This is a genomic window from Nitrococcus sp., from assembly GCF_059432795.1.
The window spans coordinates 1-49568 of record NZ_JBXWZQ010000162.1; the positions used below are offsets into that span (position 1 = coordinate 1).

At 63.6% G+C, this 49568-nt stretch carries 47 protein-coding genes; 26 read left to right on the top strand and 21 right to left on the bottom strand.

Annotated features, from left to right (window positions below; all coding sequences use genetic code 11):
* The 3 genes from AC52Q4_RS11420 to AC52Q4_RS11430 all read right to left on the bottom strand — a co-directional run.
* A partial coding sequence (locus AC52Q4_RS11420; protein ID WP_495536921.1) for a lipid-binding SYLF domain-containing protein occupies positions 1-639 on the bottom strand: 639 nt, incomplete at its 3' end.
* A 379-nt stretch (positions 640-1018) separates the two neighbouring features.
* The gene (locus AC52Q4_RS11425; RefSeq protein ID WP_495536922.1) at positions 1019-1813 is read right to left on the bottom strand and encodes an exodeoxyribonuclease III; all 795 of its coding nucleotides are present in this window, start codon (positions 1811-1813) and stop codon (positions 1019-1021) included.
* Positions 1814-1886: 73 nt separating this feature from the next.
* Entirely contained in the window at positions 1887-3077 is a 1191-nt protein-coding gene (locus AC52Q4_RS11430; RefSeq protein ID WP_495536923.1) for an acetyl-CoA C-acyltransferase family protein, read from the bottom strand.
* A gap of 362 nt (positions 3078-3439) precedes the next feature.
* Between AC52Q4_RS11430 and icd the strand changes: the two genes are divergently transcribed.
* From icd to AC52Q4_RS11455, 5 genes are all read left to right on the top strand, one after another.
* Positions 3440-5200, top strand: coding sequence for an isocitrate dehydrogenase (NADP(+)) (icd, locus tag AC52Q4_RS11435; RefSeq protein WP_495536924.1), 1761 nt, complete (start codon positions 3440-3442; stop codon positions 5198-5200).
* A 67-nt stretch (positions 5201-5267) separates the two neighbouring features.
* Positions 5268-7910: a phosphoenolpyruvate carboxylase gene (ppc, locus tag AC52Q4_RS11440; RefSeq protein ID WP_495536925.1), complete on the top strand. Its 2643-nt coding sequence runs from the start codon at positions 5268-5270 to the stop codon at positions 7908-7910.
* A gap of 81 nt (positions 7911-7991) precedes the next feature.
* On the top strand, positions 7992-8639 hold the full coding sequence (gene pyrE, locus AC52Q4_RS11445; protein WP_495536926.1) for an orotate phosphoribosyltransferase: 648 nt from the start codon (positions 7992-7994) through the stop codon (positions 8637-8639).
* 97 nt (positions 8640-8736) lie between these two features.
* Positions 8737-9369, top strand: coding sequence for a DUF4124 domain-containing protein (locus tag AC52Q4_RS11450; protein ID WP_495536927.1), 633 nt, complete (start codon positions 8737-8739; stop codon positions 9367-9369).
* Positions 9370-9435: 66 nt separating this feature from the next.
* Positions 9436-11169 carry a potassium/proton antiporter gene (locus AC52Q4_RS11455; protein ID WP_495536928.1) on the top strand — a complete coding sequence of 578 codons (1734 nt, stop codon included), beginning with the start codon at positions 9436-9438 and terminating at the stop codon, positions 11167-11169.
* Between the two features lie 35 nt (positions 11170-11204).
* Here AC52Q4_RS11455 and argB read toward each other — a convergent pair whose 3' ends face one another.
* The 4 genes from argB to coaBC form a co-directional block, all read right to left on the bottom strand.
* Complete coding sequence (argB, locus tag AC52Q4_RS11460) at positions 11205-12128, bottom strand: acetylglutamate kinase (RefSeq protein WP_495536929.1); 924 nt, start codon at positions 12126-12128, stop codon at positions 11205-11207.
* The gene (locus AC52Q4_RS11465) at positions 12125-14647 is read right to left on the bottom strand and encodes a phosphomannomutase/phosphoglucomutase (protein WP_495536930.1); all 2523 of its coding nucleotides are present in this window, start codon (positions 14645-14647) and stop codon (positions 12125-12127) included. Before AC52Q4_RS11465 ends, argB begins: the two co-directional genes overlap by 4 nt.
* A gap of 106 nt (positions 14648-14753) precedes the next feature.
* Complete coding sequence (dut, locus tag AC52Q4_RS11470) at positions 14754-15209, bottom strand: dUTP diphosphatase (RefSeq protein WP_495536931.1); 456 nt, start codon at positions 15207-15209, stop codon at positions 14754-14756.
* Complete coding sequence (coaBC, locus tag AC52Q4_RS11475; RefSeq protein WP_495536932.1) at positions 15175-16401, bottom strand: bifunctional phosphopantothenoylcysteine decarboxylase/phosphopantothenate--cysteine ligase CoaBC; 1227 nt, start codon at positions 16399-16401, stop codon at positions 15175-15177. The genes dut and coaBC overlap by 35 nt, the downstream gene beginning before the upstream one ends.
* Before the next feature lie 256 nt (positions 16402-16657).
* On the opposite strand from coaBC, the gene radC reads away from it, so the two are divergent.
* Both radC and AC52Q4_RS11485 read left to right on the top strand, forming a co-directional pair.
* On the top strand, positions 16658-17332 hold the full coding sequence (gene radC / locus AC52Q4_RS11480; RefSeq protein WP_495536933.1) for a RadC family protein: 675 nt from the start codon (positions 16658-16660) through the stop codon (positions 17330-17332).
* Positions 17333-17349: 17 nt separating this feature from the next.
* Positions 17350-17601, top strand: coding sequence for a hypothetical protein (locus AC52Q4_RS11485; RefSeq protein ID WP_495536934.1), 252 nt, complete (start codon positions 17350-17352; stop codon positions 17599-17601).
* Positions 17602-17727: 126 nt separating this feature from the next.
* On the opposite strand, the gene rpoH is transcribed toward AC52Q4_RS11485, so the two are convergent.
* The 4 genes from rpoH to ftsY all read right to left on the bottom strand — a co-directional run bounded on the left by rpoH (position 17728) and on the right by ftsY (position 21628).
* Positions 17728-18606: an RNA polymerase sigma factor RpoH gene (gene rpoH, locus AC52Q4_RS11490; protein ID WP_495536935.1), complete on the bottom strand. Its 879-nt coding sequence runs from the start codon at positions 18604-18606 to the stop codon at positions 17728-17730.
* A gap of 304 nt (positions 18607-18910) precedes the next feature.
* On the bottom strand, positions 18911-19900 hold the full coding sequence (gene ftsX, locus AC52Q4_RS11495; RefSeq protein WP_495536936.1) for a permease-like cell division protein FtsX: 990 nt from the start codon (positions 19898-19900) through the stop codon (positions 18911-18913).
* A complete protein-coding gene (ftsE, locus tag AC52Q4_RS11500; RefSeq protein WP_495536937.1) occupies positions 19869-20549 on the bottom strand; it encodes a cell division ATP-binding protein FtsE in 681 nt (226 codons plus the stop codon). The genes ftsX and ftsE overlap by 32 nt, the downstream gene beginning before the upstream one ends.
* Positions 20546-21628, bottom strand: coding sequence for a signal recognition particle-docking protein FtsY (gene ftsY / locus AC52Q4_RS11505; protein ID WP_495536938.1), 1083 nt, complete (start codon positions 21626-21628; stop codon positions 20546-20548). The genes ftsE and ftsY overlap by 4 nt, the downstream gene beginning before the upstream one ends.
* 92 nt (positions 21629-21720) lie before the next feature.
* Here ftsY and AC52Q4_RS11510 point away from each other — a divergent pair, with 92 nt between their 5' ends.
* The 5 genes from AC52Q4_RS11510 to ggt are packed head-to-tail and all read left to right on the top strand — an operon-like array spanning position 21721 to position 27320.
* Positions 21721-23136, top strand: a complete 1416-nt coding sequence (locus AC52Q4_RS11510; RefSeq protein WP_495536939.1) for a M16 family metallopeptidase — start codon at positions 21721-21723, stop codon at positions 23134-23136.
* Positions 23133-24473 carry a M16 family metallopeptidase gene (locus tag AC52Q4_RS11515; RefSeq protein WP_495536940.1) on the top strand — a complete coding sequence of 447 codons (1341 nt, stop codon included), beginning with the start codon at positions 23133-23135 and terminating at the stop codon, positions 24471-24473. Before AC52Q4_RS11510 ends, AC52Q4_RS11515 begins: the two co-directional genes overlap by 4 nt.
* Before the next feature lie 5 nt (positions 24474-24478).
* Positions 24479-25063, top strand: coding sequence for a 16S rRNA (guanine(966)-N(2))-methyltransferase RsmD (gene rsmD, locus AC52Q4_RS11520; RefSeq protein WP_495536941.1), 585 nt, complete (start codon positions 24479-24481; stop codon positions 25061-25063).
* 3 nt (positions 25064-25066) lie between these two features.
* A complete protein-coding gene (coaD, locus tag AC52Q4_RS11525) occupies positions 25067-25558 on the top strand; it encodes a pantetheine-phosphate adenylyltransferase (RefSeq protein WP_495536942.1) in 492 nt (163 codons plus the stop codon).
* 43 nt (positions 25559-25601) lie between these two features.
* Positions 25602-27320, top strand: coding sequence for a gamma-glutamyltransferase (gene ggt, locus AC52Q4_RS11530; protein WP_495536943.1), 1719 nt, complete (start codon positions 25602-25604; stop codon positions 27318-27320).
* Between the two features lie 77 nt (positions 27321-27397).
* Here the strand turns inward: ggt and groL are convergent, their stop codons facing one another.
* Together groL and AC52Q4_RS11540 are read right to left on the bottom strand one after the other, a co-directional pair.
* Positions 27398-29044 (bottom strand): chaperonin GroEL, encoded by a 1647-nt coding sequence (gene groL / locus AC52Q4_RS11535; protein WP_495536944.1) that lies wholly within the window; start codon positions 29042-29044, stop codon positions 27398-27400.
* Positions 29045-29104: 60 nt separating this feature from the next.
* Positions 29105-29395: a co-chaperone GroES gene (locus AC52Q4_RS11540; RefSeq protein ID WP_495536945.1), complete on the bottom strand. Its 291-nt coding sequence runs from the start codon at positions 29393-29395 to the stop codon at positions 29105-29107.
* A gap of 227 nt (positions 29396-29622) precedes the next feature.
* Here AC52Q4_RS11540 and cutA point away from each other — a divergent pair, with 227 nt between their 5' ends.
* The 6 genes from cutA (at position 29623) to accC (ending at position 34878) form a co-directional block, all read left to right on the top strand.
* Positions 29623-29958 (top strand): divalent-cation tolerance protein CutA, encoded by a 336-nt coding sequence (gene cutA / locus AC52Q4_RS11545; protein WP_495536946.1) that lies wholly within the window; start codon positions 29623-29625, stop codon positions 29956-29958.
* 6 nt (positions 29959-29964) lie between these two features.
* Positions 29965-31815, top strand: a complete 1851-nt coding sequence (gene dsbD / locus AC52Q4_RS11550; protein ID WP_495536947.1) for a protein-disulfide reductase DsbD — start codon at positions 29965-29967, stop codon at positions 31813-31815.
* Positions 31812-32330, top strand: a complete 519-nt coding sequence (locus AC52Q4_RS11555; RefSeq protein ID WP_495536948.1) for a TlpA family protein disulfide reductase — start codon at positions 31812-31814, stop codon at positions 32328-32330. The genes dsbD and AC52Q4_RS11555 overlap by 4 nt, the downstream gene beginning before the upstream one ends.
* Before the next feature lie 237 nt (positions 32331-32567).
* Positions 32568-33011 (top strand): type II 3-dehydroquinate dehydratase, encoded by a 444-nt coding sequence (aroQ, locus tag AC52Q4_RS11560; RefSeq protein WP_495536949.1) that lies wholly within the window; start codon positions 32568-32570, stop codon positions 33009-33011.
* 5 nt (positions 33012-33016) lie between these two features.
* Positions 33017-33478 carry an acetyl-CoA carboxylase biotin carboxyl carrier protein gene (accB, locus tag AC52Q4_RS11565; protein WP_495536950.1) on the top strand — a complete coding sequence of 154 codons (462 nt, stop codon included), beginning with the start codon at positions 33017-33019 and terminating at the stop codon, positions 33476-33478.
* A 56-nt stretch (positions 33479-33534) separates the two neighbouring features.
* Positions 33535-34878, top strand: a complete 1344-nt coding sequence (gene accC / locus AC52Q4_RS11570; protein ID WP_495536951.1) for an acetyl-CoA carboxylase biotin carboxylase subunit — start codon at positions 33535-33537, stop codon at positions 34876-34878.
* 80 nt (positions 34879-34958) lie between these two features.
* On the opposite strand, the gene AC52Q4_RS11575 is transcribed toward accC, so the two are convergent.
* A complete protein-coding gene (locus AC52Q4_RS11575; protein WP_495536952.1) occupies positions 34959-35747 on the bottom strand; it encodes a sulfite exporter TauE/SafE family protein in 789 nt (262 codons plus the stop codon).
* A gap of 285 nt (positions 35748-36032) precedes the next feature.
* On the opposite strand from AC52Q4_RS11575, the gene AC52Q4_RS11580 reads away from it, so the two are divergent.
* Both AC52Q4_RS11580 and AC52Q4_RS11585 read left to right on the top strand, forming a co-directional pair.
* The gene (locus AC52Q4_RS11580) at positions 36033-36320 is read left to right on the top strand and encodes an encapsulin-associated ferritin-like protein (protein ID WP_495536953.1); all 288 of its coding nucleotides are present in this window, start codon (positions 36033-36035) and stop codon (positions 36318-36320) included.
* Positions 36321-36747: 427 nt separating this feature from the next.
* A complete protein-coding gene (locus AC52Q4_RS11585) occupies positions 36748-37707 on the top strand; it encodes a complex I NDUFA9 subunit family protein (RefSeq protein ID WP_495536954.1) in 960 nt (319 codons plus the stop codon).
* Here the strand turns inward: AC52Q4_RS11585 and AC52Q4_RS11590 are convergent, their stop codons facing one another.
* On the bottom strand, positions 37708-37869 hold the full coding sequence (locus AC52Q4_RS11590; RefSeq protein WP_495536955.1) for a hypothetical protein: 162 nt from the start codon (positions 37867-37869) through the stop codon (positions 37708-37710).
* Here AC52Q4_RS11590 and AC52Q4_RS11595 point away from each other — a divergent pair.
* Positions 37868-39100, top strand: a complete 1233-nt coding sequence (locus AC52Q4_RS11595; protein WP_495536956.1) for a multifunctional CCA addition/repair protein — start codon at positions 37868-37870, stop codon at positions 39098-39100. The genes AC52Q4_RS11590 and AC52Q4_RS11595 overlap by 2 nt on opposite strands.
* 47 nt (positions 39101-39147) lie before the next feature.
* Here the strand turns inward: AC52Q4_RS11595 and AC52Q4_RS11600 are convergent, their stop codons facing one another.
* Genes AC52Q4_RS11600 through folB form a run of 5 tightly spaced genes read right to left on the bottom strand, consistent with a single transcriptional unit; the run spans position 39148 to position 43156 of the window.
* Complete coding sequence (locus tag AC52Q4_RS11600; protein ID WP_495536957.1) at positions 39148-39939, bottom strand: undecaprenyl-diphosphate phosphatase; 792 nt, start codon at positions 39937-39939, stop codon at positions 39148-39150.
* Positions 39940-39949: 10 nt separating this feature from the next.
* Positions 39950-41026, bottom strand: coding sequence for an adenylate/guanylate cyclase domain-containing protein (locus AC52Q4_RS11605; protein ID WP_495536958.1), 1077 nt, complete (start codon positions 41024-41026; stop codon positions 39950-39952).
* Positions 41027-41074: 48 nt separating this feature from the next.
* Positions 41075-42298 (bottom strand): class I SAM-dependent methyltransferase, encoded by a 1224-nt coding sequence (locus tag AC52Q4_RS11610; RefSeq protein WP_495536959.1) that lies wholly within the window; start codon positions 42296-42298, stop codon positions 41075-41077.
* A gap of 7 nt (positions 42299-42305) precedes the next feature.
* A complete protein-coding gene (gene folK, locus AC52Q4_RS11615) occupies positions 42306-42797 on the bottom strand; it encodes a 2-amino-4-hydroxy-6-hydroxymethyldihydropteridine diphosphokinase (RefSeq protein ID WP_495536960.1) in 492 nt (163 codons plus the stop codon).
* On the bottom strand, positions 42797-43156 hold the full coding sequence (gene folB, locus AC52Q4_RS11620; RefSeq protein ID WP_495536961.1) for a dihydroneopterin aldolase: 360 nt from the start codon (positions 43154-43156) through the stop codon (positions 42797-42799). Before folB ends, folK begins: the two co-directional genes overlap by 1 nt.
* A 119-nt stretch (positions 43157-43275) precedes the next feature.
* On the opposite strand from folB, the gene plsY reads away from it, so the two are divergent.
* Positions 43276-43857: a glycerol-3-phosphate 1-O-acyltransferase PlsY gene (gene plsY, locus AC52Q4_RS11625; RefSeq protein ID WP_495536962.1), complete on the top strand. Its 582-nt coding sequence runs from the start codon at positions 43276-43278 to the stop codon at positions 43855-43857.
* A gap of 22 nt (positions 43858-43879) precedes the next feature.
* On the opposite strand, the gene tsaD is transcribed toward plsY, so the two are convergent.
* Positions 43880-44905, bottom strand: a complete 1026-nt coding sequence (tsaD, locus tag AC52Q4_RS11630) for a tRNA (adenosine(37)-N6)-threonylcarbamoyltransferase complex transferase subunit TsaD (RefSeq protein WP_495536963.1) — start codon at positions 44903-44905, stop codon at positions 43880-43882.
* Between the two features lie 171 nt (positions 44906-45076).
* Between tsaD and rpsU the strand changes: the two genes are divergently transcribed.
* From rpsU to rpoD, 4 genes are all read left to right on the top strand, one after another.
* The gene (gene rpsU / locus AC52Q4_RS11635) at positions 45077-45292 is read left to right on the top strand and encodes a 30S ribosomal protein S21 (RefSeq protein ID WP_495536967.1); all 216 of its coding nucleotides are present in this window, start codon (positions 45077-45079) and stop codon (positions 45290-45292) included.
* Positions 45293-45332: 40 nt separating this feature from the next.
* Entirely contained in the window at positions 45333-45785 is a 453-nt protein-coding gene (locus AC52Q4_RS11640) for a GatB/YqeY domain-containing protein (protein ID WP_495536964.1), read from the top strand.
* An 80-nt stretch (positions 45786-45865) separates the two neighbouring features.
* Positions 45866-47605: a DNA primase gene (dnaG, locus tag AC52Q4_RS11645; protein WP_495536965.1), complete on the top strand. Its 1740-nt coding sequence runs from the start codon at positions 45866-45868 to the stop codon at positions 47603-47605.
* 117 nt (positions 47606-47722) lie between these two features.
* Complete coding sequence (gene rpoD, locus AC52Q4_RS11650) at positions 47723-49531, top strand: RNA polymerase sigma factor RpoD (protein ID WP_495536966.1); 1809 nt, start codon at positions 47723-47725, stop codon at positions 49529-49531.
* The last annotated feature ends 37 nt before the right edge of the window (positions 49532-49568 follow it).

A 49568-nucleotide genomic window follows, 5' to 3' on the forward strand; every position in this document is an offset into this window, starting at 1 on the left:
GTTTTTTAGGTCAAAACCGTAGCCATATACCTGTCTGTTCTTATTATCGTTTATTATAATTGTGGCGCCTTCGATGTCGGCGCCGGCAAATAAGCCTTTCGATCTTTGTTGATAAGCGACAACTGAATCCGGTTTAATGAAAATCTCTTTATAGGCGGTTAATGTTCCGGCTGTGACTTCAATATCGGCGCCTAGCTCGACTTTTCCCTTCGCGAGCAAATCGAGGCCTTGGTCCATGAACAAAAGGACAAGCTCCGTCGATTCTATCCCTAGTTGAGGCCCGACACTCACGGTTGATAAACCGAAGAAAATCGGCGCGGACCATTGATGTTTGTCGATTCTGCAGCTCACAATACCGTTGCCATAGCTACCGGCCACCACCAAACCCAGCCTCAGTCGGCTTGGAACGACGGCGATACACCGACTGGCCCGAATAAGGATATCTGCAATATGGCGCTTGGAGCGCTGCTTCATTTCATCATCGAGAACTTGTGCAGCAGCTGTCGCTACTGCGTCGACGTCAGGTTGACCGGTCTCGTTGGTGTCTGAATTTTGCTTGGAGCGGTGACCTGTCGTGGCGATTCCGGATACAGCCAACAGCACAATTAAGGATGCAATGGAAAGGATCCTGTGCTGCATGGATTACAATGCTCCCTTCGTTTTTTTGCACACGCCAAGCAGCTGGCTGCCCAGGAACTCGAGAGCCGATAGGCTCGTGCCGGCGTTCGTTGTGCGATGGTGTACCCCGGCGCAATTTATATTTTTACCTAGCTCATCCGCATAGGCTGCGCACGCAGACGGTGAGCGTACACGCCTTTTTCCGCTTGCGTTGAAGGCTTGTTTTTTCAGCGAGTGCGCGGAATGCTCCACGGTAGCGCAGTGCTCCGCAGTTCGCATGCGGCCACGCGCTGCGTTCTCAGCGCCTCGCAAAGCAATACCAGTCCCGTAGCCTTCGGTTGCGGGTACACCGGCGCTTTGGTTAGATCCGCACAATGCGTTCCGGACGCTCGCTTTCCCGTCATCCCGCCGGGAATTCCCAATCGTAGCTGAGCGTCAGCGGCGCATGATCGGAGAAGCGCTCGGCGGTATAGATCTCGGCGCTCTGTACGCGCTCGCAGAGGTCCGGGGTGATGACATGATAGTCGATGCGCCATCCGGTGTTATTGTCCCAGGCGCGGCCGCGAAATGACCACCAGGTGTATTGCTCGGCTTGCGGATTCACAAGCCGGAAGGCGTCCACGAAGCCGGCCTCGTCGAACAGCCGGTCGAGCCAGGCGCGTTCCTCCGGCAGGAAGCCCGAATTCTTCTGGTTGGAGCGCCAGTTTTTGAGGTCGATCGGCTTGTGCGCGATGTTCAGATCGCCGCAAATGATGTACTCGCGCGCACCCGGCCCGCGCAGCGACTTGAGATGCTCGAGAAAGGGCTCCATGAAGGCGTACTTGAAGTCCTGGCGCTCCGCGCCGGAAGTCCCCGAGGGCATGTAAAGCGAGACCACCGAGAGCCTGCCGAAACGCGCTTCCAGCCACCGCCCCTCGCGGTCGATCTCCGGCCAGCCAAGACCCATCCGGATCTCGTCCGGCTCGCGTCGGCTGTAGAGGGCGACGCCGCTGTAGCCGCGCTTCTGCGCGTCGTGAAAGAAGGCGTGGTAGCCTTGCGGGAAGAACACGTCGTTGCCATCGAGCTGCGCGCGCTGGGCTTTGGTTTCCTGCACGCAGAGCACATCCGGGCGCTCGCGGGCGAGCCAGTCGAAGAAGCCCTTGCGGGCGGCGGCGCGGATGCCGTTGAGATTCAGCGTGGTGATCTTCAGCGTCATACCGCACTCACCGCCGGTGCTCAACGCCTGTTAGGCGCTCGTCGCCCGCGCAGCGCATCGCGAAAAGCCGTCGCTACAGGCGCTCGAACAGCGCAGCGATTCCCTGCCCGCCTCCGATACACATGGTCACGACGGCATAGCGGCCGTTACGGCGGTGCAGCTCATAGAGCGCCTTGACGGTCAGGATGGCGCCGGTCGCGCCAATGGGGTGACCGAGAGAAATGCCGCTGCCGTTTGGATTCACTCTTTGCGCATCGAGCTCCAGGTCCTGGCTCACCGCGAGCGCCTGGGCTGCGAAGGCTTCGTTGATTTCCCAGACATCGACCTGATCGCGGGCAACGCCGGTTTTCTCCAGCAGCTTGCGCACGGCCGGGACCGGGCCGATGCCCATGTACTTGGGCTCGACGGCGGCCACGGTGCCCCCGACCAGTCGGCCGAGTGGGCGGAGATTGCGCGCTTCGGCGCTGCCGCGTTCCATCAGTACGACGGCCGCGGCCCCGTCGTTCAACGTGGAGGCATTGCCGGCGGTCACCGTGCCGCCGTCCGGTTTGAAAACCGGCCTCATGGTCGCCATCTTGGCCGGGTCGACCTCGCGGCGAGGGCCCTGGTCGGTGTCCACCGTCACCGAGCCTTTACGCCCTTTGACCTCGATGGGCAGGATTTGGTCACGAAAATAGCCGTTGTCGATGGCATGGCTCGCCCGGCGATGGCTTTCCAGGGCCAATTCGTCCTGTGCCTCGCGGGAGATGCCCCACCGGGCGGCGACATTCTCGGCCGTGATCCCCATGTGGCAGCGATCGAAGGGGTCGGTCAAGGCGCCCACCATGGCGTCGACCAGGGAACCATCGCCCATGCGCTGTCCCCAGCGCCCACTGGGGATCCAGTACGGGGCTCGAGACATGGACTCGCCACCGCCGCCGACGGCGCAGTCCGTATCACCAAGCTGGATGTAGCTCGCCGCGGTCAGAATGGCCTGCAGGCCGCTGCCGCAGAGGCGGTTCAGGGTCAAGGCCGGCGTCTCGACCGGGAGTCCGGCGTTGACGCTCGCCACGCGGGCCAGATACATATCGCGGGGCTCGCTATGAATGACGTTGCCGAGCACGGTGTGGCCGACGCTCCCTGCTTCGATCCCGGCGCGACTGACGGCTTCGCGGACTACCGAGGCGGTGAGATCGCCCAATGGGACGTCCTTGAGATCACCGCCATAGCTTCCGATAGGAGTTCGTGCTCCGCTCAGCACGACGACCTCACGTGTGTTGCTCATGTTTTCCTACCCTGGTCGGATCGAAGTGGGCCAGCCCCTGCCCGCTGGATGCTGCGGGGCAACAAAAAAATGATTCTAGTCGCCGCTCCACTTGATTGCCAGCGCTCGCGAGCGGCTAGCCGCCTTCAAGATCGATCCCGCGGCCGCAAGGGCTTGTCTTGATTGGTGCCGGTACCTCAGCCAAAATATAGCAACCATACGGGGCGGAGCGCCCCGGGATTGCCCTACCCGGTCATGCCAGCGCCGCCTTTCCCTGCATGTGCTGCCCCTTTTCGCCGAGTGTCCGTGACGATGTCAACTCAAGCCCTAAGTCCGCGGCTGGCGTATGCTCGGGCATGGTCGATGAGGAATAAGGAGGAGCGATGTATCAACATATCCAATACCCGGAAGGCGGCGAAAAAATCACCGTGGTCGACGGCAAGTTGCACATTCCGGACCAGCCCGTCATCGGCTACGTCGAGGGCGACGGGATCGGCCCCGACATCACCGGCGCCTGCCTGCGCATCTGGGATGCCGCCGTGGCACAGGCCTATGCCGGCAAGCGCAGGATCTTCTGGTGCGAGCTCTATATGGGCGAGAAGGCGGCCGGATTGTATGAGGGTGAATATTTCCCGCAGGAAACCGAGACGGCGCTGCGGGATCTCATCGTCTCCATCAAAGGGCCCCTGACGACGCCGGTCGGCGGGGGTTACCGTTCTTTGAACGTGGCCCTGCGTCAAAAGCTCGATCTCTACGCCTGCGTACGACCGGTACGCCACTACGAGGGGGTGCCCTCGCCCCTGCGCAAGCCCGAGGACGTGGACGTGGTGATCTTTCGGGAGAACACGGAGGACGTCTACGCCGGTATCGAATATCAATCCGGCACTGCCGAGAACAAGAAGCTTGCTGCTTTCCTGCGCGAGGAAATGGCCGCGAGCTTCTTCGACGATGCCGGGCTCGGAGTCAAGCCCATCAGCCCGTTCGGCAGCAAGCGTCTGGTCCGCAAGGCCATTCAGTACGCCGTGGACAACAACCGCGAGAGCGTCACCCTCGTCCACAAGGGCAACATCATGAAGTATACGGAGGGCGCGTTCCGTACCTGGGGTTACGAGGTGGCGCGGGATACCTTCGGTGACGTCACCATCACCGAGGAGGAGCTTTACTCCATTTACGGAGGTAAGCGGCCTGCGGGGAAAATCGTCATCAAGGACCGGATCGCCGATATTATTTTTCAGCTCATGCTGCTGCGCCCGAACGAATTCGATGTCCTGGCTACCATGAATTTGAACGGTGATTACCTCTCCGACGCGGTGGCCGCGGAGGCGGGCGGTGTCGGTATCGCGCCGGGCGCCAATATGGGCGATTACGTGGCCGTTTTCGAGGCGACGCACGGCACGGCGCCCAAACACGCCAATCAGGATAAGGTCAATCCCGGTTCCCTGCTGTTCTCCGGCGTGATGATGCTGGAGTATCTGGGCTGGCCCGAGGCTGCGGATCTTATCCGGGCCGCCTATCAGCGGGTCGTGAGCGCCAAGATCGTGACCTATGATTTTGCTCGCCAGATCGAGGGTGCCACGGAGGTAAAAACCAGTCAGTTCGCCGATGCGCTGATCGAGGAGATGCAGGGCAAGATAGACCTTGCCAAGTATCAGCAGGAGCGCATGGAGGCGATTGAGCAGGACCGCAGGATTCGCGAGCTGCGTCGCGTGTCCACGCCTCTCGAGGAGATGATCGCCTCCGGGCGTACGCCACACACGGTCGGGGATCTGATGAACCCGAGCCCCATCAGCGTACCGGCGGACACGCTGGTCGAAGACGCCATGCACCTGATGCGCGAGAAGCGAATCGGCAGCGTGATCACTCACCCGGAGACGGGCGGCCAGTGGGGCATCATGACGCAGCGCGACGTTATTTCGCGCATTGTCTCGGCGAACCGCCAGCCGCGTAGCGTGAAGGTCAGTGAGGTGGCGAGCAAGCCGCTCATTACCGTTCCAGTCGACATGTCGCTGCACGATTGCGCTGATAAGATGAGCAGCCACAATATACGGCGCGTGGTGGTGATCGACCATAACGAGCAACCCATCGGCATCATTTCCGATACTGATATCTTCGCCAGCGTCGAGCAGTTCGGAATGCCGGAGTAATCAGCGTCCCAGCGCGGCCGCTGTCGTCACGGCACCGGCCGCAGCGGGGCGCAAGGCAGGAGCCTATATGCAGGAGAAGAGTACCGATCTCCCGCTGCGCGAGGATATCAGGCAGCTGGGGGGGCTGCTGGGCAGTACGCTCTACGAGCAGGACGGCGAGGAGCTCTATAACACCGTCGAGGAGATCCGTCGGCTGGCAAAGGACGCGCGTGCCGGCGTCGACGGGGCGGCGGAGCAGCTCAGCAGCATGCTCGCCGGTCTGGATGACGACATGATCATGCCCGTGGTGCGGGCGTTCTCCAACTTTCTGAACCTGGCCAATATCGCCGAGCAGCATCATCGCATACGTCGCAGCCGTGCCTGGCTGCGTGATCCGCAGTCCGCCCCGCTGCGCGGTTCGCTGGAGGAGGCGTTTCAGCGGCTCGTCGAGGAGGTCGATCCGCAGGTGCTCTACGAAGCGGTGTGCCGCCTCAAGATCGAGCTCGTTTTGACCGCGCATCCCACAGAGGTCACGCGGCGCAGCCTGCTACAGAAATACAACCGCATCGCTGACCTGCTGGATCAGCAGGATCGCCTGGATCCGACCCCGGAGGAGATCGAGGAGGTGCACCAGGCGCTCAAGCGCGAGATCACGGCGGCCTGGCACACCGACGAGATCCGGCGCCGCCGGCCATCCCCGGTCGACGAGGCGCGCTGGGGCCTGGCCGTGATCGAGCAGACGCTGTGGGACGTGATTCCGCGGTATATGCGCCGGCTCGATAAGATGCTCAAGCGTAAGACCGGCTACAATCTGCCGCTCGATCTCGCCCCGATCCGGTTCGGCTCCTGGATGGGCGGGGATCGCGACGGCAACCCCCGGGTGACCGCCCGCGTGACGCGGGAGGTCTGCCTGCTCAATCGCTGGATGGCCGTCGAACTCTATGAGCGCGAGCTCAATCAGCTCATATCCGAGCTCTCGCTGCAATGCATGGATGATGATTTACGCAAGCTCGTCCCGGGGCGCTGGGAACCGTATCGAGCGTTGCTCAAACGAGTGCGGGCGCGCTTGCGCATCACCCGCAGCTGGATCGAGGCCCGTTTGGAAGGTCGGCACCCTCCCGATGGCGAGATTTTGATCGAGACCAGCGATCTGAAAGCGCCGTTGCTTGCCTGCTACCATTCGCTGCAGCGTTGCGGTGCCGGAGTCGCCGCCGACGGTCGGCTGTTGGACCTCATACGTCGCGTATCGGTGTTCGGCCTCACGCTGATGCGGGTCGATGTCCGCCAGGAGGCAAGCCGCCACGTCAATACCCTCGATGCAATTACCCGCGAGCTTGGCTTGGGCAGCTATGCCGAGTGGACGGAGGCGCAGCGCCACGATTTCCTCATCCAGGAGCTCAACAGCCGCAGGCCGCTGATACCTCAAGATTTCGAGCCGAGCGAGGAGGTGCGCGAAGTCCTGGACACGTTCCAGATGATGGCGGAGACGTCCGCGGATTCCTTGGGAGCGTATGTCATCTCCATGGCCTCGCAGCCCTCAGATATTCTTGCCGCGGAGCTGCTCCAGAAAGAGGCCGGCGTTCGGCACTACCTGCGGGTGGTGCCCCTGTTCGAAACCCTCGACGACCTGAACGGCGCCGAGGCTTGTATCGAGCAATTGATGCAGATTCCCTGGTATCGCGAGCGCGTGCAGGGTCATCAGGAAGTGATGATCGGCTATTCGGACTCGGGCAAGGATGCTGGGCATTTGACCGCCGCCTGGACCCTTTACAAGACTCAGGAAAAGCTGGTGGCGGTTGCGAGGCGTCAGGCCATCAAGCTGACCTTATTCCACGGCCGTGGTGGCTCGATCGGCCGCGGCGGCGGCCCGACCCATGCCGCCGTTCTCTCCCTGCCGCCCGGCTCCGTCGATGGTCGGCTGCGGGTCACCGAGCAGGGCGAGGTCATCCAGGCAAAATTCGGATTACCGGGCGTGGCGCTGCGCAATCTCGAGGTGTACACGACCGCCGTGCTGGAAACGAGCTTGCAGCCGGCTCGGCCACTGTTGCCGACATGGCGGGAAGCCATGGACCGGCTTGCACAGGTCGCTAAAGCTACCTATCGCGGCCTGGTCCGCGACGATCCCGACTTCATTGACTACTTTCGCCACGCCACCCCGGAGCATGAGATCAGTATGTTGACCATCGGCAGCCGGCCCGCCCGCCGTGCTCCGACGCACGGGGTGGAGAGCCTGCGGGCGATACCGTGGATTTTCGCTTGGACGCAGACGCGATTGCTGTTGCCGGCGTGGTTTGGCGTCGGGGAGTCGCTGCAGCGGGCATTGGACTCGGGAGAGGCCGAATTACTCAAGCGTATGTACCAGGAGTGGCCGTTCTTCCAGACGTTCCTGGATATGGTGGAGATGGTATTGGCCAAGGGGGATACCTCGGTCGCCGCTTGGTACGACAGACGCCTGGTTCCCGAGGAGTTCCAGGCGGTGGGCGAGTACCTGCGCGGGCAGTTCGACAAAACACTGCGCGCCGTGCTGGAAATCACCGAACACCAGCAGCCGCTGGACGACTTTCCCGTCGCACAGCGTTCCGTGGTGGTGCGCAACCCCTACGTCGACCCGCTGAATCTGCTGCAGGTGGAGCTGCTTTACCGGGTCCGTCACGGCAAGGAGGAAAATCTACGCAAGGCATTAATGGTGTGCATCAACGGCATCGCGGCCGGAATGCGCAATACGGGCTAGCCCGTCCCGCGGGCGACGGCTTTCCTTGCCCGGCGAGGCGAGCAAGTCGTCAACCCGCGCTGAAGGAATACGGATCAGTGCATGCTCGATTATCAGAGAGAGTTCATACAATTCGCTCTAGAGCACAGAATTCTGCGTTTCGGTGAGTTTATCCTCAAATCGGGCCGTCGCAGCCCCTACTTTTTCAACGCCGGAGGCTTCGCCACGGGGCGCTCGCTCGCCGAGGCGGGGCGGTATTACGCCCGGGCGATAGTCAACGCCGATATCCGCTTCGATATGCTCTTCGGTCCGGCCTACAAGGGCATCCCCCTCGTTTGCGCCGCTGCCGTGGCCCTCGCGGAGCAGCATGGCCGGGACGTGCCCTACGCGTTCGATCGCAAGGAGGTAAAGGCACACGGGGAAGGCGGCAGGGTCGTGGGGACCCCGATACACGGGCGCGTTCTGGTGATCGACGACGTCATATCGGCCGGCACCTCCACGCGTGAGGCGGCGGCGCTTATCGCGGCGGAGCAGGGCTCTTTGGCAGGCCTGGTGGTGGCTCTCGACCGTCGGGAACGGGGTCAGGGCAGCGTCGCGGCGGCTGCGGAGATTGAAGCGGACTACGGCGTGCCTACTGCCGCCGTCATTACGTTGGATACTCTGATCGAATATCTCACAGGGCAAGGAGGCCGGAGCAAGGAGCTTGCCGCCATGCAGGCCTACCGCGAGGCCTACGGGGTCGATTACTGAAGGCCGGCAAGCGGTGCGTCGGGGTATCCGCAAGGCGCCGATGAGCGAGCGGGGTTTGCGTAGGACTACCTTAGGCAGTTGGATGATCAAGCGCGGCGTGTCTTTGCTTATAATCGGCCTTTGGCTGTCGAGTTCCGCGGGGGCGGCTCAATTCTACAAATGGGTGGACGAGCAGGGGCGGGTTCATTACAGCGACGCCGTCCCGCCCGAGGCGGCCGGCCAACAGCGCGAGGTCAAGTCATCGAGCGGCGAGACGGTTCAAACCATCGAGCCGCCGCCGACGCGCGAGCAATTGGACGCCAAGCAACGCGAGCATGAAACGGCCCAACGAGCCGAGCGTCGCCGACGCGCGCAAGCGGAATACGATCGGACACTGCTGCTCACATTCTCGAGTGCGCAGGAGATAAGGGCGGCCCGTGAGGATCGCCTGCGGGCGATCAGCGCACAAATCGAGCTCAGCCGGAAACGCCTGGAGAAACTTCAGGCGCGGTTGCAGGCGCAACGGCGTAAGGCCGTGCGCATCGAGCGCACCGGTCGCGGCGAGCCCACGGCGGTCTATGCCCAGATCGCGCAGCTACAACGGCATATCGACGAGAACGAGGCATTCATCGAACGCAAGCGCGCGGAGCAGGAGCAGACGCGCCAGGATTTCGCCCGCCATCTCTCGCGCTACCGCGAGCTGATGGCGGCAAGGGAAGACAAAGCCCGCGAGCAGCATAAAAACCCCTGAAAAGAAAAAGGAGGTCCGCTCCTAGCCCGTCCAGTCACGGTTTACCGGCGTGACGGCAGCGGAAACATGGCGTATACCGATCAGTTCGTCTTTTTCGCCGGCTTCCTTCTGACGTTGAGCATCCTCGCGAGCATACCCGCCGAGCGCAGCGGTGTTCCGGTGTTGGTGGTGTTTTTGGCCTTGGGTATGCTGGCGGGCGAGCAGGGCCCCGGCGGGATCCAGTTCGAGGACGTGGCCAGCGCCCATTTACTGGGTACGCTCGCGCTCGCCGTCATTCTATTCGACGGCGGACTGCACACGCCGTTTGCGAGCTTTCGTACGGGGCTTGGGCCCGGGTTGAGCCTTGCAACCGTCGGCGTATTGGGTACGGCACTCGTTACCGCCGCCTGCGTGGTGTTGCTCTTCGGCGATTCCTGGCTGAACGCGCTGTTGCTGGTGGCGATTATTAGCTCGACCGATGCCGCGGCGGTGTTCTATCTGCTGCGTGCCCGCGGTCTGGAGCTTCATCCTCGAGTTCGCAACACACTGGAGATCGAATCCGGGGTCAACGATCCGGTTGCGATTTTTCTGACCATCGTCCTGATCGAATGGGTGTTGCAGCAGCAGGCGAGCACCGCCGGGTTAGCGGTGGTTTTTGTCGAGCAGATGGTCGGTGGTGCGGTGTTGGGTGCCGGGGGCGGGGCGCTGCTCACGTGGGTGGTCAACCGGCTGCCGCTGCCGCCGAGCCTCTACCCGCTGCTCGCGCTCTCGGGCGGGCTGCTGACCTATGGCATGAGTGCGCAACTCGGGGGAAGCGGCTTTCTTGCCGCCTATCTTGCCGGCCTTATCCTCGGTAATCGGGCCCGCTCGGCGCGGCGCAGCATCCAACGCTTTCATGACGGCATCGCCTGGCTTTGCCAGATCGGGCTTTTTCTCATGCTGGGGCTGCTGGTCACGCCTAGCGATCTGCTCGCGGTGGCGCCCAAGGCGTTCGTGGTGGCCGGCGCCATTATCCTGCTGGGCCGTCCGCTCGCGGTGGCGGTTTGCCTGCTGCCGTTTCGCTTTCCCTGGCGTCAGGTGCTGTTCATCAGCTGGGTGGGAATTCGCGGCGCGGTGCCGATCGTGCTCAGTTTGTTTCCGGTGATCGCGGGGGTGACGGGCGCGGCGGCCGATTTCAATGTCGTTTTTTTCATCGTCTTGATTTCCTTGCTGTTGCAAGGATGGACCGTCGCACCGCTCGCCCGCTTGCTGGGCTTGCAGCTGCCGCGCCTGCACCCGGACGCCCGGCGGATCGATCTGGGTATCCCCAGCGACCATGAATTGGTGATCTGTGAGCTGCCGCCGGAATGTCCGGCGCTGAACGCCACCCTGGAAGCGCTGCGACCGCCGGATGGCGTGCAGCTGCTGGCGCTGGTGCGCGAAGGCCGTCCCGTGGCCATGACGCCGCAGCGCGCCCTCGAAGCTCGGGACCTGCTCTATCTGTTGGTAGCCTATGCCGATCCGGCGGTACAGGAGCGCTTCAATCATTGGCTCGACGATATGGGCACGCGGCAGCCGGAGAGCCAACGGCGCTTCTTCGGAGAGTTCACCGTGGATGGCCATTCGGCGATGGCGGACTTCGCCGAGATTTACCTGAGTGATTCGGTGACCGATATCCGGCCCGCCGAGACGATCGGTGATTACCTGAGCCGAAGGCTGTACCAAAAGGCTTCCGAGGGCGACGTGGTGGAACTGGGCAAGGTCGTGCTCGTGGTACGGGAGATGGATTTGCGCCAGATCGTCAAGGTCGGCGTCAAGCTGCCTCGTCCGCCGGCGGCTTAAAGGCGGGCACGCAAGCGGAATCCGAGGCGCCGGCCTCAGGCGGGCGAGCTTGCTTGGCGCTCGCCGTGGATGAGCGTGCCCACGCCCGAATCGGTGAACAGCTCCAAAAGCACGGCGTGCTCCACCCGGCCATCGATAATATGCGCAGAGTGGACGCCGTGTGCTACGGCTTCCAGGGCACAGCGCACCTTGGGCAGCATGCCGCCGTGAATCGTCCGGTCGGCAATCAGTCGTTCTACCCCCTGCAGATCCAGTCCGGTGAGGAGTCGTCCTTCCCGGTCCAGCAAACCGCGGGTATTGGTGAGCAGGACGAGTTTTTCCGCCTGCAGAGTCTCGGCGAGCTTGCCGGCGACCAGATCAGCATTGATGTTGTAGGAGCGTCCGTCCACGCCGACTCCGATGGGAGCGATGACCGGTATGAAGGCGCCGCCGGTCAATATGTCGATCAGCGAGGCGTCGATCCTGTCCACCTCGCCGACGTGGCCAATATCAATGATTTCCGGTTCCTTCTCGGACTCGCCTGGGCGGGTGATGTGCAGCTTGCGGGCTCGTATCAGGCCGCCATCCTTGCCGGTAAGCCCTACGGCACGGCCGCCCTGAGCGCTGATCAGATTGACGATCTCCTTGTTCACCAGGCCGCCGAGCACCATTTCCACCACGTCCATCGTCTCGGCATCAGTTACCCGCATGCCGTCGACGAATTCCGACTCCTTGCCGATGCGCGTCAGTAACCGACCGATCTGAGGGCCGCCGCCGTGCACGACCACGGGATTGAAGCCCACCAGCTTCATCAGCACGATGTCACGGGCAAAGCTTTCTTTGAGGTGTTGATCCACCATGGCATTGCCGCCGTATTTCACGACGAGGGTCTTGCCATGAAAGCGTCGGATATAGGGCAGTGCCTCGGTGAGGACGTGGGCGATCTGGGCCGGGGGCGTGCGGAGTTTCGATGATTTCAAAATGGCAGCTCCAATCCAGGCCGGACCCGCTCGATCAACTCGCGAAAGAGGGTCTCGATGCGCCGCAGCGCCTCGGCATCGTCGCCCTCGAAGCGCCACACCAGGCAGGGCTCGGTGTTGGAGGCTCGTACCAGGCCCCAGCCGTCCGGGAAATCCACCCGCAGGCCGTCGATGGTCGTTACCCGGGCGTCACTGAAGCTCGCCTGCTCGAGCAGCGCGGCGATCAGCCGCTCGGGCTCACCCTCCTCCAGGCTCAGGCGCAGCTCCGGAGTGCTTTCCGCCTCGGGCAGCTGTGCGAAGACCTCGGCGCTCTCGCGTGGGTCCATGGAGAGGATTTCCAGCAGCCGCGCGGCCGCGTAGATTCCGTCGTCGAAGCCATACCAGCGTTCATTGAAGAAGATGTGCCCGCTCATTTCACCCCCGAGGGGCGCCCCCGTCTCGCGCAGCTTGCTTTTGATCAGCGAATGGCCGGTTTTCCAGAGCACGGGCACGCCGGCGGCCTCCGTGATGACATCGGCGAGCCGACTGGAGCATTTGACGTCGAAGACAATGTCCGAGCCCGGGTTGCGGCTGAGTATGTCCTCCGCGAAGAGCATGAGTTGACGATCCGGCCAGATGATCTTGCCCTGATTGTCCACCACGCCGAGCCGATCGCCGTCGCCGTCGAAGGCAAGGCCGAGATCGGCGTGCTCCGCGCGCACGTGCTCGATCAGCGTCTGCAGATTCTCCGGCGTTGTGGGATCCGGGTGGTGATTCGGAAAGTCGCCGTCGACATCGCAGAAAAGCGCCACGACCTCGCAGCCCAGCGCTTGCAGGAGATCCGGGGCGATCGCGCCGGCCACGCCGTTGCCGCAGTCGACCACCACCTTGAACGGACGATGGAGCGCGACATCCTGCAGCACGCGCTCGCGATAAGCGGCCTGAATGTCTCGGCGCTCGATACTGCCGTCACCGGTTGTCAAATCACCGCTCTCGATGCGTCGGCCCAACGCCTGGATGTCCTCGCCGTAAAGCGTCTCCTCACCGAGCATGATCTTGAGGCCATTATATTCCGGCGGATTGTGACTGCCGGTCACGGCGACGCCGCCATGGCTGTCGAAATGGTAAGTGGCGAAGTAAACCAGCGGCGTGGGGACCCGGCCGATATCGATGACGTTACGGCCCGCTGCCGCCAACCCAGCGCACATCGCGGCGGCGAGCTCTTCGCTGGAGTGGCGCCCATCATAGCCCACGATGATTGATTGCTGCCCGCGTGCGGCCGCCTCGCTGCCGATGGCCAACCCAAGCCAATGCACGGTCTCGGGGGTCAGTGTCTTGCCGACCCGACCGCGAATATCGTAGGCGCGAAGAATCGAAGGATCGATGGCGGGTGCCGCTCCGGGATCCGGCGTGGTCGCTGGCGACGGAGCTTCGATCTCGGCCACTTCCATGTGTTGGGCGGGCGATTGGGCCGCCGTCCGCGTGCGATGGCGGCTTGCGCCCTCAGGGATCGCCTCCGGGGTATCGGCTCGTGGCGTGGACGCTGGCGCCCCGCCCGCCGCGGATTTGGCGGGCGCAAGCGCCGCTTGCAGCTCGCGCAAGCGAAGCGGGTAGCGCGCGCGCGGTTCTCCGCCCAGGCTATCCTGGACGAGGCGCGCGAGCGTGCGGGCGTCGGCGCTAAGCGCCTGTCGCAGTCGCACACCGGCCGCGAGGGCAGTAAGCAGGATGAGCAGCATCGCTGCCGCGATAACCGCAAGCACGATAGGCGCCTGCAGGCCGGCCCATGTCTCCGCGCCGTGGGCGCTGACGTATTCAAGCTGCCAGGCGGTGCCGGGCACCGGTACCTGGACGCGCTGACCGGCGGCCTGGCGATTACCCGACTCCAACAGCGTCACCGAGGTGCCGGCGGTGTGCCGTTGGAGGCTGGCCCAGGCCCCGGACGGGGGGGTAAGAAAGCGCAACCAGCGATCAGCGGGAAAGGTCAGCACCAGGGTGCCGAGGGTCTGCTCGGCGGCCCGGACTGGCTCGACCAGGTTGACGTTGGCGCCCGGGCGTCCGGGCAGATGAATTTCCACGGGCGGACGATGTCCTGCCGAAGCCGTTTTGACCATGTCGAGCAAGGCATAGCCGATCGGCGGGTTGGCGTTCGGGTCGGCCGACAAGGTTCCCTCGGGCACGAGCAGCAGGCGGGCGGCCAGTGGAAACGCCGATTGCAGCACCTGCGCGAGCTTGCTCAGAGCCAGCGGGTCGCGCTCGCGCAGGGCGTCTTGCAAGGCCTTGAGGTCGGCTGTTTGTGCGAGCGCCTGCTGCAGCGTGGCGACCTCTTCGGCCAGGTTATGGCTGATCAGCTGTGCCGATTGCCCAGCGGCCTCTTGCCAACGGGCTTGTCTCCCGCGTTGGCTGAGCACCGCGGTAACGATCAGCGAGGCGAGCAGTATGACGATGGTAATCGCCGCCACCGCCAGGAAGTAGCTGGTGACGGCCCTGGAGCCATTCGACCCGGTTGTCTTGGACGCATCCTGCATCTGGGCGCGATTCACCCCATCCTCCTCATAGCCTTGCGCGGGCCGCCTCTCGGCGCTTCATCCAAAACCTGCTCGGGCACGCGCCGGCCAGATCGCGTGTGTGTTTTGCGCTCGTGACGGTCTATAGACGGCCGGAGTGTCCAAAGCCGCGCTCACCGCGCGGGCTGGGATCGAATGCCTCCACTATCTCCAGCGTGGGCCGCGCCACCGGAACGAAAACGAGCTGAGCGATGCGCTCCCCCGGCTCGATAGTGAAAGGCCGCGATCCGCGGTTCCAGCAGGAGACCAGAATCTGGCCCTGATAGTCGGAGTCGATCAGACCCACCAGATTACCGAGCACGATGCCGTGCTTGTGACCCAGGCCGGAACGGGGCAGGATGAGCGCGGCAAAACCCGAATGGCCGATGTGCACGGCGATGCCGGTGGGTAGCAGGTCCGTCTGGCCGGGCTCGAGTGTCAAGGCGGCCTCGATGCACGCACGTAGGTCCAGTCCGGCCGACCCATCCGTGGCGTATTCCGGCAGCGCGAACTCGCTCTCGAGTCTAGGATCGAGGATGCGCAGTTGAACTTTGTGCATGATATCGCTCGCTGATGATGTCGATGAGACGCCGGGCCACCTCGGCTTTTGAAGCTTGAGGGATACTCATGTGCCCCCCTTCCCAGAGAACCTCCAAGGCGTTGCTGGTACTGTCGAAGCCCGTGTCCGGTTGTCCGACCCAGTTGGCGGCGATCATATCGAGTCGTTTATGCCGGCGCTTGTGCTCGGCGTGCTCTACCAGGTGCTCAGTCTCAGCAGCAAAACCCACCGTGAAGGGCCGACCTGCCTCGAGCGTGGCGACTGCATGCACGATATCGGGATTTCGCAGCAAACGTAAGTTGAGCGCCGTCTCCTTCGTCTTGATTTTGTCGGCGCAGAGCGTTTCGGGGCGGTAGTCCGCGACGGCCGCGGCAGCGATAAAGATATCGCAGTCCGCGATGTGCTCCAGAACGGCTGTATGCATCTGCTGGGCCGTTTCCACGTCTTGGCGCTCGATGTCCGCCGCGAGGGGTTCGACGCAGGGACCGGCGATAACGAGGACTCGCGCCCCCGCTTGCCGTGCGGCCGCCGCCAGCGCGAAGCCCATCTTTCCGGAGCTGCGATTGCTGATGAACCGTACCGGGTCGATTGCCTCGCGTGTCGGCCCGGCGGTAATCACGACCCGGCACCCCCGCAATGCGCCCTGCGCCTCGAAGCCGCGCAGCGCGTCCACAATTGCCGTTGGCTCCAGCATGCGCCCGGCGCCCAGCTCGCCGCAGGCCTGGTCACCGCAGTCCGGCCCGAGAAAACGCACGCCGCGCGCGTGGAGCTGCGTTCGGTTGGCCTGGGTCGCCGGATTCTCCCACATTGCCCGGTTCATCGCGGGGGCGAGCACGATGCGCGCTTGTGTGGCCAAGCACAAGGTGGTGAGAAGATCGTCGGCGTGACCGTGGGCCAGCCGCGCCATGAAATCGGCGCTCGTCGGTGCCACCAATACGAGCTCGGCCCAGCGGGCCAGCTCGATATGGCCCATGGCGGCCTCGGCGGCAGGATCCAACAGATCGCAATGCACCGGCTTCCCCGAGACCGCTTGAAAGGTCAGCGGGCGGACGAATTCAGTGGCGGCGCGCGTCATGACCACGCGCACCGCGGCGCCGGACTCGCGCAAGCGTCGCACCAGATCGGGGCTCTTGTAGGCCGCGATGCCGCCGGTTATGCCGAGTAGAATCTGGCGTGCGGGAAGCGCCGACATGGCGGTCATGCTCTCGATCGGTACAAGGACGGTACAGCTTACCCAAAAACGACGGCTTGATTCATCCAACTCGGCGCCGTCGCGATATGGTTGAGCGCAGGCGTCATGGCGGGCGCTTGGCGCGGATCGCCTCCCGGCACGCGGCGGTTCATCTTCGGTCCACCTTATGGCGCTCGGGTCAGGGTGCGGGCGCGTGGCAACGAAGTGTAGAATCGATCCGCGACTTTGCAAGCAAACGGTGACAAGGAGGGTTGCCATGGCGATTACGGATTGGCCGGCGGCCGAGTGGCCGCGCGAGAAACTGCTTCTGCGAGGTGCCCAAGCGCTCTCGGATGCGGAGTTATTGGCGATATTTCTGCGCACCGGTCGTCCTGGGCAGACGGCGGTGGATCTGGCGCGCGACTTGCTTGTCGACTTCGGGGGGCTGCGCGCTTTGCTTGAGGCGACGTTGAGCCGCTTTTGCGCGCGCGGCGGGCTGGGGCCGGCCAAGTTCGCACAGCTTCAGGCGGTTTTGGAGATGGGCCGACGTCATCTGGGCGAGCGGCTACAGCGTGGTGACACTTTTGGCTCTCCCGAGGATACCCGACGCTTTCTGCAGACCCGCCTGCGAGCGTATCCGTGCGAGGTCTTCGGTTGCCTGTTTCTCGATAACCGCAATCGTTTGATTGCTTTCGAGGAGCTGTTTCGTGGCACGATCGATGCCGCTAGCGTCTACCCGCGGGAAGTCGTCCGGCGGGCTCTGGAGTGCAATGCCGCGGCACTGATCGTCGCCCACAATCATCCTTCGGGCGTCGCGGAGCCGAGCCGGGCCGATGCCGTATTGACCCGACGACTGCGGGAGGCGCTGGCGCTGGTTGACATCCGGCTGCTGGACCATTTCGTCGTGGGCGACGGCGAGGTGACTTCACTGGCCGAGCGCGGCTTGCTCTGAGAGCCGCGATAAAGGGGGTGAACCAGGATATGCGTGCTTTTCATGACCGAGATGGCAGGCGTTGGGAGGCGCTCGTGGGGCACGAGTCTTACGGGATTCAGGTGCTGCTCTTCCTGCCGGAAGGGGGCGGTGACGTGCGTAAAACCGTGATGGTCTCGGGAACGCGTCTGGAAGCGTATCGTGAACTTGACGGGCTGAGCGATGCGGAACTCCGCGAGCGCCTGGAGCGTTCGCAAGCCTGGGAGTCGGCCACCCGCTTCCCCGGCTAAGCGAAGCGGCCGGCGGGCCCGGCAACGGGGATCTGCGTTCCGCCAGGGCCTATTCCGAGGCGCTCGCCGGTAGCAAAGAAGGCACACGCGACGTTCAACGGGGGGTGCGCCGGTCGCTTGGATTGGCTAGATGGGCGCCCCCATGGCGACGCGCAGCTTTTTCAGGGCGTTTTTCTCCAGCTGGCGGATGCGCTCGGCGGAGACGTCGTAACTATCCGCGAGCTCCTGCAGCGTCGCCTTGGGATCGTTAAGCCAACGCCGGTACACGATATCGCGGCTGCGCTCGTCCAGGCGGGCCAAGGCGGCTGCCAGCGACTCGCTTTGGTGGGTCTCCCAATCGCGGGACTCGACCTCCTCGGCCGGATTCGGGCGGTAATCCCGCAGGTAGGCGGCGGGCGCGCGCACGGTGTCGTCCTCCTCGCTCGCCTCCGGGCCCGGATCGAAGCTCACTTCCTGGCTGGAGAGCCTCGATTCCATCTCACGAACGGCCTCAGGCTTGACACCCAAGTCATTGGCTACGGCGTCGACCTCGGCGCGGTTCAGCCAGCCGAGGCGCTTTTTGGCACCGCGCAGGTTGAAGAACAGCTTGCGCTGCGCCTTGGTGGTGGCTACCTTGACGATGCGCCAATTGCGCAGGATGAACTCGTGGATCTCGGCGCGGATCCAATGCACGGCAAAGGAGACCAGACGCACTCCAACGTCCGGATCGAAACGCTTGACCGCCTTCATCAAACCGATGTTGCCTTCCTGGATCAGATCGGTAAGCGGTAGGCCATAGCCGGTATAACCCCGCGCGATATGCACCACGAAGCGCAGGTGCGACAAGACCAACCCGCGTGCGGCCTCGATATCGTTGTTATCGCGATAACGGCGCGCGAGCTGATGCTCCTCCTCGGCACTGAGCGTCGGAAGACGAGTGACCGCCTGCATATAATGCTCCTCACTGCCGACCTTGAGCGGCAATGTGCTCAAATCGGATCGGACTAGCGCCTTGGTCGAATCCATCTCGTCTCCCCTCAGTCGTGGTCGATGACGGTTCTGAATACCGTCCCTCACGATGGTTTACAGTCTAGCATTTCTTCATTTCTTTCGAGGGCATAAGTCGCATAAAGTTCCCCTACAAAGACTCGCCCGAACCGCTAACCGGCGCCGGGGCGCGCCGAGTGGTTCCCGGGCGTTGGGCGGCGAGTCGACACGAAATCCCGCCGCGCACGCCGCGGGCATTGCGCACTGAAATGGGGGCAGCGAACGATAACTCAAGCCCGCCGGGAACGCCCGCGTCGTTGCACCATGGGGTGATCGGGGTAGCTCAGCGCGGCTCAATCGCCGTCAAGTGCCGGCCCACGGCGAGCCAGGAACCGACCAAGCCTAGAAACGCTCCGCAACCGAGCAGGGTGAGGCCGCCGGAAAAGCCGATTCCAGCCAGCTCGAAGCGGCTGCCGTAAAGGCTCGCCAGACGGTCTGCCGGCCCGCTCAGCAACAACCGGCTCGTTTCGACCAGCAGACAGGCGAGCAGCCCGCCCGCAAGGCCGAGCCAGAGGCCCGCGTAGAGGAATGGCCGGCGGACGAAAGCATCGGTGGCGCCGATGAGCTTGGCTATAATGATCTCATCGCGCCGATTTTCAATGTCGAGCCGGATGGTGTTGCCCACCACCAGTATGACCGTGATGCCGAACAGCGCGGCGACGATCCACGTGCCTCGCTCGAATACTTCAATAATGGCCTGCAGGCGCCTGAGCCAGTCTCGATCCAAGCGGATCTGCTCAATGTTGGGCCAGCTGCCGAGCTCTTCGATGAGCGAGTCCACCCGCGCCGGCGTGAGCGTGCCGCTCGGCTGTATTTCGATGACGGGCGGCAATGGGTTGCTCGGCAGCATGAGCAGGGCCTGGCGGAAGCCCGAGGCTTCGCGAAGCTCTTCGAGGCCCTGCTCCGGGGTGATGATACGGATGTGAACAACGCCGTCTCGCGACTCGATCTTCCTGGCGAGGCTGGCGACTTCCTCGGCATCCAGCCCCGGTTTGAGAAACAACGAGGCATGCGGCTGCCCCTGCCAACCACTCGTCAGGGCCTGGACGTTGTCCAACAGGACAAGAAAGGCGGCCGGCAATGCGAGCGCGATGCCGATGACCCCGGCGGTCATGAGACTCGGTAGTCGATTCCGGGTAAGCTGCCCCAGTGAACCCACCAGGGCCCGCGCGTGCCCATCCAGCCAGGCGCTGAAAAATCGGCGAAGCGCTCCGGGCGGACGGCGTGGCTTCATCGGCGCCTCAGCTTTGCCGGCCTCGACCGCAACGGTCATCGGCCAGCCTGCCCTCGGTCAGGGTCAAGCGTCGATGTCCCAAACGCCCGATCAACGTCACGTCATGGCTGGCAATCATCATGGTGGCGCCGAGCTCGTTGAACTGCTCGAAGAGCCGCATGATCTCCCCCGAGAGCTCCGGATCGAGATTGCCCGTGGGCTCGTCGGCCAGCACGATGGGCGGGCGGGCGACCACTGCCCGGGCGATACCGACACGCTGCTGCTCGCCGCTGGAGAGCGTGACCGGGTATTGACGCTCCTTGTCGAGCAATCCCACCTTGTCGAGCGCGGCCCGAACGCGCCGGCCGATCTCTCTGTACGGCGCTCCGGCGATGACCAGCGGCAGGGCCACGTTGTCGAAGACGGGACGGTCGTAGAGCAAGCGATGGTCCTGAAAAATCATCCCGATGCCACGGCGCAGCAGCGGGATGCGCCGACGCGGCAGCCGCGCCAGGCTCACGTTGGCGATGCGAACCTGCCCATGTGTCGGCCGCTCCAACAATGGAATCAACCGCAGCAAAGTGCTCTTGCCCGCCCCGGAGTGTCCGGTGATGAAGACCAGCTCGCCTCGGCCGACGTGCAGTGAGACGTTACGCAAGGCCTCCTTGCCCCCAGGGTAGCGCTTGCCTACCCCGTCCAATCGGATCATTCCGATGCGCTCTCCTGCTCGGGCAGGGCGAGCAGGGCATCGACGAACTCCTCGGCGGTGAAGGGACGGAGGTCCTCGATCTGTTCGCCCACGCCGATGCACCGAATGGGCAGGCCGAGCTGCTGGGCGATAGCGAAGATCACCCCGCCCTTGGCCGTGCCGTCGAGCTTGGTGATGGCGATACCGCTCACTCCCACCGCGGCATGGAATTGACGGGCCTGCGCCAGGGCATTCTGGCCCGTGCTGGCGTCAACCACCAGCAAGACCTCATGGGGCGCTGTCGCATCCTGTTTACCCAATACCCGCTTGATTTTACTGAGCTCTTCCATGAGGCTGCTCTGCGTATGCAGGCGTCCGGCGGTGTCAACGATCAATACATCGATTTGCCGGGCGATGGCGGCCTGATGGGCGTCATAGACCACGGAGGCGGCATCCGCGCCGGTCGGCTGGGCAATGACCGGGATGCCGCTGCGCTCGCCCCAGACCTTGATCTGCTCAACGGCGGCCGCCCGAAACGTATCGCCGGCGGCCAGCATCACCTCGTAGCCATTGTCACGCAGGCGATTCCCCAATTTGCCGATGGTCGTGGTCTTGCCCACGCCGTTGACGCCCACGGTGAGCATGACGAAGGGGCGCGCGTTGATCGCCAGCGGCTCGGTGCAGGGCGCAAGAATCGCGATCATATCGTCGCGCAATGCGGCTTGCAGCGCCGCGGCGTCCGCAAGCTGGTTGCGTTTGAGCCGCGCGGTGAGGTCATCGATGATGCGTTGGGTGGCCGCGACGCCGACATCGGCCATTAGCAGCTGCGTTTCGAGCTCCTCGAGCAACTCCTCGTCGATTATCTTGCGTCCGAGAAACAGCGTGGCGAATCCGCTGCCGGTCTTGCGCAGCGCCGCGCGCAGCCGCATGAGCCAGCCGGCGCGGGGCGTGTCTTGCGCTCGCGCCGGAGCGGGGTCCGGCTCGATGGGCTCGTCCGCATCGGACGCCTGCGCCGGCTCTGGCAGCGGCTCGGGCTCGGCGTGTTTGTCGGGATCGACGGCTCGGTCCTTCCTGTGCTTCTTGCGACGAAAACCCAGCATGGAACTCCGCATCAATGGTCGGCCACAAAGAGGATGGTATCCTACCACTCCTTCCCCGAGGTCGGGACAACCTGGGAACGAGGCGAGGGTTCATGATAAGAACGTCAATCAATTTGCTGCTAGCGGGCCTGCTCGCCTGCGGCGTCGTGCTGGCAGGCGACGCCGAGCCCGGTCAGGGGGCGAAATGGCCGGTCAGCGAATACCGGCTCGACAATGGAATGCGCATCATCGTGCGCGAGGATCATCGGGCGCCGGTCACCGTCTCGCAAGTCTGGTACCGGGTGGGCTCGAGCTATGAGCAGCTCGGCCTGACCGGAATCTCGCACATGCTCGAGCACATGATGTTCAAGGGCACCGCGAAACACCCGCCCGGCGAGTTCTCGCGCATCATCGCCCGTAACGGCGGGCTGCAGAACGCGTTCACCGGGCGGGACTACACGTCTTACTTTCAGCAGCTCGCGGCGGATCGGCTGGATATCGCCTTTCGCCTCGAGGCCGACCGAATGCAGCATCTGAGATTGGATGCGCAGGAGTTCGCCAAGGAGCGTCAGGTGGTCATGGAAGAGCGGCGCATGCGCATCACGGACCAGCCAAGGAGCCGTTTCGGGGAGCATTTCGACACCGTCGCCTATCCGGCGAGTGCCTATGCCTGGCCGATCATCGGCTGGCAGGCCGATCTGGAGTCCATCACCATCGACGATCTGCGGGCCTGGTACGCGCGGTGGTATGCGCCCGGCAACGCCCTCCTAGTGGTCGTCGGCGATGTGCGGCCGGAGCAAGTGCTCGGCCTTGCCAAGGAGACCTTCGGCCAAGTGCCGGCGCGCACCACGGCGAAGCCACGCGGCGATGAGTATCTGCAAACGCCGGGGGAGCGGCGCCTGGTCATGCACAGCAAGGACGTCAAAGTCCCCTATGTGCTGCTCGGCTATCAGGTGCCCTCGATGGCGACGGCGCGCCAGCGCGACGAGGTCTACGATCTGATGGTGCTGGCGAGCATTCTCGACGGCGGCAAGGGAGCGAGGCTCTCCCAGGAGCTCGTTCGCGATCAGCGGATCGCCGCGTCGGCCGGCGCGAGCTACGGCCCGATCGATCGCCTGGACTCGCTGTTCGTCTTCGATGCCACCCCCAGCCCCGAGACCGCGGTCGACTCGCTGGTGGAGGCGCTGCGCAAGCAAGCCGAGCGTCTGCAGAATACGCCGGTGGATGCCGAGACCTTGGAACGCGCGAAAAATCTGCTGCTCGCCGATCACCTTTATCAGCTCGACTCCATGTTCTATCAAGCCATGCAAATTGGCATGCTGGAGACGATCGGAGTCGATTGGCGCATACTTCAGAGCTATCCGGATAATGTCCGCGCGGTGAGCGCCGCGCGGGTCCAGGCAATTGCCCGAAAATACCTGAGACCGGATCGGTTGACGGTGGGCATCCTGTTACCGAAGGCGCCGAGCGGCGATGCGGCGCCGGCGGACAAAAAGCCGGCGGATGGCAAGAAGGAGGGGCATTCGTGAAGTTTCGTCACCTCATGCTGGCGCTCTGCGGGTGGCTTGCCTTGCCCGCGGCGAGCGCGACGATGCCGGAGATTCAACACTGGACCACGGCGAACGGCACGCGGGTCTATTTCGTCGCCACCTCCACGTTGCCGATCGTCGACCTGAGCCTGGTCTTCGATGCCGGCTCCGCGCGTGACGGCGACAAGCCGGGTCTGGCCGCGCTCACCAGCCGCCTGCTCACCGACGGAACGCCAGACCTGGATGCGGGGGCCGTCGCCCGACGCTTCGAGCGCTATGGCGCGCGTGTGTCGACCGACAACAGCCGGGATACCGGCCGCGTCACGGTGCGCACTCTGAGCGCACCGGAAAATCTGCAGCCGACGCTGGATCATCTCGTGCGGGTGCTTAGCGCACCGGTTTTCCCCGACGTCGCCCTCGAGCGGCGCCGCGCCCAGGCGTTGATCGGGCTGCGCCAAGCTCAGCAGGATCCGAGCCACGTGGCCGAGCGCGCCTTTGGGCAGGCGTTGTTTGGCGACCATCCGTATGCCAACCCGCCGGAGGGTACCATCAGTGGCATCAAGGCCATCACCCGGGATGATGTGCTGGCTTTCCATGATCGCTACTATGTGGCCGCCAATGCGATCATCGCGATTGTCGGCGATCTGCAACGTCGGCAAGCCGAGTCGATTGCCTCGCGGCTGGCGCAGACCCTGGAGCACGGCTCGGCGGCGCCGGCATTGCCGCCCGTGGCGGATTTGCAGAAGGCAAAGGTCGTGCGCCGGCCGTTCGATTCCTCCCAGACGCACATATTGATCGGCGAACCGACGATATCCCGGAAAAACCGCGACTACATCCCATTCTATGTCGCCAACCACGTGCTCGGCGGCAACGGCCTGGTCTCGTTGCTCGCCGATGAGATGCGCGAGCGTCGGGGCCTGTCCTACAACACGTCGAGCTACGTGGTGGCGGCCGCGCAGCGCGGCTGGTTCGAGCTCGCCAGTTCGGTGCGCAACGACAAGCTCGACGAAGCCTTGGGGGTACTGCGGGAGAGCCTGCGCGATTATGCGGCAGCCGGCCCCTCCCGCGAGCGGCTCGAGGCGGCGAAACAAAATATTACCGGCAGCTTCCCATTGAGCCTGGACAGTAACCGGGAGATCCTCTCGCACGTGATCATGATCGGCTTCTACCAGCTGCCGTTGGATTATCTGCAGACTTTCCCGGAGCGGGTGGAAGGGGTATCGGCACAGGCGGCGCAGCAAGCGTTTCGAAAGCATTTCGATCCCGCGCAAATGGTGACCGTCCTGGTCGGTCCGGAGCGGGTCATCGATGCGGCACCGGGCGAGCAGCCAGACTGATCTCCATGGCGGCTCGCAACCAGCTGCGAATCATCGCGGGCCAATGGCGCCGCCGCCGGCTGCAATTCCCTGAGGTGGCCGGATTGCGTCCCACGCCGAATGCGGTGCGCGAGACGTTGTTCAATTGGCTGCAACCTTACCTGGAGGGTGCGCGGTGTCTGGATTTGTTCGCCGGCAGCGGGGCGTTGGGACTGGAGGCGGTTTCTCGCGGGGCCAGTCGCAGCGTGCTCGTAGAGCGCTCGGCGCTGGTGTTTCGGTCGCTGCGGGCAAACGTGGAACGAATACAGGCTGGCGGCACGGTACAGGTCATACATGCCGATGCGCGACGATACCTGAGCGGCAAGCCGGAGCCTTTCGCTGTGGTCTTTCTCGATCCGCCGTTTCAATCCACGCTCATCGAAGGCGTCTGTCGCCGGCTCGACTCGGGTGGATGGCTGAGTGAGGACGCTTTGATTTATCTCGAATCGGACAGTCATCGCTCATTGGGCGCTCTGCCCAGCGCCTGGCGGCCAATGCGCCGCGGCGCCGCCGGGGCGGTGAGCTACCGTCTGCTGCGATATCAAGCGCCAGCGCTCGCCGGGGGTGGCTAAGTTATGGGCATTGTCGCGGTGTATCCAGGGACCTTCGATCCCATCACCAATGGCCACAGTGATTTGATCGAGCGGGCGGCAACGCTGTTCGAACGGGTCATCGTGGCGATTTCGGGCGCCCCCGCGGCGAGCAAGCGTCCCGCATTCGACCTCGAGGAGCGCGTGGCCCTGGCCCGTCAGGTGCTTGCGTGCCACGATAACGTCGAGGTGGCGGCTTTCGAGTCGTTGCTGGCAGAGTACGTGATGCAGCGCAAGGCCGATGTCATCTTGCGCGGTCTGCGCGCCGTCTCGGATTTCGAGCACGAGTTTCAGCTGGCGAGCATGAACCGACAGCTTGCCCCCGGAGTCGAAACGCTGTTTCTGACGCCCGCCGAGCAGTACGCGTTCATCTCCTCGACATTGGTACGAGAGGTGGCCTCGCTCGGGGGCGATGTGAGCCGTTTCGTCCACCCTGTCGTGAAAAAGGCCCTGCGGCGCCGCCTCAAGCGCATTTAGCCTGTCCCGCGGTATGGCAGGCAATGCGCCAGGACGAATGATCATGAGCCGAGGCCCGGGGTGGTTGGTGAGTCTGCTCGTTGTCGCCCTCCTCGGGACGGCGCCGGCTGCGCTCGCCGCGGCAAACGGGCCGGGGCGCGCGGCCGTGGCAAGCGCGCACCCACTGGCGACGCGAGCGGCGCTCGATGTGCTGGATCAAGGCGGCAACGCTTTTGACGCGGCCGTGGCGGTGAGTGCCGCATTGGCGGTGGTGGAGCCGGCTAGCTCAGGCTTGGGCGGCGGCGGCTTCTGGCTGCTGCACGAAGCCGCCACCGGGCGCGATACCATGGTCGATGGCCGCGAGCGCGCGCCCCTGGCCGCGACACGGGATATGTACATTCGCGCGGAGGGCCAGGAAGGCGAGCGGCTTTCCTTGGACGGTCCGCTCGCGGCGGCGATTCCAGGCGAACCGGCGGCGCTGGTCCACATCGCCGAGCGGTACGGTCGCCTGACGCTCGCCGAGAGCCTGCGCCCGGCGATCCGCTATGCACGGCAAGGCTTTGCGGTGGATGCCCATTATCGGCGGCTCCTGCGGTCCCGACGCTCGGTATTGGCGGGTTATCGACAAACGGCGGCGGTATTTCTGCGGGACGGGGCGATACCCGAGGTAGGCACGGTGTTACGCCAGCCGGATCTCGGCGCAACGCTCGAGGCAATTGCCCAGTCCGGGCGATCCGGGTTTTATGGCGGCGAGGTCGCGGATCGCCTGGTCAAGGCCGTACGCAAGGCCGGCGGGATCTGGTCGCTGGAGGATCTCAGGCGGTATCGGGTGCTCGAGCGTGAGCCGGTGCACGTGCGCTACCGTGGCATGGATGTCGTGACGGCGGCTCTGCCTTCCGCTGGCGGGCTGCAACTCGCCATCATGCTGAACATCCTCTCGGGCTTTGACCTCGGCGCGCTCGACCGGGCGCAGCGCGTGCATCTCGTGGTGGAAGCCATGCGCCGCTCCTATCGGATGCGTGCCCGCTATTTCGGTGATCCCGACTTTGTCACGGTCCCGCGTCGGCGCTTGGCCTCGGCTGCCTACGCCGAAGCATTGCGGCGCGGCATCGATCCGCGTCACGCCACGCGCAGTGCGGAGCTCGCTGAGGGCGGCCGGAGGCCGGACAAGGGGGCGGACACGACGCATTTTTCCATTATCGATGCCGAGGGAAACCGGGTGGCGGCGACGCTGTCGATCAACTATCCATTCGGCAGCGGTTTCCTCGCGGCGGGCACCGGGGTGCTGCTCAACGACGAGATGGATGATTTCGCCACCCACCCCGGCGAGCCGAATGTCTACGGCCTGGTGGGGGGTGAGGCCAACTCGGTGGCACCGGGCAAACGGCCCTTGTCCAGCATGAGTCCGACATTCGTGCAGGCGGGGGAGCGGATCGGCATACTCGGCACGCCGGGGGGAAGTCGCATCGTGAGCATGGTGCTGCTGGCTATCCTGGAATTGGCCGACGACGAGCCACCGGCGGTTTGGGTAGCGCGCCGGCGTTATCATCACCAATATCTGCCCGATGCCATCCAGTTCGAACCAGGAGCGTTCGACGCGGCGCTGCAAGAGCGGCTCACGGCAATGGGCCACCGCCTCGAGCCGCTCACGCGTGAGTACGGTAACATGCAAGCGATTCTCTGGGACCGCCGTGCTGATGCCTTGCAGGCGGCTTCGGATCCGCGCGGCGGCGGATGGACTCGCATAATGAGCCGACCGGAAACGGCCATATCGGGCGAGTGATCGGTTTCGCGGGAGTAAAAAAAGCCCCGCATGGCTGCGGGGCTTGGCTGAAACATTGCGACAGAACGGGCGGGTTATTACATCATGCCCATGTCGCCCATTCCGCCCATGCCGCCGGCACCGGCACCCATGCCTTCCTTTTCCTCCTTTGGGTGCTCGGCCACCATGGCCTCGGTGGTAATCATCAGTCCGGCGATCGAGGCCGCATTCTCCAGCGCTGTACGGGCTACCTTGGTCGGGTCGAGAATGCCCATGGAGACCAGATCGCCGTAGTCGCCGGTCTGTACGTTGTAGCCGAAATTGCCCTCGCCCTCGCGCACCTTGTTGACGACAACAGCCGCATCCTCACCGGCATTGGCGACGAGGATACGCAGCGGTTCTTCAATCGCGCGACGGACGATGCCGATTCCGACGTCTTGATCGTGGTTGTCGCCTTGCAGCGCGACAAGCCCTTTCTGCGCGCGGATCAACGCCACGCCGCCACCGGGGACGATACCTTCCTCCACGGCGGCTCGGGTGGCGTGCAGCGCGTCCTCCACGCGGGCCTTTTTCTCCTTCATCTCGACCTCGGTGGCGGCGCCGACTTTGATGACGGCTACACCACCGGCAAGCTTGGCCACACGCTCCTGCAGCTTCTCGCGATCATAGTCGGAGGTGGCTTCCTCGATCTGCTTGCGGATCTGCTCGACCCGGCCCTTGATGTCGTCGTTGCGGCCGTTGCCGCCGACGATGGTGGTGTTCTCCTTGGTGACGTTGACCTTCTTGGCGCTTCCCAGGTCGTCCAGGGTCGCCTTCTCGAGGGTCAGGCCGATCTCCTCGGAGATCACGTTGCCGCCGGTGAGCACGGCGATATCCTGGAGCATGGCCTTGCGCCGATCACCGAAGCCGGGCGCCTTGACGGCCGCCACCTTGACGATGCCGCGGATGGTATTGACCACCAGGGTGGCCAGGGCCTCGCCTTCCACATCCTCGGAGACGATCAGCAGCGGCCGACTGCTCTTGGCCACGTTCTCCAGCAGCGGCAGAAGCTCCCGGATGTTGCCGATCTTCTTGTCGCAGAGCAGGATGAAAGGATCGTCGAGCTCGGCGGACATGTTTTGCTGGTTGGTGATGAAATAGGGGCTGAGGTAGCCGCGGTCGAATTGCATGCCCTCGACAACCTCGAGCTCGTTCTCGAGCCCGGAGCCTTCCTCGACCGTGATCACCCCTTCCTTGCCCACCTTTTTCATGGCATCGGCGATGATCTCGCCGATGGCGGACTCGGCGTTCGCGGAGATGGTGCCCACCTGAGCGATGGACAAATCGGTGTCACAGGGTTTGGAAAGGTTTTTCAGCTCCTCGACCGCTGCGCGAACAGCCTTCGTGATGCCGCGCTTGAGATCCATCGGGTTCATGCCGGCGGCGACCGCTTTCATGCCCTCGCGGAGAATGGCCTGGGCGAGCACGGTCGCGGTGGTGGTGCCGTCGCCTGCTTTATCAGAGGTCTGCGAGGCGACCTCTTTGACCATCTGGGCGCCCATGTTCTCGAACTTGTCCTTGAGCTCGATCTCCTTGGCGACGGAGACGCCGTCCTTGGTCATCGTGGGTGAGCCGAAGCTTTTCTCCAACACGACGTTGCGACCGCGCGGACCAAGCGTCACCTTGACCGCATTGGCCAGGATGTTGACGCCTGCGATCATGCGATGGCGCGCGTCGTCTGAAAAACGTACATCTTTTGCTGCCATTGTCGGTTTCCCTCTCGAGAATCGATCCGTTAAATGTTCCGGGAGCCGTGCGACGTGTTATCAGTCTTCGATCACGGCCATGACATCGTCCTCGCGCATTACGAGGAGCTCCTCATCGCCGATCTTGACCTCGGTGCCGGCGAATTTGCCGAACAGCACCTTATCGCCGATCGTGACGTCCAGCGGACGAATCTCGCCATTGTCGAGCTGCTTGCCGTTGCCCACGGCGACGATTTCGCCGCGGATCGGCTTCTCGGCCGCGGTATCCGGGATAACGATGCCCCCCGGCGAGGTCCGCTCCTCCTCCAGGCGCTTTATGACCACTCGATCATGCAAGGGGCGTAGTTTCATCGGGCCTTACTCCCTATTAAGATGTGCCAAAGCAATATTCCACGGTGATCACTGATTATTAGCACTCACCGATAGTGAGTGCTAATAATAATCATCATGGCACGTCAGTCAATAGTCTGATGGTCAGTCGGTGCTTGCGTTATAGTCTTCGCTGGCCGACTAGGGATAAGGATGATGGTGGTAAAATTCAACGCCCCGTTGGCAAATGCAGCAAAAAATTCCAGGATATGCCCGTGACGACGAACTGCCTCTTGGTGCTCTCCACCTGCCCGGATCAAGACTCGGCTGAAGCCATCGCGACGGCGTTGGTCGAGGGCGCTCATGCCGCCTGTGTCAATATCGTCCCCGGGCTGACCTCCGTGTACCCGTGGCAAGGGCGGATCGAGCGCGAGGGTGAAGTGCTGTTGCTGGCGAAGACAACCGCCGAGGCGTATCCTCGCGTGGAGGAGACGGTGCGTCGCCTCAATCCGAACGATCTTCCCGAGATCATTGCATTGCCCATCGAGCGGGGTCTGAGCGGCTATCTCGACTGGGTATCCCAGCAGACAGCAAAAGAGGGCTGACAGGCGATGGCGCTGCGGCTGGTCGTTCGCCTTTTGGCGCTGATGGCATTGGTTACGGCCCTCAGCGCGGGCGCTGCGTCGAGTGGCTTGCTCGGCGGCTGGTTCGGCAGCGATGAACCGACGCTGTTGCCGGTGGAGCGGGCGTTTCCGGTCAGCGCCGAGTTGACCGCGCCGAACCGCGTCGTCGCTCGCTGGGATGTGCAGGAGGGCTATTATCTCTACCGCGGCAAGCTCGCCTTCGAGCTGGCGGGCACGGATAACGCGATCGCGCACGTCGAAACCCCTGCGGGGCAGCCCAAGAACGATCCCTATTTCGGCCGCCTGGAAGTTTATCATCACCCTGTCGAGGCAAGGCTCGAGCTCGAGCACGCAGTGAGTGGCCCGTTCGAGCTGGTGGCCCACTATCAGGGTTGCGCCGATGCGGGGCTGTGCTATCCGCCGCAGACGAGTCGTATCCGTCTCACGCCCGCCGGTGCAACGAGGGAGGTGGCGCAGGAGGTGCCGGCCCCCGCTGCGGCGGCGGATGCCGGTCTGTTGCAAGCCGGTACCAATAAGCTGACGCGAATTCTCCAGGAAGGACGGCCGCTGCCGATCCTCGCGGGCTTTTTCCTCGCCGGGTTGCTGCTTGCCTTCAGCGCCTGCCTGTACCCGATGATACCGATTCTCTCCGGACTGATCGCCGGTGACCCTTATCGGCGCAAGGGCGCGCGCGCCTTCCTTCTTTCGCTCGTCTACGTCGAGAGCACGGCGGTGACCTATGCGCTCGCCGGCATTGTTGCCGGCCTCACCGGGCAGGCGGTTCAGGCCGATTTGCAAAACCCCTGGTTTCTCGGCGCTTTCGCGGCCACGTTCATCGCTTTGGCGCTATCGATGTTCGGACTCTACGAGCTGCAGATGCCCAGCCGCTGGCAATCGAGGCTCGCCGAGGTATCGCGGCATCAACGCGGTGGCACGCTGATCGGCGTAGCCGCCATGGGCGCGCTTTCTGTCCTTATCGTCGGCGCCTGTTCGGGACCGGCGCTGATTGCGGCGCTGGTCTTTATCAGTAGCACCGGCAAGGTGTGGCTCGGGGGGCTTGCGCTGTTCGTGCTCGCCAATGGAATGGGCGTTCCGCTGTTGCTGATCGGCACCGCAGCCGGTAAATGGCTGCCGCAGTCCGGGCATTGGATGGAGACGATACGGCGAATCTTCGGAGTTCTTTTTCTGGCGGTGGCGTTGTGGATGCTCGAGCGGGTGCTTCCACCAGAGCTGTCGTTGGCGCTGTGGGGCGCGCTGCTGCTGGGCTGCGGTGTCTATCTGGGTGGTATGGACCGGCTAACCGGTGAGGCGGGCGGGATGCAGCGGCTGCGCAAGACGGGCGGTCTGCTGATGCTGCTCTGGGGTGCCGCCTCCCTGCTCGGTGCGGCCGCCGGGGGCGGGGATTTGCGCCAGCCGCTGCGCACGTTGACGGCGTCATCGCAGCCGCGCACCACGGCGCCTGCTGCGGAGTTTCGTCACGTGGAAAGCCTCCAGGAACTCGATGCCGAGCTGCGCCGGGCGAACGCCGCCAACCAACCGGTGTTGCTGGATGTGTATGCCGATTGGTGCGTTTATTGTGTCCAGCTCGATGATCGCACGTTCAGCGATCCCCGGGTGCGGCAGCTGCTATCCCGTGCGGTCAAGCTGCGTGCCGATGTCACTGCGATGAACCCGAATCAGAAGGCATTGCTTCAGCGTCTTGACGTCTTTCTGCCGCCGGCGGTTATGTTCTTCGGCCCGGATGGCCGTGAGCGACGGGAATTGCGCGTGGTGGGCTTCCTCGGTCCCGCGGCGTTTCTGCAGCGCGCCGAGCGCGCGTTATTTGGGGGCGCATCATGAAGCGGGGCCGGCTGTGGTGGTCACTTGTCATTTCGATCCTGGTGCTTGCCGGGGCCACGGTAGTGATCGGCAATTTCCACTGGTACGACAGCATGGAGGGGGAGCAGCGTCCGGATTTCACCTTGCCCGCCCTGCGCGGCGGCGAACAAAGCGTCGGCGCATGGGACGGCAAGGTCGTGATACTCAATTTCTGGGCGACCTGGTGCGAGCCGTGTCGCCGTGAGATTCCGCTTCTCAAGGCGCTGCAGGCACAATATGGAGAGAAGGGCCTGCAGGTGGTCGGTGTCGCCATCGATAGTCGCGATGCGATTCTGGATTTCGCCGAGCGGCTAGGCGTCGATTACCCCGTGCTCTACGGTGTCGAGGCCGCCATGGATGTCGCGGCGAGCTACGGCGACAAGCAAGGTACCTTGCCGTATACGGCCGTGATCGCCCGCGACGGTCGTATTCGGCGGTTATTCCGCAAGGAGCTCACGCGGGCCGACATCGAATCCGCGATCCGCCCGTTGCTCTAGCCGTGGCTTGTGGCGTCGGCGCTTCGTCGTCGGGGCTCGGCAAATCATTCCATCGGCGTGCGTGAAGGTTGAAGGCTGGGTTCGCTCCACCCGCGAAGGCCCATGCCCACAGCCGTACAGTGCGCGCAATTGCAGCGAAAAACCGAGAAAATGACACTATCTGGACAAAACATTCACGGTAGTCCAGAATTTCGCGACCAATGCGAGAGCCTCCGGTGCGGCTTCTAAGGAAGAGAAATGACCAAGGTGCTGGTGCTCAACGGCCCCAACCTCAATCTGCTTGGAACGCGCGAGCCGGATCGCTACGGCACCGAGACGCTGGACACCCTGCTCCACCGGCTCACCGAGCAGGCCAAGGCGGCGGGCACCATGCTGGAAGCCTTCCAAAGCAATGCTGAGCACGAGCTCATTGAGCGTATCCATCGCGCCGGCCAGCAAGGCGTCGCTTATATCATCATTAATCCAGGTGCGTTGACGCACACCAGCATTGCCCTGCGGGATGCCTTGCTCGGCGTCGCGATACCATTCATCGAGGTGCATATCACCAACGTGCATGCCCGCGAGCCGTTTCGTCGGCATTCCTATCTCAGCGATATCGCCGCTGGGGTGATCAGCGGTCTGGGCCCGCTGGGCTACGACTTGGCGCTGTATGCGGCGTTGCGTAAAGCGAAACGGGACTGACTGTGATGGATATTCGCAAGATCAAGCGCTTGATCGAGCTGCTTGAGGAATCAGATGTCAATGAGATCGAGATTCGCGAGGGCGAGGAGTCGATTCGAATCAGTCGAAGCAGCCCGATACAGGCCACATCGCCCATGCCGACGCAGCTCTACACTCCGCCCCCCGTTGCCGAGCCCAAAGAAGCCCCGGCGGCCGCGGCAAAGCCTGCTGCGGCAGGGGATGAGCCGGTCAGTGGGCATGTGCAGCGCTCGCCCATGGTCGGCACGTTCTACCGGGCCCCTTCGCCGGGCGCCAGCGCTTTCGTTGAGGAGGGCCAGACCGTCAGCGTCGGGGATACGCTGTGCATCATCGAAGCCATGAAGATGCTCAATCAGATCGAGGCCGACGTCGCCGGTGTGGTCGAGCGGATTCTCGTCGAGAACGCGCAGCCGGTGGAATACGATCAACCTCTATTCATTATCGAGTAGCTGCGTTGCGCATCCGCTTCGTTCCCTCCGCCCACCTCGGCAATGGATAATCATCGATGCTGGACAAGATCCTCATCGCTAATCGCGGCGAAATTGCACTGCGTATTCTACGGGCATGCCGCCAACTCGGTATCCGCACGGTTGCCGTCCATTCGAGTGCCGATCGGGAGCTCAAGCATGTGAGGCTTGCCGATGAGTCCGTGTGCATCGGCCCGCCCCCCTCCAACGAAAGCTATCTGAACATCCCGGCGATCATCAGCGCCGCTGAGGTCACCGACGCCGTAGCCATCCATCCGGGCTACGGTTTTCTTGCCGAGAACGCCGATTTCGTCGAGCGTGTGGAAAGCTCCGGGTTCCTCTTCATCGGGCCGCGCGCGGAAACCATTGCGCTCATGGGCGACAAGGTCTCGGCGATCCGCACGATGGAGGAGGCCGGAATTCCCTGTGTTCCCGGCTCCGGCGGTCCGCTGACGGAAAATGCGGAAGCCAATCTGAGCCTCGCCGCGGAGATCGGCTATCCGGTAATCATCAAAGCGGCGGCAGGCGGGGGCGGACGTGGTATGCGCGTCGTTCACAGCGAGGCCAGCCTGCTGCACGCCATTGCCGTTACCCGAGCGGAGGCGCGCACCGCGTTCAATAGCGTCACGGTCTACATGGAGAAATTTCTGGAACGTCCGCGCCACATCGAGATTCAGGTGCTGGCCGATCGCTACGGCAATGCCATCCATCTGGGTGAGCGCGATTGCTCGATGCAGCGCCGCCACCAGAAGGTAGCGGAAGAGTCGCCGGCGCCGGATATCACCGCGGAGCAGCGAGATGCGATTGGAAAGCGCTGCGTCGACGCCTGTAAGGAAATCGGCTACTGCGGCGCCGGGACTTTTGAGTTCCTCTACCAGGATGGCGAATTCTACTTCATCGAGATGAACACACGTATCCAGGTCGAGCATCCCGTGACCGAAATGGTCACGGGTATGGATCTGATCCAAGAGCAAATTCTGATCGCCGCTGGCGAGCGCTTGCGCTATCGGCAGGAGGACGTGCGTTTTCACGGCCATGCCATCGAGTGTCGGATCAATGCCGAGGACGCGCGGACATTCACGCCATCACCGGGGCGGATTACGCAGTACCACGCGCCTGGCGGCCCAGGTGTTCGGGTCGATTCGCATATCTACAACGGCTATGTCGTGCCGCCATTCTACGATTCCATGATCGGCAAGGTCATAACCTGGGGGGAAGACCGCGCCAGCGCCATCAGCCGAATGCGCATGGCGCTCTCCGAAATCGTGGTGGACGGTATCGAGACCAATGTCACGCTGCAACAAGACATAATGCAGGACACCGCGTTCCAGCAAGGCGGCACCAATATCCATTACCTGCAGAGGAAACTGGGGCTGTCCTGATCGCCTCGGCCCGCCGACCGAGGTAGCCTGACTGCCGGCCGCAACCCGGTCGGTCGGCGCCCACGGCCCTCCCAGGCTTTTCAATCCAGAAACAACTGCGCGCTCACCGCCAACAGAAAGACGGCAAAGATGCGCTTGAGTATCGTGCCGGGCAGGTGATGAGCGCATCGTGCTCCGAGCGGGGCGATCAGGATGCTTGCCACGACGATACCGCCGACGGCTGGCCAGTAAACGAAGCCGGTGGCGGCGCTTGGCAGAATCGGCTCGCCCCAGCCGGCGATGATGAACCCGATGGTGCCTGCCATGGCAATCGGAAAACCCGCTGCGGCGGAGGTGCCGATCGCCTGGCGCACCTGCGTCCCTTGCCAGGTGAGATAGGGGACCATCAAGCTGCCTCCGCCGATACCGATCAAGCTCGACAGAGACCCGATAACCAGTCCGGCCCCCACGAGCCCGTAGCGGCCGGGCAGGCGTCGGGAGGCGGGTGGTTGGCGGCCAAAGGCCGTTTGTGCCGCTACCATCAGCAGGAATACGGCAAAAACACGTTTTAGTAGAACCCCGGAGAGCAAGCCTGCGATTTGCGCCCCGAGCAGTGCCCCGATGGCCAGTCCGAGCGCGATGGGCTTGAAAACACGCCACAGCACCCCGCCGAGCCAAGCGTGGGCGCTGACTGAAGATACGGAAGTGGCGACGATGCTGGCGAGCGAACTGCCGACCGCCAGATGCATGGCCACCGATTCGGGAATGCCGTGTGTGGTAAAGACGAACAGAAGGGCCGGCACGAGGACCAGCCCTCCGCCGAGGCCGAACAGACCCGACGTCAGTCCGGCGAAGGCTCCCGCCGCCAGATAAAGCAGGTAGTTGTGCACTGTAAGAGTTCACTAGCGATACTGCACGATAGACTATTATGACAAATAGGGGCGCGGGGGCGGCCGCTTGGTTTGCATTACCTCCGCAAAGGCATTGCATGCGGCCAGAGATTGCCCGAGTTTGGCGGATTGGATATAGTGTTTTAGTGATTTTCATGCGCGAGTAACGTTCTGATTTCGCGCGTTTCTTATTCGATTATTTGTGTATAATTGCTATTTTTCTCTCAGAGAATCCAATTGATTGGATTTTGCGCGACATAAGGCTAATGCAAGCAGGAGGCGGTCATGGCGAGTGAAGGCTATCATGAACCGATTGAGGAGCTCTCCGATGACACCCGCGACATGCATCGCGCGATTGTTTCGTTAATGGAGGAACTCGAGGCGGCCGATTGGTACAATCAACGCGTCGCGGCCTGCAAGAACCCGGAATTGAGGGCTATATTGGCCCACAACCGAGATGAGGAAAAAGAGCACGCCGCCATGGTTCTCGAGTGGATTCGGCGCCGGGATCCGGTTTTCGACCAACATCTGCGTGACTTTCTGTTCACCGAAAAACCGATTGCGCATGAATGAGGAATGGCCCGGGGCACGGACGCTGCTGGGAGCGCGGGAAATGTTTTCCCCGGGTGCGGGTGAATTGGCGGGGTGTGCGAGAGTCGCGGGAGAAGGCGCGCATGCCCACAACCCTGCGGCAGGTCGGATCTGTCGTCCATCACGCGTCGCATTCATCGGAATAACGCCCATAAAAGCCACGGCGGTGGGCCGCTCGTTCCAGGGACGAGCACCATTGCCTGTCGGTGCCGTCCGCCGGAAATTGCGCGGGAGAGTCGATTGGGGGTTCGTTGTTCGGCGGCACGGTAATGTTTGGTGGGGAGGGAAATGGCGTTTTGTAGAACTTGCCGCCGCGCACAGGCGCACGCACCGGTTCGTCGGGGGGTGAATATCGGATCCCGCCACGGACTACGGGCGGTTGAAGCGGATCAGCATTGGAGAAGGAGACATGCGGGTCAAAACCATCTGCGTGCTCGGTGGGACCGGGTTCGTTGGGCACCATATTGCCGCGCACCTCGCCAATACTCAGGTGACGATGCGCGTCTTGACTCGCAACCGCGAGCGCAACAGGCAACTGCTGCCGATTCCGAACCTGCAGCTCATCGAAGCGGACAGCTACGATCAGGAGGCGTTGGCCGAAGAATTCGCCGGTTGCCAGGCGGTGATCAATCTGGTCGGTGTATTGAATGAAGGTCGCGGCGCGGGGCATCGTTTCGAGGACGCCCACGTGAAGCTTCCGGAGCGCATTCTGGCGGCCTGCCGCACGGCCGGGGTCGGGCGCCTGCTGCACATGAGCGCGCTCGGCGCTTCCTCGCAAGCACCGAGCCGCTACCAGCAGACCAAGGCCGACGGCGAGCGCGTGGCGCTGGGGGGCCATGGGGAGGAGCTGGCGGTAACCGTATTCCGCCCGTCGGTGATCTTCGGTCCGGGAGACAATTTTCTCAATAAGTTTGCGCAGATGCTGCGACTCTCGCCGGTATTGCCCCTGCCCACGCCACATCTGCGACTCAAGCCCGTTTACGTCGGTGACGTGGCCAAGGCCTTCGTGAACTCACTCGAGGACCAAGCGACCTTCGGTCAGAAATACGACCTTTGTGGGCCCCGTGTCTTCACGCTGCGCGAACTGGTTGACTACGTCGCCACGGTGCTCGGTGTGCGGCGGTTGATCATTGGGCTCAACGATCAATGGTCGCAGCGTCAGGCGCAGGTGCTCGAGCGTGTCCCCGGCAAGCCTTACAGTTACGACAATTATCTCTCGAGTAAGGTCGATAGCGTCTGTGTCGACGATGGCCTGGAAAGGCTCGGTATCCACCCGACGGCAATCGAAGCCGTTGTGCCGGGATACATAGGCCGTCAGCGCGCCCAGCAGCGCTACAATGAATTCCGCCGAATGGCGCGGCGGGACTAGTCAAAGCCCGGTGCGGCGTTCTCCGGGCGCCGTTTCGCCGCGATCGAGCAACCCGATACCGGCCTCCTCGTTGGCGCGGGCTGGGTTGACGCGGGGTAGATCGCGCCCTGGCGGCGGTGTCTCGGTGTGCGCTTTCGGCACGGGCGGCCGGGGTGATTCCATGGAAATCTATCTGGTCGGTGGCGCGGTGCGCGATCGCCTACTGGGCCTTCCGGTTAAAGAACGGGACTGGGTGGTCGTCGGTGCCGAGCCGGCGGAGCTGACCGCCCGCGGTTTCCGGCCGGTCGGCCGGGAGTTTCCCGTGTTCCTGCATCCCGAGACCCGCGAAGAGTACGCGCTCGCCCGCACCGAGCGTAAGGTCGGGCGCGGATATCATGGCTTTCGCTTTTATTCCAGCCCCGACGTGACGCTGGAGCAGGATCTGCAACGGCGCGATCTTACGATTAATGCCATCGCTCAGGACGGTCATGGTCGCATCATCGATCCGTTCGGCGGCCGGCGCGATCTCGACGCCCGCGTACTGCGTCATGTCTCGTCCGCATTCCGCGAGGACCCGGTACGAATCCTGCGCCTGGCACGCTTCGCCGCGCGCTTTGCTCACTTGGGATTCAGAGTTGCCCCGGAGACGCTCGCGCTGTGTCGGGAAATGGTGGCGGCCGCAGAGGTGGATGCACTCATCCCGGAGCGCGTATGGCAGGAACTCGCCCGGGCGCTCATGGAGCCAACGCCTTCGACATTCATCCGCGTGCTGCGCGAGAGCGCGGCATTGCAGCGGCTGCTTCCGGAGCTGGATTGCCTTTTCGGCATTCCACAGCGCGCCGACTATCACCCTGAAGTGGACACCGGTGTGCACGTTCTGTTGGCGCTCGATCTCTCGGTGCAGCTATCGGATCGTTTGCCGGTCCGCTTTGCCGTATTGACGCACGATCTGGGCAAGGGCAGCACGCCGGCTAGCGAGCTGCCGCGCCATCGGGGGCACGAGCAGCGCGGCGTTCCTCTGGTGGAGGCGGTCTGCGCACGGCTTCGCGTGCCGCGCGCTTGCCGGGATTTAGCCAAGCTGGTCGCCCGCTATCACCTCAAATGCCACCGCGTGCTCGAGCTGCGGCCCGCCACGGTCGTGGCGCTGCTCGAGGCGCTGGACGCGTTCCGCCGCGCCGAGCGCCTCGCCTCATTTCTAGCGGCCTGTGAAGCCGATGCCCGGGGCCGCGCCGGCTTGGCGCAGCGCGACTATCCGCAGGCCCGCTTTCTTACACAGGCGTATCGGGCAGCCGCGGCCGTGCCGGTGGCCTCCTTTCGCGAGCTCGGGTTGCAGGGCCGGGAAATCGGTCAGGCATTGCGGCGCGCCCGTATTGCGGCCGCGACTGGCGTGCGTGAGCAATGGGGCAACTCCTGAGCCGCCGCGCCCGGCGGCGGTCATCGCCACACCGCAGTTATCCGCTTTCAGAAATAGACGATAAGCAGCACGACGCCCAGCGCTACCCGATAGATCACAAAGGGAGCGAAGCCGATCCGCTCGATCAAACGCAGGAACAACCCAATGCAGGCGTAGCCACTGATGAAGGCGACCAGCACCGCGAAACCGAACACCTCCCAGGGCAAGGCCTGCGGATGGGTAATGAGGTGCACCGCATCGAGGCCGCCGGCAAGCACACTGACCGGAATGGCGAGCAGAAACGAAAAGCGCGCGGCGCTCTCGCGTGACAGCCCCTGGAATACCCCCGCCGTCATGGTGATGCCGGAGCGAGACGTTCCGGGGATCAAGGCGAGCGCCTGGGCGCAGCCGATCACGACCACATCGGTGAAACGGATATCGTAGACGCTGCGCTCGCCGCGGCTGCGGTCCGCTATCCAGAGCAGTGCGCCGAAACCGATCGAAGTCGTGGCAATCACCAGCGGCGTGCGCAGATAATCGGCGTAGCTGGCGGCGAGCAGGCCCGCGGCACCCACAGGCACCGTCGCCCAGAGGACCGCCCAGGCCAGTTGGCCCTCGCGGCTCAGGCCGCCCCGCCGGATCGAGCGCATCCAGGCGAGCAGCAATTCGCACACGTCCCGCCGTAGATAGAGCAGTACGGCGAGCAGTGTGCCGGTATTCGTTGCCACATCGAAATACAGACCCTGATCCGGCCAATCGAACAACTTTGGCAGGAGAATTAAATGGCCGGAGCTCGAGATGGGCAGGAATTCGGTCAGTCCCTGGACCAGCGCCAGCCAGAAGGCATGAAGGTAGCTCATTTCATTGTGACTATTCGTGGCGCTCGGCCACCGAATCGTTTCGGTGCTTGGCGGCGCAGTGCAGATGGTACAACGTGACCGGTGATGCCAGGCCGCGAATACTCACGGACTCGCCCTTGCCGAACACAAATTTCCCCGCCGGTTCCACGGCCTCGTGCACCGCTTGCGAGACGATCACGTCCATGGGCTCGGCGTGACCGCATAGCCTTGCGGCCACATTGACGGTCTCGCCGATGGCCGTGTAGTCGAGGTGATCGCCGCTGCCGATGTTGCCGATCACCACCGGGCCGGTATGGATGCCCACGCCGACCGGTACGGGGCTGCTGTCGCTCAATGGCGGTAAGGCGTCCACCCGATCCATGATATCCAGCGCGCACTCACAGGCGTCGTGGGCCATTTCCTCGCCGTCGAATATCGCCATCACGCCGTCGCCGCCGAATTTGTCGACGTAGCCGTGATGGGCATAGACACAGTCCACCTGGGTGCCGAGATGCTGGCTTACCGCCCGGAACAGCTCGGTCGGCTCGATGCATTGCGAGAGCGCCGTGAACCCGCGGATATCAGAGAAGAGAACGCATACCTCGCGCTGCTGCGGCAGCGGCGAGGCGCTGGGGTTCTCGGCGCGGCTTTCGATGACCTTGCGAATCCGCGGCGAGACATAGCGCGCCAGGTCGGCCCGCGCCCCCTCGAGTTGTTTATAGAAATCGAATTTTTTGATAAGCCCGCCGAGACGGGCAACCACCAGCAACGGCTCGAGGGGCTTGACCAGAAAGTCGTCGCAGCCCGCCGTGAAGGCTGAGCGCAATAGATATCGGTCCTCGCTGGCCGTGCAGACCAGTATGGGAGTGATGCGGAAGCGAAGCTGCTCACGCAGCCGCCAACACAACTCGATACCGTCCATTCCCGGCATCTCGGTATCGAGGATGAAGGCGTCCGGCTCAAAATGGCGTACTCGATCCAACGCTTCCTGGGCGCTTTTTGCCACCTCGACACGGTAACCAGCCGCGTCGAGGATGCGGCTGAGGACCGTGCGTGAAAAACGATGGTCGTCAACCACGAGTACAGTTGGCTTGCGTTCCTCGCTCACCAGGTTCTCTGTGCGCCCCCAGCTTAAGTCCCGGTAATATACAATTTATTATGTGGTTACGTCTGCGCCCCGTAGCGCACGCAGACGGTCCGTGTGATCGATCCAGCCAAAACCGCTCAGCGCCGACGGCAGGCCGCGGCCCAGTGCGAGCACTTTAAAACGCTCGCCCATCTGAGCCGGGAAGAGCAGTGCCTTGGCCTGTTGAGTGAGGTCTACGGCTTGCTCGGGAGCCCGTGCCGCCTCGGCCTCCAGCAGTCGGTGCAGCCCGGCACCGACCAGAAAATGCGCCTGCGTGGTAAAGCCGAGCACCTCCAGACCGGCCGCGATCCCGGCTTCCGCCGCGTGCGTGAAATCGACAGAGGCGGTGATGTCCTGCAGCCCGGGCAGCACCAGCGGGTCATCGTGGGCGCGGTTGCGATAATGGCAAAGCAGCGTTCCCATGCGCCGTTGCGGGTGATAATACTCCGCTCTTGGATAGCCGTAATCGATGAAAAGGGCCGCTCCGGCCTCCAGGATGTCGCCCAGACTTGCCATCCACGCGGCGAGCGGGGGGCACCATTCGGAGACATAGCCCGGTGGAAGCCGGGTATCACAGTGCGTCTCGATGCGTTCCACCGCCGCGCGAAGCTCAGCCTCGGCCGGCGCGAGTGACCAGATCAACTGCGCGTCCTCCCCCAACCCGACCATTTGCTCCTGCAGGCCGTCGTTGTCCACCTGGAAGCGCTTCACCGGCAGGGCGTCGATCACTTCGTTTGCAAGTATCGCCCCGCGCAGCGGTATCTCGGGCAAGCGATCGAGCCATTCCACCCGCGAGCGCAGGTGGGGGGGTATATGAGCGATGGTCTGCGCCTGTTCCTGGCGCAAAGCGGCGCTGACCTCCAGGATGAGGTAACGCTCGGGCAAACGGCCGAGCCGCTCCAATTCCGCGAGAATGTCCGCGGCCATCCGCCCGGTGCCGGCGCCAAGCTCCAGCACCACCCCACCGTCGAGCCGCTCCAATATCTCCGCGACCTGATGGGCCAGGGTGCGCGAGAACAGTGCCGAGACCAGCGGCGCCGTGGTGAAATCCCCGGCGGCGCCGAAGCGCCGCTGCCCGGCGCTGTAGTATCCGAGCCCCGGCTCGTAGAGCGCGATCGCCATATAGCGGTCGAAGGCGAGCCGTCCGTTCGACTGCGCAATGGCGACATGGATGCGCTCGCTCAGACGGGCGCTGTGCTCGGCGGCGCTTGGATCCGGCTGAGGCATGGCCGCGTGATGGTTGACTCGGCGCATGGTCCGCTCAGTCCAGATCGAGCTCGACAACGCGCATGGCCTGCGCCTTGGGTTTGAGCCGCAACCAGAGCTCGTCGAGGGTGCGGCCGTCCTCGGGGTGACGCACGTCGCCGGCGATATCGGCGAGCGGGCGCAGCACATAGGCCTGCTCGAGGATCTCGGGGCGCGGCAGCACCAGCCCCGGCTCTCGCATCACGGCATCGCCCCAGGTTAGAAGGTCCAGATCCAGGTTGCGCGAGCAGAACTTGGCGTGACTGCGGCGACGCCCATGGGCGCTCTCGATCGCTCGAAGCTCGGCATTCAGCGCCAGCGCGTCGGTCTCGGTGCGCAGGCCGATCACCCCATTGTAGAAGGCCGCGCCCACGAAGCCCACTGCCTCGCTCTCGTAGATCGGCGAGACGATAAGATCGGCGTAAAGGCGGCGCAGATGCGCGATCGCGGAGCGGAAGTTGGTCTCGCGATTGATGTTGCTGCCGATACTGACGTAGGCACGCTGCATTAGGCCCCCGGATTGCCGCGTTCGATGCTGACGCCGGCGACTCGTGCGCTGGGTAAGGCATGCAGCTTGCCCACGCTCAGGCGCAGCCATGTGACGGGGAATTGCTTCAGCACGAGCGCGGCAACGCCCTCGGCGACGCTTTCCAGCAATTGGAATCGGCCGTCCACCACGAACTCGTTGATCCGCTTGGCCAGCGCCGCGTAGTCCAAGGCATCGGCGAGCTCGCCGGAGGCGGCCGCCGAGCGCACATCGGTGGCGAGCTCGAGATCGAAGACGAGCGTTTGACGGATGCGCCGCTCCCAGTCGTACACTCCAATGACGGTCTCCACCCGGAAATCACGTAGGAAGATACAATCCATCACAGCCCTCTCGCGCACCCTGGTGCCAACTATATCGGGACTCAACGCGCTTCTCCAACCGCACAGGCTTGACCGCAGGGGCTCAAGCGATTGCAATAGCGCTCATGTCGTCGCTCGCAATGACCCTGGGGCTAGGTGTTTTCGGCTATCTGCTCGGCTCCGTTTCCACCGCGGTCGTAATCTGCCGGATGCTTGGGCTCGCCGATCCCCGTGGCGAGGGCTCGGGCAACCCCGGTGCGACCAATGTGCTGCGCATCGGTGGTCGGCTGCCGGCCGCTTTGACTCTGGTGGGGGATTTTCTCAAAGGAGCGGTCCCGGTGCTCATCGCCCGGGCGCTGACCGAGGACATGGCAGCGATTGCCCTCGTGGGGTTGGCGGCGTTCGCAGGTCACCTTTACCCGATTTTCTTCGGCTTTCGCGGCGGAAAGGGGGTCGCCACGGGGCTGGGCGTCTTGCTGGGCTGGTCCTGGATCGCGGCGGCCCTGACCGCCGGCAGCTGGTTAGTCCTGGCAACGCTCACGCGACTCTCATCGTTCTCCGCGTTGATGGCCTTTTTGCTTGCACCGAGCTTTTTGTGGTGGACCACCGGCAGCGGCGCGCTGGTCGCGATCATGGCGCTCATGACACTCTTCCTCTATTGGCGCCACCGCAGCAATATTGCGAGCCTCTTAGCGGGCACGGAGAAGAAAATCGGGCGCTAAGAATGAGCGCTCGCGCGCTGGATCAAGGCCGGGGCGGCTCATGCAGCTCCGTCAGCGGCCATCGCGTCACGACCTCGAAGGCAAGCGGATCGTGTTCTCCGAGGCGGAGCCGCCGCCAGCCCGTGTACGCCACCATGGCGGCGTTATCCGTGCAGAACTCGGGGCGCGGATAATAGACGCGGGCGCCCGAGGCCCGGGCGAGTTCCGCCAAGCGCTCACGCAGCCTGCGGTTGGCGCTCACTCCGCCCGCCACCACCAGACGCTTCGCCCCGGTCTGTCTGAGCGCGCGTCGGCACTTGAGATAGAGCGTATCGACCACCGCGTCCTGAAAGGCGCGTGCCGTATCGGCGCGAATGCGATCGCTCGGGGCATCTGCCTCGCGCAATGTATTCAGTGTGTGTGTTTTGAGGCCGCTGAAACTGAAATCGAGCCCCGGACGGCTGGTCATCGGGCGTGGAAAGCGAAAACGCTTCGGATCGCCCTGCTCGGCGAGCCGCTCCAATGCCGGACCGCCGGGATAGGACAGCCCCAGCAGCTTGGCGATTTTATCGAAGGCCTCGCCCGCGGCGTCATCCAGGGACTCCCCGAGCAGCCGGGAGCGACCGACCCCCGCGACCTGTACGAGCATGGTGTGGCCACCGGAGACCAGTAGCGCGAGGAACGGGAAGTGCGGCGGCGAGTCCTCCAGCATGGGCGCGAGGAGATGGGCTTCCATGTGGTGGACGCCGAGCGCCGGGATTCCCAGGGCATAGGCAAGACTGCGGGCCACGGACGCGCCGACGAGCAGGGCGCCGGCCAGGCCGGGGCCGCGGGTATAGGCAATGCCGTCGAGCATCTGCCGCGACGTGGCGGCGGCCTGCAGCGTCTCGTCGAGCAATGGCAGCAGCTTGCGGATGTGATCGCGTGAGGCAAGCTCGGGCACTACGCCACCGTAGCGTGCGTGGGATTCGACCTGGCTGTAGACGCGGTGAGCAAGCAGCCCGGCGCGTCCGTCGTAGACCGCGACGCCCGTTTCATCACAGGAAGTCTCGATACCCAGTATGCGCATCGGCCGGGATCTCTAGTGGCCCGCAGAAATTTGCATGCAAACGCCCTTGCGCTTTTGCAAATGGCCCGTAAGCTGGTTAATATTACACGTTTGCCCACAAGCTTAAATTCGATCGGGCCTAGTCGTGAACAGGCAATACGATTCGCCAACGAAGAGGAGGTGTTTAGCTACATGCCACAGGTGAAGGTGCGCGAAAACGAGCCCTTCGAGGTTGCTCTGCGTCGCTTCAAGCGCTCCTGCGAGAAGGCTGGGATTTTGTCCGAGATCCGCCGCCGCGAGCACTATGAAAAGCCAACCCAGGTTCGTAAGCGCAAACAGGCGGCGGCCGTGAAGCGGCATCTCAAGCGTTTGCAGCGCGAGCAACAACGCCGGCAGCGCCTATACTGAACGGAACGCACCGACCACCGAAACCTCTACCGCCGGATCGATGAGCGAGCTTAAAGAGCGAATCAACGCAGCGGTGAAGGCCGCGATGCGCGCCGGGGAGAAAACGCGCCTCGGGACGTTACGCATGATCATGGCGGGCATCAAACAGCGCGAAGTGGATGAGCGCCGGGAACTCTCCGATGCGGACGTCCTCGCCGTGCTCAGCAAGATGATCAAGCAGCGACGCGAGTCGTATACGCAGTATCACGACGCCGGGCGGCAGGATCTTGCGCAAAAGGAGCAGGCCGAGATCGAGTGTATCGGCGAGTTCATGCCGCAGCCGCTCTCTGAGGGCGAAATCGATCAGCTTGTCGATGCGGCTATCGCCGAGACGCAAGCCGAATCCGTCAAGGACATGGGGAAGGTCATGGGGGTGCTCAAGCCCAAAGTGCAGGGCCGAGCGGATTTGGGCGCGGTCAGCGCGCGCGTGAGGGCGCGCCTGCCGAGCGCTTGAGCGCGACTTCGACGTATTGCGTTTGCCGTATTCGGTGAACGGGCTGTTGCGGCCAAGGAGGTTGAGCTACAGACGAGGCTATGGCCGGAAAGATTCCCGAGCGTTTCATCGATACGCTGCTCAGCCGAACCGACATCGTCGATGTCATCGGCGAGCGTCTGCAGTTGAAACGATCGGGCAGCAACCACCATGCCCTCTGTCCTTTTCACGGCGAGAAAACGCCCTCCTTTACCGTCAGCCAATCCAAACAGTTTTATCATTGCTTCGGCTGCGGCGCGCACGGCAGCGCCATCCGCTTCTTGATGGACTACGAGCGGATGGACTTTCGGGAGGCGGTGAGCCAGCTTGCAAAACGGGTCGGCCTCGATCTCCCTCAGGCGGCGGATGAAAAGCAGATCGAGCGCCATGAGGCGCTCTACCGCGTGGTGGCCCGGGCCGCGGAGCTTTATCAGGAGTGGTTGCACCGTCACCCGCAGAACCAGCGAGCGATGAGCTACCTTAAAGGCCGTGGCCTCGATGCCGACATTGCGGCGCGATTCGGCCTCGGCTTCGCTCCTCCCGGATGGGAGCACCTCGCGCGCGCGATCCCCGAGCGCAAGGCGCTGGAGGCCGCGGGGCTGCTTGTGCAAAAAGGTGGCAATCGGCCCTATGATCGGTTCCGCGATCGGATTATATTCCCGATTCGCGACCAGCGCGCGCGGATCATCGGTTTCGGCGGGCGTTCGCTCGGAGACGGAAAACCGAAGTATCTGAATTCGCCGGATTCCCCCATTTTCCACAAGGGGCAAGAGCTTTACGGCCTCGACAAGGTCCTGGATTCGGAGCGGCAACCGGCTGATATCTTAATTGTAGAGGGCTACATGGACGTCGTGGCCCTGGCGCAGTACGGGCTGCCGCGAGTGGTGGCCACCTTGGGTACCGCCACGTCGAGCGCGCAGGTCGAGCGGCTGTTTCGCGTCACCCGCGACCTGACCTTTTGTTTCGACGGCGATGCTGCCGGCCGGCGCGCGGCGTGGCGGGCGTTGGTGAACACATTGCCCGCGCTGCGGGGCGGGCGCCAGGCGCGTTTCCTGTTTCTGCCCGAGGGGCAGGACCCGGACAGCTTCGTGCGCGCAAATGGTCGCGAAGCAATCGAGGCCGCCGTGCGCGAGGCGCGGCCGTTGTCGGATTTCCTGCTCGAGCAACTGACTGCCGCTGCGGACATGAGCAGCATTGACGGGCGGGCGCGCGTGGTGGATGCGGCGCTGCCACTGTTGCAGAAGCTGCCCGAGGACGTCTTCCGGCGCATGCTGATCGAGCGATTGGCGGCGCTGGCGAAGCTGGAAGCGGATTATATCGAGGCAAGGCTCAGCGCGCCTGGCACGCCCAGCCCGAAGCCGCCCCCGGCTCGCCGGGGGCGCGAGGCACCGGCGGTGCGGCGCACTCCAGTGCGATTGGCGATCGCGCTGCTTTTGCAGCGCCCGGCATTGGCGCAGCTGCTCGATGCGGAGGAAGTTGACAGCCTTCGCGATTCGCGCATCGCGGGTTTACCGCTGCTGGTGCAACTACTTGAGTTGGCCCGCGCAGAACCGCATATCAATAGCGGTGCGTTACTGGAACGGTGTCACAACAGCGAGCATGAAGCGGCGCTGTGGAAGCTCGCGACGTGGGATCATATGGTTCCCGACTCTGGGATAGAAGCGGAGTTTCGAGGTGCATTGGCGCGTATGCGTGCATTGCTGCACGGCCAGCGTTTGCAATACTTAAACGAGCGATTGCAGCGCGGCGAGCTGACGGCCGGGGAGTGGCGAGAATGGGTTGAGCTGAAACGGCAACCCTGAAGCAGGCTGTTATATTTATCAGCGTAGACAAGCGTACTCAATAGGTTATATTACATACTTGAGGGCCTTTATCAGGCTTCATGTGTACAACCCCATTAAGCCAGTCAATATACAACTATGTCTATTCAGGATCAGCAGTCCCAGATCAGAGAGCTCATCGCCCGCGGCAAGGAGCAGGGCTACCTCACGTATGCGGAGGTCAATGACCATTTACCCGATGATATCGTAGATCCGGAGCAGATCGAAGACATCATTGGCATGATCAATGATATGGGGATTAGCGTCCACGAGTCAGCTCCTGATTCCGATACGCTGCTCCTGAGCGATGCCGCCGTTGCCACCGATGAGGACGAGGCCGAGGAGGCCGCGGCAGCGCTCGCTTCCGTGGACGCGGAGTTCGGCCGCACCACCGACCCGGTGCGGATGTACATGCGCGAGATGGGCACCGTGGAGCTGCTCACGCGCGAGGGCGAGATTGAGCTCGCCCGGCGCATCGAGGACGGGCTCGACCAGGTGCTGCGTGCGTTATCCGCTTACCCCGATTCCGCCCGCACACTCTACGCACTCCACGAGCACGTGGAGGCCGGACGGGTGCGTCTTCCCGAGATTCTCGCCGGCTTTCGGGGGCTCGACGACGAGCTTGGCCGTGGGCCGGAGGCCGAGGAGGACGAGGAGGACGAGGAGTCCGCCTCCAACGCCGTAGCGGACAGCGGCCCCAACCCGGAGCAGGCGGTTGCGCTTTTCGAGCGTATCTGGGAGCTGCACGGAATGATTATGAGCACGCTGCAGGAGGAAGGCAGCGACTCGGAGCGTTGCCGTGAGCTGCGCGAGGAGATGGGCGGGCTTTTTCTGTCCATGAAGCTCGCGCCAAAGGTCATCGAAGGGATGGCCGAGAACCTGCGCAGAGCCGTCGAGCGGATCCGCCGCGCCGAGCGGGAAGTGACCCGGATCTGCGTCAAGCACGCCGGCATGCCGCGCCGGGAGTTCCTCTCGTTGTTCCCGGGCCGAGAGACCGACCCGAGCTGGGTGGACGAGCTGATCGAGGCGAACAAGCCGTATTCGGAGACCGTGGCCGAGCGCAAGCAGGACGTGCTCGAGGCCCAGGTCGGCCTGGCGGCCATCCAGGAGAGCACGGGGCTTTCGGTGAGCGAGGTCAAGGAGATCAATCGCCGCATGTCGATCGGCGAGGCCAAGGCGCGCCGGGCGAAAAAGGAGATGGTCGAGGCGAATCTGCGTCTGGTCATTTCTATTGCCAAAAAGTACACCAACCGCGGCCTGCAGTTCCTGGACCTGATCCAGGAGGGCAACATCGGGTTGATGAAGGCGGTCGACAAGTTCGAATACCGCCGGGGCTACAAGTTCTCCACCTACGCCACCTGGTGGATCCGGCAGGCGATCACCCGTTCGATCGCGGATCAGGCGCGGACCATCCGTATACCGGTCCACATGATCGAGACCATCAACAAGCTCAACCGAACCTCTCGGCAGATGCTTCAGGAGATGGGCCGCGAGCCGCAGCCCGAGGAGCTCGCCGAGCGCATGGAGATGCCCGAGGACAAGGTGCGCAAAGTCCTCAAGATCGCCAAGGAGCCCATCTCGATGGAAACGCCCATCGGGGACGACGAGGACTCCCATCTCGGTGATTTCATCGAGGATGCGACCGTGATGTCGCCGATTGATTCCGCGACCCGCGAGGGCCTGAAGGAGTCCGTGCGCGAAGTGCTCGCCGGTCTCACCCCGCGTGAGGCAAAGGTGCTGCGGATGCGCTTCGGCATCGACATGAACACCGACCATACCCTCGAGGAGGTCGGCAAGCAGTTCGATGTCACCCGCGAGCGGATTCGCCAGATCGAGGCCAAGGCGCTGCGAAAGCTCCGCCACCCCACTCGCTCGGAATCGCTGCGCAGCTTCCTCGACGAGACCTGAAATCATCGTCGGGCCGGGTCGATTGCCCCGGCCCGAC

What these genes read in the sequence shown, in the direction of transcription:
- AC52Q4_RS11585 (WP_495536954.1), top strand. Translation starts at nt 36,748, where the DNA reads ATGCGGGTCAAAACCATCTGCGTGCTCGGTGGGACCGGGTTCGTTGGG.
- rsmD (WP_495536941.1), top strand. Translation starts at nt 24,479, where the DNA reads ATGGCGGCTCGCAACCAGCTGCGAATCATCGCGGGCCAATGGCGCCGC.
- groL (WP_495536944.1), bottom strand. Translation starts at nt 29,044, where the DNA reads ATGGCAGCAAAAGATGTACGTTTTTCAGACGACGCGCGCCATCGCATG.
- AC52Q4_RS11590 (WP_495536955.1), bottom strand. Translation starts at nt 37,869, where the DNA reads ATGGAATCACCCCGGCCGCCCGTGCCGAAAGCGCACACCGAGACACCG.
- folK (WP_495536960.1), bottom strand. Translation starts at nt 42,797, where the DNA reads ATGCAGCGTGCCTACGTCAGTATCGGCAGCAACATCAATCGCGAGACC.
- rpsU (WP_495536967.1), top strand. Translation starts at nt 45,077, where the DNA reads ATGCCACAGGTGAAGGTGCGCGAAAACGAGCCCTTCGAGGTTGCTCTG.
- AC52Q4_RS11580 (WP_495536953.1), top strand. Translation starts at nt 36,033, where the DNA reads ATGGCGAGTGAAGGCTATCATGAACCGATTGAGGAGCTCTCCGATGAC.
- folB (WP_495536961.1), bottom strand. Translation starts at nt 43,156, where the DNA reads ATGGATTGTATCTTCCTACGTGATTTCCGGGTGGAGACCGTCATTGGA.
- plsY (WP_495536962.1), top strand. Translation starts at nt 43,276, where the DNA reads ATGACCCTGGGGCTAGGTGTTTTCGGCTATCTGCTCGGCTCCGTTTCC.
- coaD (WP_495536942.1), top strand. Translation starts at nt 25,067, where the DNA reads ATGGGCATTGTCGCGGTGTATCCAGGGACCTTCGATCCCATCACCAAT.
- AC52Q4_RS11640 (WP_495536964.1), top strand. Translation starts at nt 45,333, where the DNA reads ATGAGCGAGCTTAAAGAGCGAATCAACGCAGCGGTGAAGGCCGCGATG.
- cutA (WP_495536946.1), top strand. Translation starts at nt 29,623, where the DNA reads ATGCCCGTGACGACGAACTGCCTCTTGGTGCTCTCCACCTGCCCGGAT.
- ftsE (WP_495536937.1), bottom strand. Translation starts at nt 20,549, where the DNA reads ATGATCCGATTGGACGGGGTAGGCAAGCGCTACCCTGGGGGCAAGGAG.
- coaBC (WP_495536932.1), bottom strand. Translation starts at nt 16,401, where the DNA reads ATGTCGGCGCTTCCCGCACGCCAGATTCTACTCGGCATAACCGGCGGC.
- dnaG (WP_495536965.1), top strand. Translation starts at nt 45,866, where the DNA reads ATGGCCGGAAAGATTCCCGAGCGTTTCATCGATACGCTGCTCAGCCGA.
- accB (WP_495536950.1), top strand. Translation starts at nt 33,017, where the DNA reads ATGGATATTCGCAAGATCAAGCGCTTGATCGAGCTGCTTGAGGAATCA.
- AC52Q4_RS11540 (WP_495536945.1), bottom strand. Translation starts at nt 29,395, where the DNA reads ATGAAACTACGCCCCTTGCATGATCGAGTGGTCATAAAGCGCCTGGAG.
- AC52Q4_RS11600 (WP_495536957.1), bottom strand. Translation starts at nt 39,939, where the DNA reads ATGAGCTACCTTCATGCCTTCTGGCTGGCGCTGGTCCAGGGACTGACC.
- radC (WP_495536933.1), top strand. Translation starts at nt 16,658, where the DNA reads ATGGCGATTACGGATTGGCCGGCGGCCGAGTGGCCGCGCGAGAAACTG.
- pyrE (WP_495536926.1), top strand. Translation starts at nt 7,992, where the DNA reads ATGCTCGATTATCAGAGAGAGTTCATACAATTCGCTCTAGAGCACAGA.
- ftsX (WP_495536936.1), bottom strand. Translation starts at nt 19,900, where the DNA reads ATGACCGTTGCGGTCGAGGCCGGCAAAGCTGAGGCGCCGATGAAGCCA.
- ftsY (WP_495536938.1), bottom strand. Translation starts at nt 21,628, where the DNA reads ATGCTGGGTTTTCGTCGCAAGAAGCACAGGAAGGACCGAGCCGTCGAT.
- ggt (WP_495536943.1), top strand. Translation starts at nt 25,602, where the DNA reads ATGAGCCGAGGCCCGGGGTGGTTGGTGAGTCTGCTCGTTGTCGCCCTC.
- aroQ (WP_495536949.1), top strand. Translation starts at nt 32,568, where the DNA reads ATGACCAAGGTGCTGGTGCTCAACGGCCCCAACCTCAATCTGCTTGGA.
- AC52Q4_RS11555 (WP_495536948.1), top strand. Translation starts at nt 31,812, where the DNA reads ATGAAGCGGGGCCGGCTGTGGTGGTCACTTGTCATTTCGATCCTGGTG.
- AC52Q4_RS11510 (WP_495536939.1), top strand. Translation starts at nt 21,721, where the DNA reads ATGATAAGAACGTCAATCAATTTGCTGCTAGCGGGCCTGCTCGCCTGC.
- tsaD (WP_495536963.1), bottom strand. Translation starts at nt 44,905, where the DNA reads ATGCGCATACTGGGTATCGAGACTTCCTGTGATGAAACGGGCGTCGCG.
- AC52Q4_RS11430 (WP_495536923.1), bottom strand. Translation starts at nt 3,077, where the DNA reads ATGAGCAACACACGTGAGGTCGTCGTGCTGAGCGGAGCACGAACTCCT.
- rpoD (WP_495536966.1), top strand. Translation starts at nt 47,723, where the DNA reads ATGTCTATTCAGGATCAGCAGTCCCAGATCAGAGAGCTCATCGCCCGC.
- icd (WP_495536924.1), top strand. Translation starts at nt 3,440, where the DNA reads ATGTATCAACATATCCAATACCCGGAAGGCGGCGAAAAAATCACCGTG.
- accC (WP_495536951.1), top strand. Translation starts at nt 33,535, where the DNA reads ATGCTGGACAAGATCCTCATCGCTAATCGCGGCGAAATTGCACTGCGT.
- ppc (WP_495536925.1), top strand. Translation starts at nt 5,268, where the DNA reads ATGCAGGAGAAGAGTACCGATCTCCCGCTGCGCGAGGATATCAGGCAG.
- AC52Q4_RS11425 (WP_495536922.1), bottom strand. Translation starts at nt 1,813, where the DNA reads ATGACGCTGAAGATCACCACGCTGAATCTCAACGGCATCCGCGCCGCC.
- AC52Q4_RS11610 (WP_495536959.1), bottom strand. Translation starts at nt 42,298, where the DNA reads ATGCGCCGAGTCAACCATCACGCGGCCATGCCTCAGCCGGATCCAAGC.
- rpoH (WP_495536935.1), bottom strand. Translation starts at nt 18,606, where the DNA reads ATGGATTCGACCAAGGCGCTAGTCCGATCCGATTTGAGCACATTGCCG.
- AC52Q4_RS11455 (WP_495536928.1), top strand. Translation starts at nt 9,436, where the DNA reads ATGGCGTATACCGATCAGTTCGTCTTTTTCGCCGGCTTCCTTCTGACG.
- dsbD (WP_495536947.1), top strand. Translation starts at nt 29,965, where the DNA reads ATGGCGCTGCGGCTGGTCGTTCGCCTTTTGGCGCTGATGGCATTGGTT.
- AC52Q4_RS11595 (WP_495536956.1), top strand. Translation starts at nt 37,868, where the DNA reads ATGGAAATCTATCTGGTCGGTGGCGCGGTGCGCGATCGCCTACTGGGC.
- dut (WP_495536931.1), bottom strand. Translation starts at nt 15,209, where the DNA reads ATGCACAAAGTTCAACTGCGCATCCTCGATCCTAGACTCGAGAGCGAG.